Genomic DNA, 57671 nt, shown 5'->3' with positions numbered 1-57671 from the left:
GGTCCGCTGCGGCCACATGGGGCTGCCCCGCCGCCGCATCCCGCTCTCCCACGTGACGGGAGCCGACTTCACCGCCCTCGTCACGCCGCGGCAATGGGGCGGCTGGGGCTACCGGTGGCGTCCCGAGAAGGGCACCGCCGTCGTCGTACGCCGGGGCGAGGGCATCGTGCTGCGCCTGTGGGACGGCCACACCTTCACGGTCACCGTCGACGACGCGGAGTCGGCGGTACGGGTGATCAGGGCCCGGCTGCGGCCGACCGCGCCGGAGTCGCCGCACTGACCGCACCCGCAGGCGCCCGCAGGGCCGAGGCGGGCGCCGACCCGCTCCGATCAGGGACGGGACCACGGCCGGCCCGGCCCTGCCGCGGGGTCCGGCCGTGCTGTCGGCGGTGCGGCCCGCCGCCGTACACTCCCCGGGTGACCGTCACCGCAACCTCTGTGGACCAGCAGGACCAGCTCCAGCCGTCCCCCGCACCCGGCGCGATCGGCGGCCGGCTGCGGCGCCTGGTCCCGGCCGTCGCCTCCGCGCTCTGCGGAGTGCTGCTCTACGTCAGCTTCCCGCCACGCACCCTGTGGTGGCTTGCCCTGCCCGCCTTCGCCGGCTTCGGCTGGGTGCTGCGCGGCCGCGGCTGGAAGGCGGCCTTCGGGCTGGGCTATCTGTTCGGGCTCGGCTTCCTGCTGCCGCTGCTGGTGTGGACCGGCGTGGAGGTGGGGCCTGGTCCCTGGCTGGCCCTGGTCGCGATCGAGGCGGTCTTCGTCGCCCTGGCCGGCGTGGGCATCGCCGCCGTCTCCCGGCTGCCCGCCTGGCCGGTGTGGGCCGCCGCGGTGTGGATCGCGAGCGAGGCGGTACGGGCGCGCGTGCCCTTCCGGGGCTTCCCCTGGGGCAAGATCGCGTTCGGTCAGGCGGACGGCGTGTTCCTGCCGCTCGCCGCGGTGGGCGGCACTCCGGTGCTCGGCCTCGCGGTCCTGCTGTGCGGATTCGGCCTGTACGAGACCGGGCGGCTGATCGCCGAGCGGCGCCGCACCCGGGTGCTGCGGCGCGGGGCCGCGGCCGCCGCGCTGCTGAGCGTGGCCGTACCGGTGGGCGGTGCGGTCGCGGCCCGCGCGCTGGTGAGCGACGAGGCCGAGAACGGCACCGCGACCGTGGCGGTCGTCCAGGGCAACGTCCCGCGCTCCGGACTGGAGTTCAGCGCCCAGCGGCGGGCCGTGCTCGACTACCACGCGCGCGAGACCCTCGAGCTCGCCGCCGACATCAAGGCGGGCAAGGCCCAGAAGCCCGACTACGTGCTGTGGCCGGAGAACTCCTCCGACATCGATCCCTTCACCAACCCCGACGCGGCGGCCGTCATCGGGAGCGCCGCCAAGGCGGTCGGCGTGCCCATCTCGGTCGGCGGAGTCGTCGAGAGGGACGGCCGGCTGCTCAACGAGCAGATCCTGTGGGACCCGGCCAAGGGGCCGACGCAGACCTACGACAAGCGGCAGATCCAGCCCTTCGGCGAGTACCTCCCGCTGCGCGGCCTCGTGGGCGCGATCAACAAGGACTGGACCGGCATGGTCCGCCAGGACTTCAGCCGGGGCGGCGAGCCCGGCGTGTTCGACATCGGCGGCGTCCGGGTGGGCCTCGCCACCTGCTACGAGGCCGCCTTCGACTGGGCCGTGCGGGACACGGTCACGCACGGGGCGGAGATGATCTCCGTACCGAGCAACAACGCGACCTTCGACCGCAGCGAGATGACCTACCAGCAGCTCGCCATGTCCCGGATCCGCGCGGTCGAGCACAGCCGTACCGTGACCGTGCCCGTGACCAGCGGCGTCAGCGCCTTCATCATGCCGGACGGCAGGATCACCCAGAAGACGGGCATGTTCGTGCCCGCCTACCTCGTCCAGAAGGTGCCCCTGCGCACCTCCACCACCCCGGCGACGGAGCTGGGCATCCTGCCGGAGATCGCCGTCGCCCTGGTCGCCGCGGGCGGGATCGGCTGGGCGGTCGGCTCCGGTCTGCGCGGCCGGCGCGCCGGTGACGCGTAGCCGTACGACCCCTCGTACGCCCCTGAACCGGCCGGAATCCGGTGGCCCGGCCCGTTAGGGTCGGGGCCATGGCTACTCCCGACTTCATCCGCACGCTCCGGGCCTCCATCGACCACCAGCCGCTGTGGCTCCCCGGCATCACCGCGATCGTCTTCGACGACGAGGGCAGAGTGCTCCTCGGCAAGCGGTCGGACACCCGCAAGTGGTCGGTCATCGGCGGTATCCCGGAGCCGGGCGAGCAGCCCGCCGCCTGCGCCGTGCGGGAGGTCTTCGAGGAGACGGCCGTCCACTGCGTCGCCGAGCGCATCGTCCTCGTCCAGGCGCTGGAGCCGGTGACCTACGCCAACGGGGACGTCTGCCAGTACATGGACATCACCATCCGGTGCCGGGCGGTGGGCGGCGAGGCCCGGGTCAACGACGACGAGTCGCTGGAGGTGGGCTGGTTCACGCTGGACGCGCTGCCCGATCTGCGCGAGTTCGGCCTCTTCCGGATCAAGCAGGCCATGTCCGAGGCCCCCACATGGTTTGACCCTATGACTGCCAGCTGAGTTGTGGGTGGACGCCACATGTGGTGAGGGAGGGGCTCCGCCTAGGGTCGGCACATGACCTCGTCCACCCCCCAGCCCGGTCCCGGCAACCCCGTCCAGTCCCTCGCCCTGGACCTCGGCGGCCGCACCGCTGTCGTCACCGGGGCCGCCAGCGGCATCGGCCGCGCCTGCGCGCTGCGGCTCGCCGCCGCCGGGGCCGAGGTGCGTGCCGTCGACCGGGACGCGGCCGGCCTGGCCGAACTGGCCCGGCAGGCGGAGAGGGGCGACGGCATTGCGGGCACCCTCCTGCCGCACGCCGTCGACCTCACCGACCTCGACGCCGCCGAACGCGTCGCCGCCGGCGCCGACGTGCTGGTCAACAACGCGGGGCTGCAACTCGTGCGCTCCATCGAGGAGTTCCCGCCCGAGGTGTTCCACACCGTGCTGACCGTGATGCTGGAGGCACCGTTCCGCCTCATCCGCGGCGCCCTCCCGCACATGTACGCGCAGCACTGGGGCCGGATCGTCAATGTGTCCTCCGTCCATGGTCTGCGCGCTTCCGCCTTCAAGTCCGCCTATGTGGCGGCCAAACATGGCCTGGAGGGCCTGTCGAAGACGGCCGCGCTCGAAGGCGCGCCCCACGGCGTCACCTCGAACTGCGTGAACCCGGCCTATGTGCGCACCCCCCTGGTGGAGAAGCAGATCGCCGACCAGGCCCGGGCGCACGGCATCCCCGAGGAGCGGGTGCTCTCCGACATCCTGCTGAAGGACAGCGCGGTCCGGCGTCTCATCGAGCCGGAGGAGGTCGCCGAGGCGGTGGCCTACCTGTGCAGCCCGCAGGCGTCCTTCGTCACCGGCACCTCGCTGGTCCTCGACGGAGGATGGACGGCCCACTGAACGGCGCTCCGGCAACGGCCCGGGAGTTTTCCACAGGCCTGACCGGCCGGGCCGCCGATGCGGAATCCTGTGACCATGTCCCGCGATCATTCTGAGCCGGCAGCACGAGGCGGCGCCGAGGCCGAGTACCTCGGGCTGCTGGCCCGCGACGCCTCCGTGGAGGCCTACGAGCAGCCGGTGCTGCTCGCCCGCGCCGAGGGCCGGCCCGCCGACCGGATCGCCGCGCTGGAAGACGCCAAGCGGCTGGCCCTGCGCGTCCGCGCGGAGCTGGAGGGACGCCGGCGCCGCGAGGCGGAGCTGTCGGCGCTCTTCGAGACCGCGCACGACCTGGCGGGCCTGCGGGACCTGGACGCCGTGCTGCAGGCCATCGTCCAGCGCGCCCGTTCCCTGCTCGGCACGGACGTCGCCTACCTCACGCTGAACGATCCGGCGCGCGGCGACACCTACATGCGGGTGACGGAGGGTTCGGTGTCCGCCCGCTTCCAGCAGCTCCGCCTCGGCATGGGGGAGGGGCTCGGCGGGCTCGTCGCCCAGACCACCCGGCCGTACGTCACCGACGACTACTTCCACGACGCCCGGTTCCAGCACACGCACACCATCGACTCCGGCGTCCGCGACGAGGGACTGGTCGCCATCCTGGGCGTTCCGCTCATGCTCGGTCCGCACGTCATCGGCGTGCTCTTCGCCGCCGACCGCCGGGCCCGCGTCTTCGAACGTGAGCAGATCGCCCTGGTCGGCTCCTTCGCCGCGCTCGCCGCCGCCGCGATCGACACCGCCAACCTGCTCACCGAGACCCGTGCGGCACTCGCCGGGCTGGAGCGCGCCAACGCGATCATCAGGGACCGCAGCGCCGTCATCGAGCGGGCCTCCGACGTGCACGACCGGCTGGCCGAACTGGTCCTGCGCGGCGGCGGGGTGCACGACGTGGCCGCCGCCGTCTCCGAGGTCCTCGACGGCACCGTCGACTTCACCGAGGCCGGCGCGGCACCCGCGCAGGCGCTGGAGTCGTCGCGCGCGGAGGGGCACGCCGTACGGCACGGCGGCGACTGGATCGCCGCGGTCACCGTGAGCGGCGAACTCCTCGGCGCGCTGGTCCTGCGCGGCCACCCGGACCTGGACCCCGTCGACCAGCGCACACTGGAGCGCGCGGCCATGGTCACCTCGTTGCTGCTGCTCGCCCGCCGCTCCGCCGCCGAGGCCGAGCAGCGCGTGCGGGGCGAGCTGTTGGACGACCTCCTGGACGCCCGCGACCGGGACCCGCGGCTGCTGCGGGAACGCGCCGCCCGGCTCCACGCCGATCTGGGCGCCACCCACGTCGTGCTCGCCGCACGCCTCGACGGCCCGGCCGCCGACGCCGACGAGGAGGCGGCCGCCCGCCGCCGGCTGTGGTCCGCCGCGTCCCACCTCGCCGCAACCCGGCACGGCCTGGCCGCCGCGCGCGACGGGGGCACCGTCGTGCTGCTGCCGCTCGCGGCCGGCGACACCGCCACGGACGTCGCCCGCCGCACCGCCCGGCACCTGGGCACGGCCGTCCACCAGCCGGTCACCGTCGGCGCCTCCGCCCCCGTCACCGATCTCGCCGCCCACCCCGAGACGGTGGCCGCGGCCTACGCCGAGGGCCGCCGGTGCCTGGACGCGCTGCACCTGCTGGGCCGGGCCGGAGACGGGGCGGCGGCCGAGGACTTCGGCTTCCTCGGCCTCCTCCTCGCGGGCGAGCGGGACATCGCCGGCTTCGTCGACCGCACCCTCGGCCCGGTGGTGACGTACGACGACCAGCGCGGTACGGACCTGCTGCGCACCCTCGACGCGTACTTCGCCTGCGGGATGAGCCCGGCCCGCACCAAGGACGAGCTCCACGTGCACGTGAACACGGTCGCCCAGCGACTGGACCGGGTGGGCCGGCTGCTCGGCGAGGACTGGCAGGCCCCCGCCCGGGCCCTGGAGATCCAACTCGCCCTGCGGCTCCACCGGTTGTCCGCGCCGGACAGACGCTGACCCCCGTACGCACAGGGCGTACGGGGGCCGGGCCCGGCGGGCACCGCGGGGGGCGGTCAGACCGTCCGCGCCTCGGCGGCAGGGGCGGTGTCCGCGCGCTCGTCCTGGCCGCCCTCGACCCGGGCGAGGTCACGGTGGCGCGTCTCCCGGGCGACACCGACCGCGATCAGGGTCAGCACGGCGGCGGCGATGACGTACAGGGCGATCGGGGTGGAGCTGTCGTAGTCGGAGAGCAGGGCGGTCGCGATGAGCGGGGCGGGCGCACCGGCCGCGACGGAGGCGAACTGGGCACCGATGGAAGCGCCCGAGTACCGCATCCGGGTGGCGAACATCTCGGCGAAGAAGGCCGCCTGCGGCGCGTACATGGCGCCGTGCAGCACCAGCCCGACCGTCACGGCCAGCACCAGGTACCCGAACGACCCGGTGTCCACGAGCGAGAAGAACGGGAACATCCACAGGCCGACACCGGCCGCGCCCAGCAGGTACACCGGCCGGCGCCCGACCCGGTCGGACAGCGCGCCCCACGCCGGGATGACGGCGAAGTGCACGGCGGAGGCGATGAGGACGGCGTTGAGCGCGGTCTGCTTGGAGACCCCGGCCGAGGTGGTGGCGTAGACGAGGATGAAGGCGGTGATGACGTAGTAGCTGATGTTCTCCGCCATCCGGGCGCCCATCGCCACCAGCACGTCCCGCCAGTGGTGGCGCAGCACGGAGACGAGGGGCAGCTTCTCCGGCTCCTCGGTCCGCCGGGACTCCGCCCGCTCCAGCGCCTGCCGGAACACGGGCGATTCGTCGACGGACAGCCGGATCCACAGACCCACCACGACGAGCACGCCCGAGAGCAGGAACGGGATCCGCCAGCCCCACGTGCCGAAGGCGTCGTCCGACAGCACGGTGGTGAGCAGCGAGAGCACACCCGTCGCGAGCAACTGCCCGGCCGGCGCCCCGGTCTGCGGCCACGAGGCCCAGAAGCCGCGCCGCCGCGCGTCCCCGTGCTCGGACACCAGCAGGACGGCGCCGCCCCACTCGCCGCCCAGCGCGAACCCCTGGATCAGCCGCAAGGTGGTGAGCAGGACGGGCGCGGCCGAGCCGACGGTGGAGTGCGTGGGCAGCAGCCCGATGGCGAAGGTGGCCCCGCCCATCAGCACCAGGCTCAGTATCAGCAGCTTCTTCCGCCCCAGCCGGTCACCGTAGTGCCCGAACACCAGCGCCCCCAACGGGCGGGCCGCGAAGCCCACGGCGTAGGTCAGGAACGACAGCAGCGTACCGACGAGCGGGTCGGAGTCCGGGAAGAACAGCTTGTTGAACACGAGCGCGGCCGCGGAGCCGTAGAGGAAGAAGTCGTACCACTCGATGGTGGTGCCGATGAGGCTGGCGGCGACGATACGGGGGAGGCTGGCGGGAGGTGGGGGAGCGGATGCTGCTGCGGAGGCCATGTGCGCCACTTCCTCGTGTGCGGTGGGGACGGGTACGTGTCGGCACACCGTAGGAAGACGCAGGTCAGTGGCACATGTGGCGGCACACCATAGTTCGGCGGCTGGCTGTGCGTGCGGCCACCATGCCGACTTACGGACGGGCGGTTCAGGGGGCTCGGAGGTCATCGCACAGGAAGGGTGCTGCGACGGGCCCCGGTGCTGTTTGTCCCAGCAGGTTCTCGGCCTGCCCGGTTGGCCGTGGGATGCCGGAGGTGGCTCCCTCACCCCGGCCCTCGCGCTCAGCCTGCGCGACACGGTCCGGCCGCGAGCCCCTGACTGCCTCCGGCACCGAACAGCCACCTGACCTGCAAGCGATGTCTTTCCGATGACTCATCATGTGGAGTGCGTTGCCATCCTTGAACCTCCCGCGCAGGGTTCCTGGCCTACGCGGCACTCGCGCGGGGCCGGAATCGACAGGTCCGTCCGTGGGATGCCACGGCGGGAGGATCCTGACGGGGACTTCGACGGCGCGGTGTCCGACCCCGCGGTCGTCGCGGCGGCCTGGAAAGCATGGCGCGACGCAATGGCGTTCGCCGGTCCCTGTAGGCAGGCCAGGCCTTCCGGCGCGAAGCCGTGGCACATCCGCAGGGCGCAGACGGCTGCGCGACCGCCTGCCACGGTACGCGGCGAAGAGGGCGGCGCCTGCGGGGCCTTGGCTCGTCCTGTTCGCGCACACCGCTCAAGACGTTAACTCGTCAAGCACTGCTGCGGCGGCCCGAACCCGTGGTGTGGCGCCGCGGCCGCTGCCGCCTGGCACCGGATGCGTCAGCAGACGGTCTGCGTCACAGTGGAACCAGGAGCAGAAGCGCACCTTCACCAGACTCCATGTCATTGACGCACCCGCCCCCCGGGCGGTGGGTCATCCACGGCCTGTCGAGTTGGGCACACCAGCGGACGAGTGCGTCCCGCGAATCCTCCTGACTCCAGAAGGCCTGAGTGAAATGAACGGATTCCCCAAGCCCGTGATCGACGCCATGGCCGATCGCGCCATGCGCCTTCATCACATGCTCTGGCACACCGCACGTGACTCCTGGTCGCGTGCGACACCGGAGCAGCAGGAGGTGTTCCGCCACCACGGCTGGGAGCCGCCGCGTCCTTCCCTGACCGCGCCGGACCCTGTCACCGGGACGCCCTCCGTCGAACTCGAGAACGGCTCGGGCGAGGACTTCCTGTTCATGCACCGGCAGATGATCGCCACGGTCGACGAGATCCTCGCCGAGTCGGGCGACCCGCTGCATCCTCGCGTGGAGGGCTGGCCGACGATTCCGGCCCCGCAGGACACCGAGTACCCGGTCCCGCCCCCCTTCGACATCCCGGGTGACGACGACACCTCCGCCGTCATCCGGAACGCCAAGAGCCAGGAGTCGTTCGACCGGATCCGCCAGTGGGAGGCGGAGTTCACCGACCCGGCGAAACTGCGTCAGACGTCCCTCCGGCGCCTCGGCGCGAGGATCGAGTTCGGCATACACAACCGGATGCACCTGCGCTGGTCGGCCGAGATGCCCTCGTACCGGACGGGCGGGGACGCGTTCAGCGTCGACCACCAATGGGACGACGCCGCTTACAACTGGCTCGCCGACACCTACTCCGCCCACGTGAACCCGATCTTCTGGAAGCTCCACGGCTGGGTGGACGCCCGGATCGACGACTGGATGGCCGCCAACCAGCTCACAGGGCCGGTTCCGTGGAGTTTCGACCCGCCCTGGAGCGGCCCCGCGGGCGGGCACGACCACCATCATCCCGTGGCCCTGCTCGCGCTGCGGGCCCGGCCGGGCAACGCCGAGGCCGACGCGCTGCAGTCGCGTCTCAAGGGCATGGAAACCGCCGTCGAGCACCTGAAGCATGCAGGCGTGACCGAACCCGCCCGCTTCGCCGTGTACGAGGACGTCTGAGCGCGCGGCGCACAGCCGGCGCACCGGGAGTGCGCGCCGGGAGGGCGGACGCCCGGGAAGTCCGGGGACACCCCACTCGCGCCGGCACACGGCCCGGCGCGCTCCACGACGTCACGTCCCTCTCGCTCGTACGCATCCATGGAAGGGGCCGTCCCATGCCCGCCACCACCGTCGACTGCGACGTGGTCTTCTTCGACCTGCGCGACACCCTCGGCGAGGTCGACCGGCCCGGCCATCTCGCGCTGTACCGGCCCAGCACCGAGAAGCTGCTCGATGCCATGCGGGATCTGGTGGGGCTGCGTGTCGGCGTGATCACCAACCTGCCCGCGGAGGTCAGCGCCGAGCAGGGGCGCCGGATGATCGCCGAAGCCGTCGTCACCGAGTCCGACGGCAGCGTCGTCCACCTCGCCGACCTCCTGGACCCTCAAGGCATCGTGATCAACCACGAGGCCAAGCTGGACAAGCCCGATCCGGCCATCTACCACTTCGCGGCCGACCAGATGCGCGTACCGATCGAGCGGTGCCTGTTCGTCGGGGAGAACCTCATCGAGGTCCTCGCAGCTCAGGCGGCCGGCATGCGAGGCGTCCTCAAGCCGTCGCCACCCGGCAAGGAGTTCCAGCCCGCGGTGATCAGCCGGCAGGGGGAGTCGGCCCGCGACAGCGGCCGTGCCTTCGAGGAGTTCCTGGAACAGGTACACCTGCTCGGCGCACGCCTCCTCGCGTGCGGCAGGCGCATCGTGCGGGCGCTCGACACGGTGCACGAGGCACAGGACATCCCGCCGGGGGTGCGCACCGCGATGGGCATGTTCGTGTACGCGCTCACCCACTTCGCCGACCAGGCGCACCTGAAGGCCGAGGAGACGATCGTGCCACTGGCCGTCGCCCGCGGCATGCCACCCGGCCGTGCCCGCTGGATGTTCGACCAGCACGACCAGGTCCGCGCCTACTGGGAGGCGATCCGCGTCGCCTGGCGACGGATCCAGCACGGCGACCCGCGCGACGCGTGTCACGCGATCTCCGACTTCCGCCGCTGCACGGAGGGCTCCGTACTGCTCTTCCGGTCGCACGCGGTACGTGAGAAGGACGAGTTGTATCCCGAACTGGGCCGCCACCTCACCGACGCGGACGACGCGACCGTGCTCTCCCTCGTCCGCCACATCGGCCCGCCGGACACCGGACCCTACGCGGCGATCGTCGGCGCGATGGAGGAGGCCCTCGACAGCGCACGCGTCCCGGACGACCCGGACAGCGCGGACGGGACGACCCGGATCACCGGAAAGGCCTGACCATGTGGCTCCTGCGACCGTCTGCGACCGGCTGCTTCGACAAGGACCAGCGGCGCGCCGTGGAGGTGCTCTTCGACGCGGTCCTGCCCGGCGGACCCCGACGGCCCGGCGCGGCCGACGCCGACGCCGCCGAATACGTCGACCGGCTCCTGGCCATGGGCCCGGAGACGCACCCCGAGATACCGGCGTGGCGTCTGGCCTACCCGGTGCTGCTCGCCGCTCTCGACACCGCCGCGCAGCGGGCGCACGGCGGGCGCGGCGTCGCCGACCTCGACCGCGCCGAGGCCACCGCGCTGCTGCGCGACCTGGCGGCGGGCACCCTGCCCGACTGGCCCGCGGCCGCCCTCGCCCAGCCGGCCGCGTTCGCCCTCCTGCGGGCCCACTGCATCGAGGGCTGCTTCGGCGATCCACGCTGGGGCGGCAACCGCGAGGCGGTGATCTGGCGCTGGTTCGGCCACCTCACGCCGGCCGAACCCTTCACCCGCCCTGCCGGCGCGACCGCCGACGGGCCCGGGGAGGACTCATGACCGCCACGACCACCGCACCCGGCACATATGACGCCATCGTCGTGGGGGCCGGCGCGGGCGGCGGCACCGCGGCCCGCGTGCTCACCGCACGCGGACGCCGCGTCGCCGTACTGGAGAAGGGCCCGCTCCCGGTCGCCGACGACTTCCTTCCCTACGACGAACTCCACTTCCACACGCACAAGACGCTCATCCCGCACCGCGACACCGACCCCAACATCTACATGTCCGGCCCCGGCCAGGACCGGCCCACCCCGGTCGAGCGCTGGTGGAACGTCAACATGGCCGGCGGCGCGACGAACGTGTGGGACGCCAACGTGCCCCGCTACACCGAGGAGGACTTCCGGGTCCTCGACCACCTGCACGACGTGCCGCCCGACGCGGACATGGTGAACTGGCCGTGGACCTACCGCCAGTTCGAGCCGTGGTTCGAGCGCGCCGAGTACGAATGGGGCGTCTCCGGGCGGGCCCGGCAGTCCCCGGCTCAGGAACCGATCCGGGCCGGCTACGACTACGTGATGCCGCCGCTGCGCCCGCACGCGGCCGTGCCGTTCCTCACCGAGGCGTTCGGCCGAGCCGGGATGCGCCCCTACCTCGGCCCGCGGGCGATCAACTCCCGGGTGTACGACGGCCGTCCGGCTTGCTCGTTCTGCGGCTACAACCAGTTCTTCGGCTGCGGTCTCAACTCAAGGGCCTCGGCGCTGAACACGGTGCTCCAGCGCGCATTGGCCACCGGACGGTGTGACCTGCTGACCGGACACTGCGTGACCCGGCTCGTGCACGAGGACGGCCGGGTGCGCGGCGTCATGTACCGCACCGAGCCCGGCGGGCCCGAACGTTTCCTGGGAGCCTCCCAGGTGCTGGTGTCCGTCCAGACCATCGAGTCGGCACGGTTGTTCCTCGTGTCCGAGGTGCCCGACCCCAGCCGGCTGATCGGCCACTACCTGACCTACCACACCCACGGAAGCGCCGAAGTCACCCTGCCACTGCAGCCCGTGTGGACCGGTGACGGCGCCCAGCAGCCCTCCACCGCGATCGGCTCCCTGCAACTGCGCGACCTCTACGTGGTCGACGACCCGGCCACCCCGGTCACCAAGGCCGGCAAGTTCTCCGTGTACGACCCGTACACGTGCGTGCCGCCGGTCCGGCTCGTCAAGGGCGCCGCGCTCGGACCCGGCCGCAGCGGCCTGTGGGGCGAGGACCTGTACACCTACCTCGAGGAACTGCGCCACCAGGGCGGCGCCTACTTCTCCTTCACCGGAGAGGCGCTCTCCCTGTACGACAACCGGGTGGAACTGGACCCCGACGTCACCGACCCGTGGGGCATGCCCGCCGCCAGGATCTGGTACCGCCACCACGCCTACGACCTGGCCGCCGCTCGCTACGCCATCGATCGCGTGGTGCGGGTGATGGGGGACGCGGGCGGCGAGTTGCGCGGCTACGACGTCCCCGGCGCGGAGAACCCCGGCTACGGACACGTACAGGGCACGCTGCGCGCCGGCACCGATCCCGGCACGTCGGTGCTCGACGAGAACTGCCAGTCGCACACCGTCTCCGGACTCTACGTCCTGGACTGCGCGTTCATGCCGACCGCCGGCGCCTCGAACCCCACCCTCACGCTTCTCGCCAACGCCTACCGGGTGTGCGAGCAACTCCCGGACCCCGGCTGAGGAACACAACCCCGACGCGGTACCGGCACCAGGCTGACCGGGAACGATCCGAAAGGCAGCACCATGGACACCCTCGACGAGCGGGTCGACATCGCCCGCGCCCTTCTGTCCGCCGGGATCACCCCGGCCGACCTCGAACTGTCACCCGACCTGGCCGCGGTGCCGGAAGGCCTCGTCGCCGCCGCCAATGTCGAGATCGATTTCCCCGACGGGCTCGCACCCGTCCCCCAGCCCTTCGACGTCGAGCCGTCCCCCGACGCCGCGCTGCCCCGCGCCGACGTGGTAGTGATCACCTGGACCGTCGACGAACAGGACGCCCTCGCCGACGTGTTCAGCCGAGGCTTCGGGCGGCTGCGCTGGTACCGGTACACCCGCCGCTTCGAGGAGCACTACCGCCCGCTGATCAGAACCGGAGCGCCCTCGCTCGCCGCCCGTCCGCCACGCCTGGGCTCGTACGTCCCCGTCCGGCTCGGCGACCTGGACGTCCTGTGCGTGAAGTCCGAACTCCACCTCAACCAGGACGGTGTGAGGACCGGCGAAGGCACCGCCACCCTGCCCGTCCGGGACTTCTTCGAGCAGATCATCGAGGAGGTCCGGCCGCGAGTGATCGCCACCATCGGCACCTCGGGCAGCGTCTTCGGTGACTTCCCGCTGGGCGACGTGGTGGTCACGCGCGCGGCGAAGTTCCGCTGCCGCAAGGAGTTCCGCAACGAGGACTTCAACGGCCGGACCTTCACGTGCGACTGGACGCTCCCGCTCGGCCGGATCGACGACGCGCAGAAGCTGATGCGCGGCTTCGCCGACCGGCTGACCGAACCGCCGCTCGGCCCCCCGTCCACCCGCTTCCCCTTCGCCGGGCCGCTGCTCGAGCCGCCCGGCAACGAACCGACCGTCCGCTTCGAACAGGGCGCGCGGGACATGCCCGAGTTCCACCCGATCCTGACCACCGACTACTTCGAGTACGGCACGTCCACGAACGGCCTGGAACACGAGGGCGCGGCCGTCGAGATGGGCGACGCGGCGCTCGGCCTGGCCTGCGCCGACCTGACCGGCGCGGGCTCGGATCACGTGCCCGACTGGGTGGTGGTGCGCAACATGTCCGACCCGCAGATCAACGGCGCACTCCCCACCCGCGAGTTCGCCCTCAACCAGCAGACCATGTGGGCCGTGTCCTACTACCAGTCGTACGGCTACTGGACCAGCGTCTGCGGCGCGCTCACCACGTGGGGTCTGCTCGCGGGACTCTCCGAGGCGGGCTTCGACGATGCCTGACCCGCCGGCCGTCACCCGGCTCCCCGTCGAGGTCGAGCTGCTCTTCGAGCTCATGCCGTGCAACGCGTTGCGCAGCTCGCAGTACGCCGGACCCGGAGCCCATCCGTGCGCCTACTTCCGCTCGTGGGGTACCTACCACTCCTACGACTACGATGCCGACGAACCGCCGCCGGACGCCTCGATCGTGCGGCCTTCGCACTACACCGGCCGGATGACCCCGCTGCCGGAACCGCTGTCCGGCTGCCGCAAGGCCCCGATCCTCGCCGTCGGCATCAACCCCAACCTGCCGGGCTGGTGGCCCGACAGCCACGGCTCGCTCACCCCCGACTTCGACTCCGTGCGCCAATACGCGCACTACTTCCGGCACCGGGGGGTGTTCAAGCCGGAGCTGCCCGACGACGCGTACCGCGCCTACGGCGGCGGTCCCGACGACGATCCCCTGACCGGGACACCGCTCGACGTCCCCCGGGACGCACGGGGGCGCCGCGAGATCCCGGTCCGCGAGCAGCCGCAGCGCATGTACCTCGTCTACCAGCAACTGCTGGACGCCCTCGGCGCGGAACTGGGTCTCGACGGGGGCACGCTCACCGTCGGCGAAGACCTGTCGTACGGCAACATGGTCGCCTGCGCCTCGGCCAAGTGGACCACCCGGGCCGATCCGCACGACCCCGCCCTCCCGCCGATGACCGACGACCAGCGCGCCGGGATCGTCGGCGAGTGCTTCCGGACCCGCCGCCACCTGCTGCGCCAGATGTTCCAGTCGCTGCCTGCCGTGATCCTCGTGTTCGGGCAGAGCACCGCCAACGCCTTCACCGGCGAGCTCGGGGACCGCCTGGCGCCCGCACCCGGCCCGGGCACCTCCATGGCGGAACTGATGGCGACCGAGGTCCGGCTCACCTACGGCACCCTCGACGACGGCGAGGAACTCGACGCCCGGGTGCTGTTCGCCCCGCACCCCACCGGGCACCCCGACGACTATGCGCGTGCCCGGCCGATGCTCGTCGGACAACTCCTGGACGAGGCCCGCTCCGGCCGCCTGGGCCACGACGAGCGCATCGGGCGCCTGGGGCGCCCCCGCGGCTCGTGCTCCTTCTGCCCCCTGCTCGGCATCGGCCCGTGCCCGTACGCCGAGGTGCTCACACCGCTCCCAGGCGGTGGCCCGGCCCTGCTCGCCGACGGATCGGCGCCCGTCGCGGCGGAGAAGCGCACGCAACTGCGGCTGATCGACGGCATCACCGAACGGGCCGCACCCGTCGCCGAGGTCTGGGCACACACCGATGACCGGGAGGACTGACGCCGAAACGCCCCACCGGCGCCACCACCCCGCGAAAGCGGGACCAGCACGTCCGGGGGAGCGGACCCGGAGGGAGTACCCGACCGGCAGTACCGCATCGCCGTCCACTTCGATCAGCGCAGAGGAAATGACGACACCATGAGGATCGCGGCAATCGGCGGCAACGCCCTGCACGCCCCGGCCCACACCCGAACCGCGCTCACGTCGGCCTACGTCCAGGGCGCCGACATCCTCGTCTTCGACGTCGCCGTGACCGCCGACGGACACGTCGTGCCCGGCTCCGACCTGGGGCTGCCCCGCCAGGCCGACTCGACGGCCTCCGTCGGCGAACTCACGCTGACGCGGCTGCGTGCGCTCGACCTGAGCGCGACCTTCAGGCCGCGCGGGTCACCGGACTTCCGCTACCGGCCCGAAGGCCACGCGCCCGTGCGCGTCGAAGCGCTCGACGACCTCCTCGACGCTCTGCCCGACGAAGTCACCTACGTGGTCCGGGTGAGCACCGGCGGCAAGGACACGGTCGCCGCCGTCACGGAGATCTTCACCCGCCGCGCCGCCACCGCGCGGCTCGTCGTCGCCGCCTCCGACCCGGAACTGCTGCGCCATGCGCGCGGTCTCGACCTCGACGTGGGCACCGCGCTGACCGGACCCGCGCCGGCGGGCCCCGGTGCGGGCCCCGACCCGGGTCTGCTCGACAGAGCGCTTCAGGACGGGGCTCTCGACCTGGTCCTCTGCGGCATCGACGATCTGATCGGCGCCGACGGCCGGCCCACCGGCCTCGGCCTTCGACTCGGCGAGGCCGCGCGCTCGTCGGACGTTCGGCTCGGCGTGCTCGTCCTGCCCCGGGCCGACCGGGGTCACGACGACTACGCACTCGCCGCCGCACAGCCGTACACCTGGGCCGTCGCCACCGAGTCCACCTTCGACACCGCCGAGGCCCTCCGCCCCGGCACCCGCCGGCTCGACGAGACGTTCGCCGGCACCCACATCGACACCAGCCGCTTCGCGCTCGGCTACGCCAAGGCCAATCCCCATTGCCACGTCTTCCAGGACGACGGCATCCACATCCGCATCACCCCGTACCCGGGGGACCCCCAGCCGCCCCCGCCCGCCGACCCGGTGGAGCGCCGCCTGGCCGAGCTGGAGGAACGCACCTGGTACGCCCTCGGCGACTGGCCGTTCTACAGCGGCGGCGGCCTCGGCGTGACCCACGGTCTGCGCGGCGACTTCGCCGCCGAGGTGCTGGTCGAATCAGCAGTGGCGGCCCAGGCCACCATGTGCGAGATGGCGGCGGTCAACGCCGACCCCGGCACACACCACCCGCCGTACGACGACGACGGCTCGCCGTGGTTCCCGCGCACCTTCAGGGACAAGGACGCGTTCTACGACCCTCACGGCGCACCGCCGTTCGTCGGGGCCGAACACGACGAGGACGACGGCTACCGGATCAACTGGAACCTGGGCACGCTCTACGACACCAACCAGTACGGGCCGCCCGTCGGCGACGGCCGTGTGCTCGCGGCCCGGCTGCGGTTGGAGCGGCGCGGAGCCTACTTCGCCGCGTACACCCGCAACGACGTCGACGCCCACGACTGGGTGTGCGTCGGGACGGTGCGCAACGACTCGATGAACGAGACCGTGCACCTGCGGTGTTCCGGGAAACGGTGGCGCCAGGAGGACCCGGCCGATGCGACGCGCTACATGCCGATCCCGGCCAACGAGTTCGTCTTCCGCGACCTGCGGGTCACGTGCTACTTCTGAACGCGCCGCTGCACCTCGCGAGCCGGCCGGGGCAGTCCGGGCGGCGGTCATGCGCCGGTCCCGGGCCCGCTGGGGGGCCTCCCTGCCCGGCCGGTCGCCGCGGCCGGACCGGCCGGATCAGGGGTGCGGGGCCACCCCCTCGCCGACGGGCAGCGCGACGGGCTCCTCCACCGGCCCTGCGACCGCGGCGGGGGCCGTGCCGGCACCGTGTGCCCGGCGCGGCCCCCGCGCGGCCGGTGCCGGACACACGCGGCGCAGCGCCAGGTGGAGCACCGGCATCAGCACGCAGGTGACCGCGGCGGAGTGCCACAGAAGCGCGTCGAGCCGGCCCGCCGCCAGGTACGCGCCCGCGGCCACCGCGGCGACCGCGCACACGCCGCGGTCCACGATGCTCTCCACCGACAGCAGCGTGGCACGCGGCGCCCCTTGCGGGATGGCGTCGTTGATGAGCTTGCGCTGCACCGGATAACCGAACCCGGTGATCGCGGCGAACGCGCACAGCAGCCCGACCACGGCCCAGGGGCCGCCGACCGTGGTGCCGGCGAGCGAGGCGGCGAGCGCGACGCTCAGCACGGACACCCAGGCCGCGGGCGACAGCCGCCGGCTCAGCCACTGGGGCCGGGCGGAGGCCACCGCCTCGGCGACCGTCATCGCCGCGAGGACACTGCCGTGGCCGCTCTCCGCGATGCCGTGCTCCAGCAGCACCGGCTGGAACAGGTTGACCTGGCAGATCCGGGACAGCGTGAAGACCGCCACGCCCTGCGCCATGAGCAGGGCCAGCCACGGTGACGACCGAAGGGTGCGCAGGGCGGCGCAGGTGTCCCGCAGCAGGGTGCCCTTCCGCCGCCCGCGAGTGCCCGCCCCCGCCGCCGTCCCGCCCGTGGCGATCCGGGGCAGGGCGAGGGCGCAGCCGAGAGAGGCCGCCGCGCTAGCCGCGCTGAGCACGTACGGCGACTGGTGGGCCACGGACATCAGCGGGCCGACGAGCGGCCAGCAGACCACCTTGGCGGCGAGCCCGAGGGCCCGCGCCGTGCCCTCCGCCCTGAGATAGTGGGCGTCCGCCCCCTCGGCGCGCAGTCCGTCGTACAGGCAGGCGCTCGCCGCGCCCGAGGTGAGGGAACGCCCGGCGGCGATCGCCAGGAAGTGCACCAGGAAGCCCGTGTACGAGGGCGCCAGCACGGGCACCAGGTTCGCCGCCGTCATGACCACCGCGCCCGCCCGCAGGCAGTTGCGGGCACCGACGCGGTCGGCGACCATCCCCGTGGGTATCTCGAACAGGCAGAAGGCGACGTAGTAGATGCTCTGGATGCCGAAGATCTGGCCGTCCGACAGGCCCGCCGCACGCTGGTACGCGTAGAACACGGGCATCCACCACAGCAGGTTGAACAGCAGCTGGAACCCGTTGTTGAGGCGGATGATGCGGCGGGCGGCCGGGGTCATGGCCGGATCCCCGGAGCGGCGCCGCCCCCAGGTCACGGAGCGCCTCACCGGGCGTACGGGCGGACCTGGACCAGGTGGAACGCCCCCTCGGCGGTCATGAGCCACTCGATGTCCAGGGCGCCGTCGGGGTCGCCCGCGCTGAAGTGGGACTGCAGCAGGCGTCCCACCAGGGCCAGTTCACCCAGTTTCGCGCGGGTGTCCGACGGGAGGTCCTCACCCGACGAGCCGACGTCCACGGTGCGCCCGCCGCCCTCGACCGTGTTGTACAGGTACTGGTGGGGCAGGACCGTGCCGTCGACCACCCGCTCCGGCGAACCGGCGGTGCAGTTGACGTACACGTTGCGGAAGTCCTCACGCCGGGTCGGGTTGCAGGTCACCAGCACACCCCCGAGGTCGGCGGGCTCGTACCGCTGGATGATCACCCCCATGTAGGTGTCGTCCAGCACGATGCCCGCCTCGTGCCGCAGACGTACGCTTCGTGGCGACAGCAACGACGTCCACACCTGCCGCACCGCGTCCAGCAACTGCTCCTCGCCGCGCACGGTGGTCACCGAGTCGTATATCCCGGCCGCCGAGAAGCCCGGCAGGTCCTCGGCGTTGGAGGACGAGCGCACCACGAGACGCCGTCCGTCCGCCAGCAGGTCCGGCGCCGCGCCGCTGACGGCGCGTGCCACCGCGTCGGGGAGTGGTGTGCTGTGCATCAGGCGCTGCAGGTCGAGGCAGAGGGAGTCGATCACGTCGAGCACGTCGAGTTCGAGCGCCATCTTCAGCTTGCCGATGCCCTGTTGCAGGGCGGGCGACGAGGTCAGGAAGAGATGGTGCAGACGGAACGGGAGCGCCACCCCCTCGGGTGCCCGGACGGTGGCCGCCACGCGTTCGGCCGCCGCCGCCCGCAGCCGTTCCACGGGCGCTTCGGGCTCGCCGAGCCGCAGGGCCAGGTGGGCGAGCAGATCGGGCCGCGGCGGGCGCGGGCGCGCGTAGAACGCGGTCAGGTCCGCCGTGCGGCTGTCCAGGACATGGTGCAGTTCGCCGAGGTTGGCGGCCTTGGTGCCGTAACTGTCGCGGTCGGCGCGCCGCAGCCGGTGCAGGGCCATGACCGGCGCGTCGTCCAGCAGGGGTGTGTCGATGCTGATGCGCTGCTGGTGCCAGACCGGCCTCTCCAGGACCGGGGCGTCGGACAGCCGCTCCAGGGTGATGGCGTCCTCGGACACCCGGTAGCGCACCCACGCGCCGTCCAGCCCGTCCCGCCGCACCAGATCGTCCAGGTCGCGGACGATCGCGTTGGGGATGCCCCATCCCGAGGCCAGGACGTTGGTGTGCGAAAGCGGCGTCGTGGGGCGCGTGTTGACGAACCCCGCCACCCGGGGCACGTCGTCGGGCAGGCAGGCCATCGCGACGATGTCCGCCCAGCCGAGCTGTGGGGCGGCGCTGCGGTACTCCGCCGGATCGCGGAAATAGCGCAGCCGGCCTTCGGCCACGCCCGGGTTCAGGCACGTGCGGGTCCGGTTGCCGAACAGCTCCTGGCTGAGGATGCGCGGTACGCGTGTCTCGCTGACCGAGGCGAGTTCGTGCTCCTGCCAGTGATTCGCCGGTTTCAGCAGCAGGGGGAGGCGCCCGTCCACCCTTGCGCGCACGTAGTGGTAGAACTCCTCCAGCAGTGCGGCCCGCATGGTGTCCGCCTCGGTCGTCTCCAGGACCAGGAAGGGCCGCTCGGCGCCCTCGGCGTCCTCGTCGCTGTGCAGGGACAGCACGCCGAGGAGGAAGCGGCGGTCGGGCGCCGTGTACACGGACGTGTTGAACGCGTCCAGCTCCGTGTCGAGTTCGTCCATGCTCATGCCGAGGAGGCGGGTGGCGATGTAGTCGGCGTGGAAGGGGTGCACCCGGGTGTCGAGCAGGTGCCAGGTGTCCTCGGACCTGTCCACCACCACCTTCAGGTACGGGTGTCCGGCGAGCACGCCGGACAGCGCGCGGAACAACGGCAGCGAGAGATTGGCGCCGACGACGGTACGGTCGCCCGCCGTGTCGGGGACGTCGGCCACGTGCGGTGCGCGGGTCACGGCCGGGCTCCTTCGGTGACGTCCGTGGGCAGGATGCGCGGAAGCGCGTCGACCAGGGCGGTGAGGTCGCGGACGACGGACTGCGGCCGGTCCGCCGACAGCAGGCACAGGCCCGCCATGGTGTTGGCCCCGGCTGCAGGCTCGTAGACCGGCACGCGGGCCCCGTCCGGCAGGGAACTCTCGCGGACGACGGACAGGGTGCTGCCGGCGCCGACCGGCGCCGAACGGACGACCGCCGAGGCGTCCCACAGATGGCGGCGGGGCCAGGGGGTGCCGTCGCCCCGCACGGCGAGGACCACCAGAGATCCGGCGGCGCCGGCGGCGTCCTCGGGGGTCAACGCCCGCGCCGGCCAGGCGGGTGAGCCGCCGAGCAGCTGGTCGGTGAACATGCCGACGAGATCGAGGCCGAAGACCTCCTCGATCTGCGGCACGGTCATCGCCCCGCCGAACCGCGCGGCCGTCTCGATGACCCACATGCGGCCGGCCCCGCCCAGCTTGATCTCCGTGTGGGTGCCGCAGTTCTCCAGCCCCAGGGCGTCCACGGCGCGCCGGGCGAGGTCCACGATGGCGTGCTGGGCCTCGCGTCCGACGGCGGCCGGGGTGATGCCGGCGCGCTCGGTGAACGGGGCCACCGTCGGCATCCGTCCGCTCAGGCAGACGGGACGGAACTCTCCGTCGGCCACCACGCCCTCGACACTGACGTAGTCACCCCAGCCGGGGCCGTCGAACCACTCCTCGGCACATCCGCTGACGATCTCCTCGACGATGAAGTCCTCCGAGGCGCCCGGAACGTGCAGTTCGGCGAATCCGAGCAGCGCGGACTCGGCCATCACCGCGCGCGACCGCCGCCAGGCCTCCGAAGCGTCCTCGGGCCGCTCGATGATCTGGTGTGCGGTCGAACCGGCGCTCCACGCCGACTTCAATAGAAGTGGACATGACAAACTGATGGTCGCGTGCTCCAGTTCGGCCGCGCTGGTGACGGTGCGGAACGGCGGCTGCGGTACGCCCCGGCGCTCCCACGCCGCACGCATCAGGCGTTTGTCGCGCGCCAGGGGGGCCGCGGGCCCGGCGCCCCTCAGCCCGAGTCGCCGGGCCGCCTCGGCGACCGCGACCACCGCGTACTCCGAGAAGGTGAGCACGGCGTCCGCACCCACCTCGCGGGCCCGGGCGGTGATGAGTTCGACCAGGTCGCCACCGCGGCCGTCGAGGGGGGTGGTGACCGACGCGCACAGCCTCGCGGCGTCGTGGGCCACGGGGGTGGGCAGTTCGCTGAGGGCCAGCAGGTGCACCGCGGACCTCGCGGCCACCCGCGTCAGGGCATGGCCCACCGGAGGGCCGCCCTTGGCGTGCACGTACAGCACCTTGTCCACGGAACTCCAACTCCTTCGATGTCGTCAGGCCGCTGGGGCGCGCCGCTGTGCGGTCCGCGGCCACGCCGGTGCACCGGCCGCTGTCGCGCCGTCTCCTTCAAGCGAACCAGCACCCGCCCGCGTCCGAGGCGCCGAGAGTCCCGAACCACTCAGGCAAATGCCCTATTGCCGCCGCCGATCCGCGTCAGGCGACGGCGCGGTCGCGCCGTGCCGGCGCCGGCGCCGGCGCCACGGCATGGAGCGCCTGCCGCGCCCGCATGCGCCTCCCTTTACGGGATACGCATGAGTTGTCACACAAAGTGATGTGGTTGAAGGGTTGAAGGAGTTGGACGTGGAGGAAGCTGACTTCAAGGCGTTGCTCGCGCCTCTCGCGATGTCCTGGCGGGAATCCGGCAGCGGCCCGGGCGTGGCCGACAGCGGGGGCGCCGCGTTCGACGACCCGTACGCCACGTTCGCCGACCTCGCCCCGGCCGCGGCATTCGTGCGCGACGTCTCGGGCCGCTACCTGTGGGTCAACCACGCCTATGCCCGCCTGTACGGCACCACGCGCGACGCCGTGATCGGGCGTCACCTCGCCGACGTCGGGGCAGCCGGTGACACCACCCGGTTCCTATCCCTCGACCAGGAGGTTCTGGCGCGCGGCCGGCCGGTGCGGCACACTCTCGCCTACCGGCGGGCCGACGGTCGCCCGGGCTGTGCGGCGGGCTACCGCTTCCCCGTCCGCTGGGGCGCGGCCCGGTGCGTCGCGGGCATCTACGTCGATGTCACCGACCACGCCCAGGCGCCGGACCGACGACGCCAGGCCGAGGCCGACTTACAGGCCCTGCGTGACCACAGCGGACTGCTCTGCGTCCGCCTGACCCCGGACGGCCGGATCAGCGAGGCCGGCACCGCGGTCGCCGACGTCCTGCGCATCCGGCTGTCCGACCTGGCAGGCCTGCCGGCCGACACCCTGCTCGCCGGGACGCCCGAACGGAGCGCCCTGTACCGAGTCTGGGACGACCTGGTCAGCGGCCGGCGCCGAAGCGCCCGCGCCTGTGCCGTCCTCGTCGACCGGGACGGCTGGCGGCGCCGGGTCCGGATCCATCTGAGCACCGTGTGCGGTACGGCGTCCGGCGTGTCGGGCGTGTGGGCCGTCGGCACCCGCCTCGGCCCGCGCCACCGGGCCCAGCCCGACCTGACGGCCGCCCAGATCCGCATACTCGCCCTGCTGGCGGCCGGCCACAGCAACGCGGACATCGCGGGGAAGCTGTGCCTGTCACGGCAGACGCTGGACTACCACCTGAGCCGGCTGCGCGTCCTGCTCGACGCCGCCACCCGTCCGGCGCTGGTCGCCCGGGCCTATGTGCTCGGCATCCTCTCGGCAGGGACCTGGCCGCCCCGGTCCTCGACGGCGGTGAACCCGGCGAGCCCGGTCTGAACGCTCCGTTCCCGTCCTGCCTCCGCCCGGGAGGAAGGGTCCCGTCATTCCGGGCGGCTGAAGCGGTGGGCGGCCCACAGGAGGGCCAGCGCGCCGCTGGCCAGGAGAAGGACGCCTTCCAGGGGGAGGGGAGGCTGCCGGCCGGCCCACTCGATGCCCGCGACGGCCGCCTGGTCCGGTACCCGCAGGGAGATGCAGCGGCGCAGCAGGTCCACTCCGTAGGCGAGCGGATTGGCGCCGGCCAGTGTGTGGGCCCAGCCGGGCAGCGTCTGCAGCGGGAAGAAGGCGCCGGAGACGAACAGCAGCGGCATCATCACCAGGCCGAGCAGCATGTGGAACGTCTCGCCTCTGCGCAGGGTCACCGCCAGGGCCAGGGCCAGGGCGGTGATGGTGAAGGAGACCAGGATCATGCCTGCGAGGAGCAGCAGCAGGAGGGACGGGTCGTAGGGCAGGCCGACGATCCCGGCCAGGCCGAGGAGTACGGCGCCCTGGGCCGTGGCGACCAGGGTGCCGCCGAGGCAGCATCCCAGGAGCAGGGTGGAGCGGCCGACCGGGGCCATCAGGAGTTCTCGCAGGTAGCCCCGTTCCCGGTCGCTGATCAGGCGGGCGCCGACAGTGATGGCCGGCATCTGCACCGTCATCATCAGCACCCCGGGGAAGAGGTAGGTCTGGTAGCCGACGCCGAGGGAGCCGTGGGGGACGAGTGCGGCGAGGCCGCCTCCCAGGATGAGGAGGTAGAGCACCGGATGCAGAAGCATCAGCGCGGTGTGGGTGCGCTGCCCGGCCAGGCGCAGCAGATCGCGGTACACCAGTGCGTGGACCGCGCGCAGTTCGTGCCGCAGGCGGGCCGGCCGTCGACCGCAGGGGGCGGCCGGGTCCGGGAGGGTGAGTGTGCTCATCGGCCACCGCCGGCTTCTGCCGTGATCGGGTACGGGGAGGTGGGCTTCGGTGTCCGGCCGGGTTGTGTGCCGTGGATGCTGCGGCCGGCGTGGTGGAAGAAGACGTCGTCGAGCGTGGGCGGGGTCGCGGACGCGGCGTGCACGGCGATGCCGTGGCCCTGCAGTGCCGCGCACAGGCGGGGGATCCAGGCGCTGCCGTCGGGCACCCGCAGGCAGACCCCCTCGGACTCCACGGTGACGACGCGGTCCGGCGGCGCCGTCCGGCGCACCACCTGCTGGGCCGTCACGTCGTCGCTGGTGTGCAGCACGACCCGGTCGTCCCCGATCGCGCTCTTCAGGGCCAGGGGCGTGCCCTGGGCCACCAGGGTGCCGTGGTCGATGATGGCGACGCGGTCGCAGTTCTCCGCCTCGTCCAGGTAGTGGGTGGTGACGAACAGCGTGCTGCCGTGCCGGTCCCGCAGCGCGCGCAGGTGCTTCCAGATCTCGGCTCGGGCGTGCGGGTCGAGTCCGGTGGTCGGCTCGTCCAGGAACAGCACCCGGGGCGCGTGCAGCAGCCCGCGGGCGATCTCCAGCCGGCGGCGCATGCCTCCCGACAGCGTGCGCACCGGGGAGCCGCGCCGGTCGGTCAGACCGACCGTCTCGAGGACCTCGGCGGCGCGCTCACGGGCGTGGCGGCGGCCCAGCCCGTACAGGCGTGCCTGGACGTGCAGGTTCTGGTCGGCCGTCAGATCAGGGTCCAGGGCGCTGTGCTGGAAGAGCATGCCGACCTGCCGCCGCACCTGGAGGGGCTGTGTGAGCACGTCGGCGCCCGCCACCGTGGCGCGACCGGCGGTGGGGCGGGCCAGGGCGCACAGCAGGGCGATGGTGGTGGACTTCCCGGCACCGTTGGGACCCAGGAAGGCGAAGGTCTCGCCCTGCGGCACGTCCAGGTCCAGGTCGCGTACGGCGTGGGTGACGGTGCCCTCGGGACCCGGGTAGCTCCTGGCCAGACCGCGGGTGCTGATGGCGTACACGGACTCGGGAGCCCGGTGCGGGGCGTGCGGGCTGGTGATGGTGGCTGTCATGAGGCCTGCCTGGGTGAGAAGGTCGTCATCGGCGTGCGGCCGCCGGTGGTCCGCTCCCGCGCCCACCGCTTCGCCGTGCTCGCGCCGTCCGGGAAGTCGTCCGTCGCCACTGGTCGGCGGCTGTCCGGAGCAGCCGCCGACCAGATGGTCACACCAGTCGGCCCGTTTAGCAGGTGACGCCGATGCAGATGGTGTTCAGCGCGGTCAGCAGGCCGACGCACGCGCAGGTGGAGAACGACGGCTTGCCGTCGTGCTCGACGGGGTCGGTCTCGGGAAGCGCGTGGAGCCGGGCCAGCAGTTCGAGGTCCTGGTTGTCCATGGGTTCTCCTTCTGTGGGGGTGGCGGCAGGACATCTGCCGCTCAGACCGGCGGCTGGACCATCCAGTGCCGGGGGTCGGCGTGGCGGAGACGGAGAAGGAAGGCCAGGATTCCGGCGGATCCGTCGCTCCAACTCGTCGAGACGTCCCCGTACTCGTTGGGGAAGACGATGTGGCCGTGGCGGTGGGCCCGCTCGGCGAGGATCAGGCGGGCCACATCCTCCGCCATGGCGCGGTAGGCGGGGTCGTCTGCGCCCGCGGCCATGTCGAGGAGGAAGTCGCCGTTGCCCGCCAGCCCGTGGCACTGGGTCAGGCCGGCGCGGGAGGCGTGTTCCGCGACGGCGTGCGCGGCGCGACGGGCGAGGTCACCGAACCGCTCGTCGCCGGTGACCTGCCACAGCCGCAGGAGGAAGGTGCCGATGCCCGCCGCGCCGTGGCACCAGTACGGGGCCGTGGGAGCCTCCGTGGGCTTCGCGGGCCAGTGTGCCGCCGCGCCGGTGAGCACGGCGTGGGCCAGCAGTTGCTCGCCGGCCTCCACGGCGAGCTCCATGTGCTCGGGGCGTCGCGTCACCGGTGCGGCGGCCAGCAGGAAGGAGGCGATGCCGGCCGTTCCGTGGGCGAAGCCGAGGTAGCGCTGGCCGGCCCCCGGGGTGACGGCTTCGGCGGGAGCCGCCCAGCTGATCCCGGACGGCTCCCGCCGGCAGGCGGCGGCCAGCCGGTCGGCGGCGTCGACGACCAGTTCGGCGAGGCGGGCGTCGCCGGTGCGGTGCCACAGGTGCAGGGCGGCGAGTCCGCCGCCCGCGGTGCCGTGGGTGATGTCGTGACTCGGTGTGGACTCCTGCGGTGCCAGGGCCAGGGCCAGTGCGTGATCGGTGAGCCCGCGGTCGTCGACGGCGCGTCCCGCGTCGTACAGGGCCCACGCGGTGCCGCGGCCGCCGAAGTACAGGCCGGGGCGGGTGGAGGCGGTGTCCGTGCGGCGCGCGATCCAGTGGCCCGCGGTGGAGATCACCTCGGGCAGGCGGGGGTCGCCGGTGAGTTCGAAGTACCGCGTCAGCACCGCCAGGACACCGGCCGCGCCCTGCTGGACGGTGCAGGGGTCGGTTTCCCCGGCCGTGGTGGACACGGGCCACAGCCGTCGGTCGTCCGCCGGCGTCATCGAGCCGACGAGGTGGCCGACGAGCCCGGCGACCGGATCGTGCGGGCCGTCGTCCCCTGCCGGGCGGGCGGCGCCGCGCGCCGGCCGCGCCGGTACGGCCCCCCGGAGAGCCTCGCGGGCCCTGGACGGGTGCCACCGCCCGGCCGGATCGTCCCGCATCAGTCCGAGGATCACCTCCGCCGCGGCGTCCGGCAGGCCCAGCGGCCCGGTGCAGGCGGCCAGCCAGGCGGCGAGCCGCTGTTGCGCGGTTCTGGCGGCGGGTTCCTCGGGCAGCAGGTTCGGTACCTTCCCGGTCAGGACGAAGCACGCGGTGGCGCCGAGGCTGTAGTAGTCGGCCGTCGGGGAGACAGGTGCGTCGGCGAGTCTCTCGGGAGCGCTGAAGCCCGGGGTTCCGAGGCGTGTCGGCAGGGGGGAGTCGTCCTCGAGGACGGCCAGTTCCAGGTCGATCAGCCGCAGTTCGCCGTCCGGACGGACCATGACGTTGCCGGGTGTGAAGTCCCTCAGGACGCAGCCCTGGGCGTGGGCCGCAGCCACCAGGTCCATCAGACGTGCGACCATGGCCGGCGCGTCGGCGCGGTAGCGCTCGCCTCCGACATCCCGGAAGTGTTCGGCGACCCAGGTGCGCAGGGCGATCCCCGGCACCTGCTCCTGGGCCAGGAACAGGTGCCCGCCGTGTTCGAACAGCGCGAGCGGCTCCGGGGCCAGCCCCAGGCCCTTCAGCTTCTCCAGGGCCCGGGCCTCGGCGCGCAGCCAGTCGCGGACATCGCGGCCGGACGCGTCGGCCTCCACGTGCGGCCGGGCCTCCTTGATCACCACGGGGTCGCCCGTGCGGACGTCGGTACCGCGGTAGACGCCCCCTTTGTTCGTGTGCCGGATCGCCTCCCGCACCGCGAAGCGGCCGCCGAGCACCACCGGGCCGCCGCCCGCCGCGTCCGCCGGGCGCGGCGGCGCGGGCACCGAGGCGGGGAACGGGCAGACCGCCCAAGACGGCGCGGAATACCGGCCGGTGCGCTTGTCCTCCACGGGATTGCCGTCGGGGTCCTCGATGAACCACACCAGCAGGCCGTCGTCCGACAACCGCCGCCGGCCGACGAAGGAGCCGTAGCGGTAGTGGACCAGACTGTGGGGGGCGTAGGGCTGGTCGGACAGGATCCGGGGCCCGGCGAGTGCGGCCGTGGCCCGGTGGAGCTCCCGGGCGAGCCGGGCCGCGTCGGCGTCCGAGCGCGGGTACACGGTGATGAACTTGCCCGAGTTCCCCCGCGGCGTGGTGCGGGAGTTGAGGGCGCTGACCTGGTCGAGCGACCGGGCGAACTTGAACGCGGACTCCTCCCGCAGCAGTACCTCCAGGGCCTTGGTGAGGACCTCCGGCGCGGAGGCGGCCGTCGCCGACAGGTGCAGTTTCCAGCCCTGCTCGCGTCCCGACCCGGACAGGGGCGCGACGCGGCACCACACTTCGTCCGTGTCGACCGTCCAGCGCGCGCCCGTACCCGTGGCGTGCAGCGCTTGGTCGAGGAGGTTCTTCAGCTCGGCTTCGGTGCCGGCGTGGGTCGTCATGCGTATCCCTCTCAACGGTGAGAACCGCTGATGGGGACGTGCCCGGTGAGGCGGGCCGATCCCACACGCATACGTCCGGGTTCACCCTATCTGGTAATCACATAGTCCTATTTTCGTACCTTAAGGAGCGTGTCCGGGGTGGGTGGAGGTACGCGGCGTGGCCGGGAAGGTGAGGCGTGTCGCACCGGAGCGTACGAGGCTTGCTATGCAACGAGTTGCATAGGAGGATCGATGTCATGGCGCTCGAACACGCGATCCTGGTGTCGCTGCTGGAGAAGCCGGGATCCGGCTATGAGCTGGCCCGGCGCTTCGAACGGTCCATCGGCTACTTCTGGACCGCGAGCCACCAGCAGATCTACCGCGTGCTCAAGCGCATGGAGAACGACGGCTGGGTCGACGTCCGGGACGTCCCGCAGCAGGGCCGGCCGGACAAGAAGGAGTACCGCGTCGCCGACCTCGGCCGGGCCGCGCTGTCCTCCTGGCTGCACGACCCGATCGAGCCGGAGAGCGTCCGCCACGACCTGGCGGTGAAGATCCGGGGCGCCGCCTTCGACGACCCGACCGCACTGATCCGCGAGGTGGAGCGGCACCGGCAGGCGCACCGGGACCGGCTGGCGCACTATCTCGCAGGAGAGGCGCGGGACTTCACGGGGCCCGAGGCGAACGCGGCCGGTCCGCAGGCACCGCTCGACGCGGAGCGCGAGCTGCAGCACGTCGTCCTGCGCGGTGGCATCGCGTACGAGCGGATGATGATCGACTGGCTGGACGGCGTGCTCGCGACGCTCGCCCGGTTCGGACCGGCCCGCTGATCGCGCCGTGCCCCGACCGTCCTCCCGGTCCGGCCGGTCCAGCCGCCGGACCACCCCACTTCCACCCGTCCACCAGCCGAAAGGCTTCCTCGTCATGGCTGACCAGCTGTTGTTCAACCCGCGCACCTACGACCCCGCGCACTTCGACCCCGAAACGCGCCGCCTGCTGCGTGCCACCGTCGACTGGTTCGAGGAACGCGGGAAGGGACGCCTGATCGAGGACTACCGGACCCGTGCGTGGCTCGGCGACTTCCTCGCCTTCGCGGCCAAGGAGAACCTGTTCGCCACCTTCCTGACGCCGTCGTCCGCCGCCGGGGAGGGGGAACCGGACAAGCGCTGGGACACCGCCCGGATAGCCGCCCTCAACGAGATCCTGGGCTTCTACGGCCTGGACTACTGGTACGCCTGGCAGGTCACGATCCTCGGCCTCGGCCCGGTCTGGCAGAGCGGCAACGCGGCCGCCCGCTCCCGTGCCGCGGAACTCCTCGCCCAGGGAGAGGTGTTCGCGTTCGGCCTGTCCGAGAAGACCCACGGTGCCGACATCTACTCGACCGACATGCTGCTCGAGCCCGACGGCGACGGCGGCTTCCGCGCCACCGGCTCCAAGTACTACATCGGCAACGGCAACGCCGCCGCACTCGTCTCCGTCTTCGGCCGCCGCACCGACGTCGAGGGGCCCGACGGCTACGTCTTCTTCGCCGCGGACAGCCGTCACCCGGCCTACCGCCTGGTCAAGAACGTCGTCGACTCCTCGAAGTTCGTCAGCGAGTTCCGCCTCGAGGACTACCCCGTGGCGGCCGAGGACGTCCTGCACACCGGCCGCGCCGCCTTCGACGCCGCCCTCAACACCGTCAACGTCGGCAAGTTCAACCTCTGCACCGCGTCGATCGGCATCTGCGAGCACGCGATGTACGAGGCCGTCACCCACGCCCACAACCGCGTCCTCTACGGCCGTCCCGTCACCGCCTTCCCGCACGTGCGGCGCGAGCTGACCGACGCCTACGTCCGGCTCGTCGGCATGAAGCTGTTCAGCGACCGCGCCGTCGACTACTTCCGCTCCGCCGGCCCGGACGACCGCCGCTACCTTCTCTTCAACCCGATGACGAAGATGAAGGTGACCACGGAGGGCGAGAAGGTCATCGACCTGATGTGGGACGTGATCGCCGCCAAGGGCTTCGAGAAGGACAACTACTTCGGGCAGGCGGCCGTGGAGATCCGGGGCCTGCCGAAGCTGGAGGGCACGGTCCACGTCAACCTGGCGCTGATCCTCAAGTTCATGCGCAGCCACCTCCTCGACCCGGCCGACTACCCCGGCGTGCCGACGCGCCTCGACGCGGCCGACGACGACTTCCTGTTCCGGCAGGGGCCGGCCCGCGGCCTCGGCTCGGTGCGCTTCCACGACTGGCGACCCGCGTTCGACGCCTACGCCCACCTGCCCAACGTGGCCCGCTTCCGGGAACAGGCCGACGCGCTCTGCGAGTTCGTCGCCACGGCCGCGCCCGACGCGGAGCAGAGCCGTGACCTCGACCTCCTCCTCGCGGTCGGTCAGCTCTTCGCCCTCGTCGTGCACGGGCAGCTCGTCCTGGAGCAGTCCGCCCTGACCGGACTGGACGAGGACGTGCTCGACGAGCTCTTCGCCGTCCTCGTGCGGGACTTCACCGCACACGCCGTCGAACTGCACGGCAAGGACTCGGCGACCGAACAGCAGCAGGACTGGGCGCTGGGTTCGGTCCGGCGGCCCGTCGTCGACGAGGCACGCACGGCGCGCGTCTGGCAGCGGGTCGAGGCGCTGTCCGGCACGTACGAGATGGCTCCGTAGGCGCGCCCGCGGATCACCGGTGGCCGGGCCGAGCGGGTCCGGCCACCGGTCACGGGGGCCTCGTGGTGGGAGGGGTTCAGCCCTTGCGGGTCTTGATCTCCTCGGTCAGCTGCGGGACGACGGCGGCGACAGGCGCTCCGAAACGACTGGTACTGAAGCCGGAGCCGGATGACAACGGTGGCTTCGCCCTGGAGCCGGTGGACGGCGGGAAGGCCGTTGGACGAAGTCCCGTCGGCCGGGGCACGCCAGGGCCCGCCGGAAAGCAGGATCCGGCCGATGCCCTCGGTCTCAAGGTACTGGCAGCGGCGGTCGAGCGAGACGGTCTGCACCTCATCATGGACGGAGGCGCGGGCAAGCTGCCCTCGTGACGCTCGGCCGGGGCGCGGCACGGTCCCGGTGTGTGCCGCCGACCGTGAAGGCGAGCGACCGCATGCCGCGCAGATCACGCGTCGTCGGATACGTGCGGTCGTACGAGGAGCCGCCGGCGCGGGCCGCCCGGACGCAACGGCGGCTCTCCGGCGTGCCGGGCGCAGACACCGTGATGGAGCCACGCGGGTAGTGAAAGGGTTCTTTCGAGGGACGGGCCGGCCGACGCACATGGACAGTGTCCGTCCTCGGGGTGAAGTACGTCCCGAGGACGGTGACCGCCGACGGCACACGACTGCCGGCGTCAGCAGGGGACTGGGAGCCGGCACCCACGTTCTGGAGGTCACACCGAACTCGCACGGCATCCGTGACCCACTGACCGCCGGGTACCGGTAGCGGACGCCGTGGGCCCGGGTGCGCGCGCCCGGCTGAACGGCGATGGACGCCCCTGGGCGTGACGGGCCGTGTGACCGCGCCGGGCGGCCAATGGTCCCGGACCGTGAGTGACGCGCTGCTTCGTACGGATATGCGGCACGACCACGGGGTACCCGCCGCGGAACACGGCCCATGGCCGAGTCCGGTACGCGGTGACAGCAACGGAGAACCAGATGAAGGCCCGTCGATCAGCAGTTCTGCCGACTCCCGCGCCGTTCCAGGGGAGTTCGCACTCCGCTCCCCTCCTGTCCGGCCGGTACCGGCTGGTCGGGAGGATCGGGTCAGGGGGCATGGCCGACGTCTACGAAGGCGTCGACACGCGCCTCGGGCGGCCCGTGGCCGTCAAGGTCTTCCGGCCGGGGTCCGAGCCGCAGAGCGAGGACCGGCACGCCGCGGAGGCCGTTCTCCTCGCCCGCCTGGAACATCCCGGGCTGGTCACCGTCTACGACACCGGCTGCCACGACGACCGTGCCTACCTGGTGATGCAACTGGTCGACGGCCCCACCCTGCGCGGCCTCCTCACGCGCGGAGCGCTGCCCGAGGGGCGAGTGGCCCGCCTGGGCACCGCCCTGGCGCGAGCGCTCGCCCACGTCCACGGGGCCGGCATAGTGCACCGCGACGTCAAACCGTCCAACGTGCTGCTCGACGCGGCCGGCGCCCCGCACCTGGCCGATTTCGGGATCGCACGCCTGGCGAACGCCACGCGCCGTACGGCCCCTGACGTGCTGACGGGCACCGCCGCCTATCTGGCGCCGGAGCAGGTCGAGGGAGGGCACGTCGGGGCGGCCGCGGACGTCTACGCCCTCGGCCTGGTCCTGCTGGAATGCCTGAAAGGGGAACTGGAGTACCAGGGAAACCCGCTGGAGGCCGCGATCGCCCGCCTCCACCGTCCGCCCAGGGTCCCCGCCGGGCTCTGCCCGGAACTGGCTGAGCTCCTGCGGGCGATGACCGCACGGGACCCCGGGGCGCGGCCGGACGCCGAGCGGTGCGCGCAGGTCCTGCGCTCCCTGGACCCCGGAAGCGATCCGCGCCCGCTGTCACGCTCGACGCCCGCCCTGGCCGGTCCTCCGGCGTATGGCGCCGCGCACGCCCATGGCGGGGAGCCCACACACAGGCGCGCGCTGGCGGTCACCCGGTCGCACCCCGCGGGCGGTGCCCGGCACCACCGACGCATGGCGGTGGGGACCGCCCTGGCCGCACTCTCCGTGGCCCTGGGCACGACCCTCGCCGTCGCCCCGGGCACCAGCGGGAACAGCGACGACCGCGCCGACGCGCCCCGGACCGCCACCCGCCCGTCCTCCGGCACGGCGGACCCCGGCACCGGGCCCGCTGCCGCCCCGTCGGCCGAACCCCGCCGCGACCAGCGCTCGCCCGGTGAGTCCGGTGCTTCGGGTCCGGCGGCAGGACCCGGTGCCGAGCCCGTTTCCATGCGGTGGGGCTCCTCCGAGTCCGCCGCCCCGGCGGACCGGGCACCGGCCCGGCAGCACGGCGCCGCATCCCGCAAGCCGGTGCCGCACCGCAAAGACACGGGCGACCACCCCCACCGCACGCCGCGCGGCGCCGCGAAACCCCCGGGGAAGGCAGGCGAGCCCCCGCGTCACCCCGCGGGGAAGGGCCACGGCTGAGACGCGTGCCCCGCCCTTCCCGCCGGCGCTCACGAGTCGCTGCCCGGCCGGCTCGCCCACCAGCGCGGCCGCCGGCGCGGCGCGCGTCACGTCCGCGGCGCGCGCCGGTGCGTGCGCATTCCCGCCAGGGCTGTCAGCACGGCGTCGTTGGCTGTCCGGTCGCCGACGGTGAGCCGGATGCCCTCGCCGGGATAGTGGCGCGTCTGGACACCGGCGCCGGTGAGTGCCGCGGCGCCCTCGTCGACGGGATCGGGTGCGGCGAGCCAGACCGCGTTGGCGTGGCCGGGGCGCACGTGCCAGCCGAGGGCGGCCAGTTCACGCCGGAGGCGTTCGCGCTCGGCGACGATGGTGTCCACGCGCAGGCGAAGCTCGTCCTCGGCCCGCAGGGAGGCCCGCACCGCCGCCGTCGCCACCGCGTTGATCCCGAAGGGCAGCTGCTGCCGGCGGACGCGCTCCACGAGGCCGGGGCTCCCGAGTCCGTAGCCGACCCGCAGGGCGGCGAGACCGTAAGCCTTGGAGAAGGTGCGCAGGACCAGCAGGTTGGGATGCGCGTCGAGGAGCGCGGACGTGTCCGGCAGACCGGTGCCGCGGGCGAACTCCACGTACGCCTCGTCGAGGAGCACGGTGACGTGCCGGGGGACCCGGCGCAGGAACGCCGACAGGGCGTCGGCGGTGACGAGGGTCCCGGTGGGGTTGTGGGGACTGCACAGCACCACGACGCGGGTGCGGCGGCCCAGTGCCGCGAGCAGGGCGTCCAGATCCTGGTGCCCGTCCGGCGTCAGGGGCACGGGGACGGGCACGGCGCCGGTCATGGCGGCGAGGAGGGGGTAGGCGTCGAACGTGCGCCAGGCGAAGCACACCGCGTCGCCGGGCCGGACGACCGCCTGGAGCAACTGCAGGGCCACACCGACCGATCCGCTGCCGACCACGACCCGGTCGGCGGCCACCCGGCACCGCGCGGCGATCCGTTCGGTGAGGTCGTCGGGATGGAACTGCGGATAGCGGTGGGCCTCGGCGACGGCCCGGCGCATCGCCGCGTGCACCGGGGGCAGCGGGGGATACGGGCTCTCGTTCAGGGCGAGCCGGTGCAGCACGGGAACGTCCACGGCTCAGTCCCGTCCGCCGTGCCAGCGAACGGCGACGGCACCGGCGAAGTCGCCGGCGTGGGCGAATCCCCCGAGCACCGTCAGGTCGCCGTCCCGCACCTGCCCGGATCCGATCGCGCGGTCCAGGGTGACCGGGATCGCCGCTCCGAACAGGTTGCCGTACTCGTCGAAGGTGTCCAGGTGCCGTTCGGGGGGCAGCCGCAGCGCCTCCCGCCAGTTCCGCAGGAAGGTGCGGTTGGGCTGGTTGGTGATGAGGACGTCGATGTCGGTGCTCGGCACACCGAGCCGCCGGCACAGGTCCGTGATCACCTCGGGGACGAGGCGGTTCCCGCGTGCCAGGACCCTGGCGACGCCGGCGCCGGTGAAACCGATCCGCAGCTGGGACCGGCCCGGCTCCCAGTACTTGCGGCCGTCGTCGACCGCCAGGGTCATGTCACCGGCGTACTCGCCGATGTGCCGGGTCTCCACGTCGAGGACCGGTGACCGCGCCGACGTCGTCACGTATCCCACACCGCAGCCGTCGCCCGGGACGGCGGCCTGGGCGAGGCGGCGCACCTCGGACTGGGTGAACCACTGCCCGGCGGCGCTCTGCGCGTTGCATATCAGCGCGGACCTCGCGTCGCTGGAGGTGAGGATCTGCCGGGCCATCTTCAGCATGTACACGAAGGACGCGCAGCCCGCGTTGGCCACGTCGACGAGCCATTCCGGGTTCAGGCCCAGCCGGCGGGCCACCTCGGTCCCGGCGCCCACGAACGGCAGGTCGGGCAACTGGCTGTGCACCAGCAGCACGTCGACCCCCCGGATCGCGGCCCGGCCGTGCCGTTCGATCAGCGGCTGCACGGCACGCTCGACCAGGTCCGCGTTCGTCTCGTCCCTGGCCACGTGGTGGCGTGACGGCGGGACCCTGAACATGGGGTGGTCGCGGAGCTTGTCCTCGGCGCCGGGGTACCGCGTGTAGAACTCCGCGGGGACCGGCTCGCCGGGCAGATAGGCCGCGACGTCGGTGAGGCTGACCGTGGTCACCGCGCCACCCGCCTCGACGGAGCCGAACCGATCGGCAGGCCGCTTCGGTGGCGGTGCTCCAGGATGGCCTTGAGGTTGCGCATCTCCACGGTGTGTCCCGCGTAGAAGAGGTCCCAGTAGTCGCCCACCCAGGGCCGGTCCGGACGGGGCGCGAGGCCCGGGTACGGGTTGTCGTCGTAGTAGGGGTGCCGGCAGTTCGTCCAAGTGATCACCGAACCCGGCCTGTCGAGCACCAGCGAGGCCGGGACGACACGCATCAGGTAGATCATCCACAGCTTGTCGCCCTGGTCCCAGGAGCAGTGGTAGTCCACGGTCATGGCCTCGGGGCTGGCGAGCACCCTGCAGTAGATCCTGGTGTCGTCCTCCAGCCGGTCGCGGCCGGCCCACAGCCCCGGGGTGCCGGTGGGCGCGAAGTCCCGCAGGCTGCAGGTCCACTCCTCCAGGTGGTGACCCTTGCTGAGGTAGTCGTAGGCCTGCTCCGCAGGGCAGTCGACGTACTCGTGGATGGTGCAGTACTGCCCGTAGACCTGATGGTGCAGGTAGACCGCGTGGGTCAGCTCCACGCAGCGCGCGGTCAGTTCCTCCTTGCCGGTGTTCTCGATACGGACCAGACCGGGGATGTCAGCCAACGTGGACGACTCCTCGCTCATCTGAACCCTCCTTGCTCTCGGCGGCTTCGGTGAAGGACTGGAAGGGGAGGAACGGTGGGATCTCGCGGGGGTCGCAGGCCACCGCGACGAACGCCGGGCCGGGGCCCGCGTTGGCGCGCAGCAGAGCCGTGCGCAGCCGCCCGGCGTCGGTGGCCGCGGTGACCCGCAGGGACGGGAACGCGGCGGCCACTCCGGCGGCGAGGTCGGCCGGCGCGAACAGGTCGTCGCCGCGGACGCCGCCCTGGAGGAACTCCTCCCGCAGGGCGCACATGGCGTGGGCGTTGTTGTTGAAGACGACGAACGTCACGGGTGCGCCGTACTCCACGGCGGTGTGCACCTCCATCCCGTGCATGAAGAAGGCGCCGTCGCCGGCGAGGACGTAGGTGCGCCGCCCGGTGGCGAGCGCGGCGCCGATGCCGGCACCGAAGGTGTAGCCCATGCCGCCCATGCCCACCGCCACCACGAATCGGCCGTGGCGCGGTGCCGGGAGGAGATGGACCGCGCTGGCCCCCGTGTTGCCGGCGTCCACGAAGACGTGTGCGTCCTCGGGCAGTGCCGCCTCCACCGCGGCGACCGCCTGGGCGTGGGGGACGGTGTGCTCGCGGGCCGGGAGGGAGCGCCCCGGCACGGGCATGGGACGGGGGCCGCCGTGCGGCGGGCAGGGACGTGGGCGCGACGGCAGCCGGGCGGTCACCTCGCGCAACGCGTCCCGCAGGTCTCCGCGCAGCACGGTGCCCGCCACGAAGGGCGGTTCGGGGCCGAGGCAGACGACGTCGGTGGCGGCCAGGGCCCGGTCGAGGCCGCCGCGTGCCAGGAGCGGCAGCCGGGTACCGGCCAGCAGGCACAGGCCGGCCCGCCGCAGGCAGTCCTCGACGTTGGCGTGCCCCATCACCCCGGCCACGCCCGCGAACCGGGGATCCCGGTTGTCGAAGACGTCCTTGGCGTCCGGGGTGACCGCAACCCATGCCCCGAGGCGCCGGGCCAGTTCGGCCAGATCCTCCCGCGCGCCGGCGGCGGCCACCCCCTCACCGGCGATGACGAGGACGCGGCCGGCCTGACGCAGGGCGTCCGACACCGCTTCGACGGCGGCCGCGTCCAGCGGCGCCGCGGCCGCCGTCGCGGGGCCGTCCGCCGCCGTGGCCGGGGCGCGGGCGGGCACCCGCAGCCGTGCCTGCTGCACGTCCTTGGGCAGCAGCAGCACGGCCGGCCCGCGTGGTTCGGCCCGTGCCGCCGCGACCGCCCGGGGCAGCAGCCGCGTGAACGAGTCCGCGTCGTCGACCCGGGCGCAGAACCGGGAGACGGGCGCGAAGACCTCCCGGGCGTCGAAGGACCCCGCCCGGCCGCTGGAGTCCTGGAACGCCCCGAGCCCCTCCTGGCCGGCCGGCGGCTGGCCCACCAGTGCCAGCACCGGCACCCGGGAGGCGTGCGCCTCCGCCAGGCCCGGTACGAGGTTCATCGCCCCACCGCCCGAGGTGGCGGCCACCACGCCGAGACGCCCGGTGGTACGCGCGTATCCGTCGGCCATGGTGACGGCGGAGAACTCGTGTTTGGCGACGACGCAGCGGACGGCGCCGCCGCGGTGCACCGCGTCGTAGAGGTCCTCGATGTTCGCGCCGCCGACGCCGAACACGTGGGTGACTCCGGCCCTGGCGAGTTCCCCGGCCAGATGGTCCACCAGGCGTCCCCCTCCCGCCTCGGGCGGTTCCGGGTGCGTGGTGCTCATGCGGGGCTCCCTTCCCTCTCGTGGTGCCGGTCGACGAGGCCGGACGGCGACATCACCTGGAAGCGGTGCCGGTACTCCCCGGGGGTGAGCCCCAGGGTGCGTCCGAACGAGCGGAAGAACGTCTCGCTGTTGGCGAATCCGCAGCGGCCGGCTATCTGGTGGATCGTCAGGCCGGTGGTCTCCAGCAGTTCGCGTGCGCGGGCGATACGCGTCCGCTCGACGTAGTGGGCGGGCGTCGTGCCCACCTCGCGCCGGAAGACCCGGGCGAAGTTGCGCTGACTCATGTTGGCCCGCCGCGCGATCTCGGCCACGGGCAGCGGACCGTCCAGGTGGTCCAGGATCCACTCCTGGGCCGCCCGGATCGGCGGGTGGTCGGCCAGCTGGGCGTCGAGGACGGCGCTGTACTGGGACTGTCCTCCGTGCCGCTTGAGGAACAGCACCAGGAACCGTGCCGTCTCCAGCGCGAGCGCCGAGCCGTGGTCGGCCTCCACCAGGGCCAGCGCCATGTCGATGCCCGTCGACACACCCGCGGAGGTCACGAAGGGACCGTCCCGGACGAAGATCGGCTCCGCGTCCACCGTCACGTCGGGATACCGGCACGCCATCGCCTCGCTGTACGCCCAGTGCGTCGTGGCTCGCCTGCCGTCGAGGAGGCCCGCCTCGGCCAGCAGGAAGGATCCGCCGCACACGGAGGCGACCCTGCGCGAGCGGGCCGCGGCCTGGCCGATCCACGACACGAGCGCCCGGTCGCCGAGCGCGTCGTTGAGACCCCATCCGCCCGGCACGAGGAGTGTGTCGATCGGTCCCTGCCCCGCCTCCAGCGGCGCGGCCTTCACCGCCACCCCCGAACTCATGGGCACCAGGGGCGCGTCGGCGGAGACGAAGTCGGTCCGGTACGGGGTGCCCGAGGGGCCCAGCAACCGGTTCGCGGTGTCGAACACTTCAATCGGTCCGGTGATGTCCAGGGCCATCGCGCCCGCGTACACCACCACAACTACACGTCGCTCCAACACAGTCACAGCCTGTATCGGGAACCGCACTGGCTGCAATGACAGATCACTGACGTATCCGGCCAGCGGCCGGCGCGGCACGGGTGCCGAGGGCGCTGGTCAGGCAGTTCGCGTGCCGAGCGGACGGCGGTGGGTGAGGCACCTCACAGTGCGTCACCCCTCGCCCGTGCAGGCTTTACCACCTCGTGGTTGCCGCCCGCGCGGGGCCGTCGGATTCTTGGTCACCATGCCGTCGGGCAGCTGGTCCAGCAGGTCGCGGGGGTGCGTGAGCCGCTCCGCGCTGAGCGGGGAATGATCATGCAGCTGGAGTTCCGCCACCTCCGTGTCCTGCTCGCCGTCGCAGAGGCCGGCAGCATTCGCAAGGCCGCCGCGCGGCTGCAGCTCTCCCAGCCGGCCACGAGCGCTCAGCTGAAGCGGATCGAACACGAGCTGGGCGGCGCGCTGTTCGCCCGCGGCGCCGACGGGGTGACGCCGAACGAGAACGGCCAGTACGTCCTGCGCTGCGCCCGGGACCTCGTCGTCGGCTTCGACCGGCTGCGCGAGTCCGCACGCGCGGCGGCCGAGGCGGACAGGCGGGCCGCCGCCCCGCTGCGGGCGGGCGGCACCGCCGGCCCCCTGGTCCCCCTGCTGGTCTCCGCCCTCTTCGAACTCGTCCCGGAACGGCGGCTCACCGTCGACGCCCGCCGTTCCGTGCACACCCTGGCGAAGTCGCTGAGCCTGTCGAAGTGCGACATCGCGGTGTACGGCGAGTTCCCCGGCTTCCCGCTGCCGGTGGGCGAGTCGGTGGCGACACGCACCCTGCTGCGCGAGCCGGTCTTCGTCCTGCTCGCCGAAGACCACCCGCTGGCGGGCCAGGAGGCGGTCCGGCTCGGTGACCTGGCGGACGAGGAGTGGGTCATGCCGGAGGCCGACGAGAGCGGGGTGCACGCGTACCTCCGGCTCACCTGTCAGTCGGCCGGGTTCACTCCGCGCATCGCCCACGTGACGCCGGACCTCTCCGTGGCGCAGATCCTGGTCGCCGGCCGGCGAGCCGTCTGCGGCGTATGGCCCACCGCCGACGTCTGTGCTCCGGGCACGGTGAAGCGGCCGCTCGTGGACGTCCCGTTCCACCGGCGGCTGCTGCTGGCGTGGAACACGGAATCGGTCGCTTCCGATCTCGCCGGCGCGGCCTGGGAGCGCCTGCTGGCCGCCTACCTGTCGCTGGTGCGGCAGCGGCCGCCGTACCTGGCCTGGTGGGAGGGCGGGGGAGAGGAGTTCGCCCGCGGCGGGGGCGGGTGACCGGCCGGGCGGCGGGCGACCGTGCCCTATAGCACCGCGGTTGTACCCCAGCTGAAGTCACGTCAGGGGCATGTCACCTGCTGAACACTTCGCGTCAACGTCCCAGGACGTCGTCACCCCACGACGAGCGAAGGAATCTCCCCCTCATGCCCCGTCCTCTTCTTGCCCTTTCCGCGATGGTCGCCGCCGGTGTCGTCACCACGGGAGCGCTGGTCATGCCCGCCCACGCGCAGACCGGCGCGGCTCAGCACGCGACCACCGCCCGCGACGCCGCGACAGCCCGGGCCAAGGCGATATCCCGGGCCAAGGCGAACGTGACCCGGCACGCCGGCGCCTTCGGCTTCGGCGCGGGCCAGGCCCTCAAGGCGAAGGACGTCGTGATCGACGCCGACGGCACCCAGCACGTCCGCTTCGAGCGGACCTACCGAGGTCTCCCCGTCGTCGGCGGTGACTTCGTCGTCCACCAGAAGGCCGACGGCTCGTTCAAGGGCTCCACCCGGGCCCAGGCCCGCGAGGTGGCGGTCGGGTCCGTCACTCCCGCCGTCGGCGCCAGGAGCACCGCGGCCGGGGCGCTCAAGCGCGCGCACGGGCTCGTGCGCGACGCCAGATCGACCCCCGAGCTGATCGTGTGGGCCGCCGACGGCACCCCGCGCCTGGCCTGGCGCACCACCGTGCAGGGGGTGGGCGACAAAGGACAGCCGCACGGCGAGGTGTACGTCACCGACGCCACCACGGGCGCGGCGATCGAGAACTACGACGCCGAGCGCGAGGCGACCGGCACCGGCCACTCCGAGTACACCGGCGACGTCGCCATCGACACCACCCAGCAGGCCGACGGCACCTTCGCCCTGATCGACCCGGTACGCGGCCACACCACCAAGGACGCGCACAACCTCTCGGCCTCGTCGCTGAAAAGCTCCTCCGGCACCCTCTTCACCGACGCCGACGACGTCTGGGGCGACGGCCGGAAGTTCTCCACCGACCGCGCCACCGCCGCCGTCGACGCGCATGCCAACACCGCGAAGACGTTCGACTACTACAGGACGACCTTCGGCCGCAACGGCATCAAGAACGACGGCCGCGGCGCCACCGTCTTCGTCCACGTCGGCACCCAATGGGACAACGCCCAGTGGTCGGACAGCTGCTTCTGCATGATGACCGGCGACGGCGACGGCACCACCGACCCCGAGCAGGTCGACCTCGACACCATGGGCCACGAGATGACCCACGGCGTCACCTCGGCCACCGCCAACCTGCGCTACAGCGGTGAGTCCGGCGGCCTGAACGAGGCCACCAGCGACATCCTCGGCACCATGGTCGAGTGGTACGCAGCCAACCCGGTCGACACCCCCGACTACCTCTTCAGCGACCAGTCCACCCCGCCGTGGCTGCGCCGCTTCGACAAGCCGTCCCTGGACGGCCGCTCCGCCGACTGCTGGTCGAAGTCGGTGGGCCGCCTCGACGTGCACTACTCCTCGGGCGTCGGCAACCACTGGTTCTACCTCGCGAGCGAGGGCAGCGGAGCCAAGACGGTCAACGGAGTCTCCTACAACAGCCCCACCTGCAACGGTTCCACGGTCACCGGCATCGGCAACCGGAAGGCCTCCGCCGTCTGGTACCGGGCGCTGACCGTCTACATGACGTCCACGACGGACTACAAGGGCGCCCGCACCGCGACGCTCAACGCGGCGAAGGACCTCTACGGCGCCGGCAGCCCCGAGTACGCCACCGTGGCCGCCGCGTGGAGCGCGGTCAACGTCTCCTGACGCACCGGCGCACGGCCTGGCCGGGGGAGCCGGCCCGGACGACGACGCGAACCCCAGTGCCGTCGCCCGGGCCCGGTCTCCGCGACGCGGCCGGATGCGGTGCCGGGAAACGGCACGGGGCTGAGCGGACACCGGCTTCTCGCCTAGAGTCGGCCGCATGACGGAGGCACCGGCCCAGGACCGAGGCGCAAGATCCCGTGACGCGATTGTCGACACCGCCGGCGCACTGATGTCGCGGTACGGCTACGCCGCCACGTCCATTTCCATGATCTCATCCGAGTGCGGCCTGCCGGCCAGCTCCATCTACTGGCACTTCGGCAGCAAGGACGGGATCTATGTCGCGGTGCTGGAGCACGCCAGGACAGCGCTGCTGGCAGCCCTGCCCCCGGCCGAGGTACCGGGCGCCGATGTCGAGCAGCGCCTGGACGCCTTTCTCGCCGCGGTCGAGGACGCCTTTCGCCGTCACCCGCACGGCATGAAGCTGCTGCTGGGGCTGGGCTTGGTGCAGCAGGACGCCAGTGCGGCGGCCGTGGCCGAGGTGCGCCGCTACCGTGACGCGCTGGTGGCCTGGGCCCAGGACGCGCTGAGCACCGTCTTCGGCCTGAGCGACCGCCCGCGGGTGGCGGAGGAACTGGCACGCTTCACACTCAGGATGGCGAGCGGCACCGCCGTCGCCCGCTGGTTCGAACCGGGCACCGTCCTGGAGACCGGGCCGTTGCGCGTCGCCCTGCTGGCACTGCAGGCTCACCACGACTCCGCGGTGCGCGTGCCGCCGGGCCCGGGCGCACCGGCGCGTGACGGCACGGACAAGTGATGACGGCCGGGCATGAACCGCCCCGGGAGCGGGCGGGGCGGTTCACGGACGGGCTCGGACGGCCGACGTCATCGCACGGCTCCCCCGGAAACAGGGGAGGGAGACCAGAACGCGCAGTGGTGGTCGGTGGCGAAGCCGGTGGTGGGCGCGGTCCGGTCCGGCGCCAGCACCTGGACGCGGTCCCCTTCGGCCGTGTAGCGGGGCCAGGCGGGGGCACCTGGGCCGTTGGGGTCGCCGGTGGCCGCGAACCGGGCCCAGTAGGCGGTCATCGTGGCGGACAGTCTCCGCTGGGCGGGTGTCAGGCGCACGGCGTCCCTGGGAAAGAGGTAGACGAGTTCGGAGGCGTGGAACGCGCCCTGCGGTGTGTGCGGCGCCGGGATGAACGGTGGCGCCTGCGGGTCGTGGAACTCGTAGGCGTAGACGGGCGCCCGGGTGCGGTACAGCCGGCTGTCGGACCGTGCCGGGCAGGCGAACCGCTGGTCGGTGTTGACGGCGGAATAGGCCAGATTCGGGGACGGATACGCGGAGGCCGGATACGTGTGCAGGACCGCCCCTGCGCGACCGCTGTGCTCGAGCCCGATCAGGGCGGCGTAGGAAGCGGCGGTCAGGGGGCCGCCGCCGAGCAGATCCACGTTCAGCGCGGTGAAGTAACGGTACTCGTCGTGCGTGTTGCCGTTCAGCGTCGGGACGGCGTGCACCCGCCCCTCGGCCCATGCCCTGAGCGGAGCGCGTGGCAGGATCCGCGGGCCGGTGTTCGGGGCCCACAAGGAGGTTGTCCCGGGCCCGGTGCCGCGGATCAGTTCGGTGGTGGTCAGGGCGCGCAGGCAGGCCGCCGCGGTCGTCGGCTCCGCGCAGCCGACGGAGGCCGCGAAGTGGCTGCCCCGTTGTTCGGCCGCGCCGAGCGTGAGGGGTGTCAGACCGCCGCCCGAGGCGCAGCTCCCGCTCTGCTGGATCGCCCGCTGGAACAGGCCCCCGGCAGTCGGAGAGGCGATGTGGGCGCAGGTGTCCACCGATCCGGCGGACTGGCCGCCGAGGGTCACTCGGCCCTGATCGCCGCCGAAGGCGCCGATGTTGCGCCGGACCCAGCGCAGTGCTGCCTGTTGGTCCATCAGGCCGTAGTCGCCGGAGGCGTGGCCCCGGCTCTCCGCGGACAGGGCCGGATGGGCGAGGAAACCCAGTGCTCCAAGGCGGTAGTTGACGGTCACCACGACGATGCCGTGCGCGCTCAGCAAGGAGCCGTCGTAGTCGCTGCCGGCGCCGTAGGCGTTGCCGCCGCCGTGCAGCCACACCAGTACCGGAAGGTGCCGGCCGCCGGTGCGGGCGGGTGTCCACACATTGAGGTACAGGCAGTCCTCCGTCGTGCTGCCGGTGCGGCTGGACTCGCCCGGCAGGACCGGGCCGCCGTCGGGGAGCAGCGTCAGCGGCAGTTGAGGGCAGGGTGGGGCCGGTGCGGTGGCGTCCCGCACGTCGGGCCATCGTTCGGCGGGCCGTGGGGGACGCCAGCGCAGCCTGCCCGTCGGCGGGGCGGCGAAGGGGATGCCCTGGAAGACCCGGCCCCCGTCGCGGTGGGCCGCGCCGCGCACCCGGCCGCGGTCGGTCTGCACGACCAGGGAGGACTGGGCGGTATCGGCCCGGGCCACGGGCGGTGGAACGGCGACGGAGGCCAGCAGCAGGGCCAGTGCCGCGATCACGGCATGGGCCAGGTTCTTGCGCAGGTTCGACGGTCTCATCACTTCTCCCGGATGCCGGTGCGAGCGGTGCGGTCAGGGTGTGTGCTCGTAGGCGCCGATGTCGCACGCGGCCCCCTGAGGGCGGGCCACACCCCGCTGATCGGTGGCCGGGCAGCGGTCCGCCGCGTCGAGGGCCGGACTTCCCGGCAGCAGCGCGGCGGTGTCCGTGGGGCCGCCGTTGTCGGCGAGTGGGCCGATCAGCGGCGCACGGCTGGGCAGGTCGCCCTCGGCGGTGAGCCGGCAACTGCCGTCACCGTCGATGTTGTGTCCCTCCGACGCGATGGTCGCGAAGGCCTTCTTGCAGTTGCCGGCCCTGCCGCCGACGGTGTTGCCCGCGACGACCGAGTTGCGCAACGTCATGCGCCCCAGCGGCAGATCGATGACGTCGGGAATCGGGGAGGGCAGGCTGTCGAGGTAGGCGGGGGCGATGTTGATGCCCCCACCTCCGTCGCTCGAACTGTTGCCGACGACGGTTGAGTTGAGGATCTCCACGAGGCCCCGGCCGCGGATGTCGATGCCCCCGCCGTAGCCGGCGAGGCTGCCGGGACGGTCACCGGGGTTCGTCACCCGGTTGGCGGCGATCGTCGAGTTGGTCACGGTGCCGCTGTCGTCGAAGCGGATGCCCCCGGCCTCTCCGGCGGTGTTCCCGCTGACGGTGCTGTCGATCAGGTCCAGGTGCGAGCCGGGGATGTTGAAGATGCCGCCGCCGTAACCGGCGGAGTTGCCGGTCACCGCGACCCCTCGCAGCGACATGTGGTGCCCGTTGGCGATGCCCCCGCCGCCGGTGTCGGTGATGGGCAGTTCGCGCTCCTTGGCCACTCCGCCGGTGATCGTCAGACCGGACAGCCGGGTGTCCGCCTGCATGCGGAAGGCGCGGTCCAGGTGGTTCGCGTCGATGACGGTGCTCCGCGCGCCGGAGCCCCGGATCGTGGTGGGGGCGCTGACGTTCAGGTCACCCGTGGTCGGGTCGGGATGGTCTCCGTTGATCAAGCGGGGATCGGGCGGGATGGTCAGCCGGTAACGGCCCGGAGGCAGTGCGACGGTGCTGCCAGGGCGGGCGTTGGCCGCCGTCACCGCCGCGCGCAGGCTGCAAGCGCCCGACGCGGTGCGGCACAGGCCGTCCGACGGGTCGGCGTCGACCGCGTCGGACGTGGTGTCCACGGTGAACTCCGTCGGGCCGGCGGCCGCGGGCGCGGCGGCCCTGGCCGGGGGCGCGGCGAGTGCCACACATGCGGCGAGGACGACGGCGAGTGCCGCCGGGATGGTTCGGTGGTTCATCAGGTGAGCTCCTCTCGGCGAAGAAGGGGAGGACGCGGCTGATGCGAGGACTTCGTGGTGGTGCGGATGCGGCTCCAACGGGAATTCCGGCCGGTGCCCTCCGGCGTGGCGCCCGGGGGAGCGGTGGGCCGGTGCACGGGGCGGCGGAACGAACGGTGTGTGACGTGCGCGCTCTGTAGGGAGCGTTCCAGTCAGGGAGTTGGGTGTCTACCCGCTGGTAGCGGAATGACCGGATGGCGACGGCGCCACGGACGGGCGGCGGCCGTTCTTCCCGGCCGACGGCCGGCCGTCCTGCCACCCGGACCAGTGGTCCTTGCGGCTGCCAGCGGTCGAACACCACGACGGCCCGGCGATTGCCGGGCCGTCTGCTTGCGGCCACCGCGCCGCCGCCCTCGCCGGCGCCTGGGCGTCACAGGGAGGCGTGTGCCGCGGCGCCCGGCAGGCCGGGGAACGGACCGCGTCCGGTTCCCGGACCCGGCCGACCCGCTGCCCCACCCCGCGGCCGGCCGGCCGGTGGCGCCCGGCGCGAGCCGCCACTCGTGCTCGTGGCGGGGGCCGGCGGTCAGCCGACCTTGAGGAGGCCGGAGTCCACGACGGCGCGCCCGAAGGGGCGCGCGAGTTCGGCGAGACGTTCACAGCCGGCCTCGCCGAGCGCGGCGTAGGCGGGCAGCGCCAGCCGGTCGGTGCGGTCCTCGATGTGCCGCCGCAGCCGTACGCCTTCCGGGCTGAGGCCGTCGCCGTCGAGCAGCCCCCGCTCGCGCAGGCGCTCGCGGGTGCCGGCCCACTCCTCCTCGGGCCATGCGCGGCTGGCCTTGAGGAAGCCGACGGGGACGTCACCGGTGGCGGCGTGCAGGATCAGGGCCTCCAGGCCCCCGACGCCCTCGCTCAGCAGACAGGCGACGTGGCCGTCCCCGCGGAACTCCCGGAGCAGTGTCTGGGCGTGCCACAACTGCGGCACGGGCCCCTGGGGCCAGGGCAGTGCGGCGTGTGCGGCGAACAGCGGGCGGCCCTGGGCGTGTTCGCGGGCGGCCTCGGCCGCCCGGCGGGTCAGCGCCAGGACCTCCGCCAGGCCGGGCAGTTCGTGGACGCCCGCCCGCCGCAGGGCCTCGTCCGCCGCGGTGTACCGGGCGTCCAGCACCTGCTCCGGCGTGGTCGTGTCCCAGACCCCGTCGACCGCCTGGCGCACGAGCGCGGGGCTGAAGTTGTAGAAGGTCGAGATGACCAGCTCGGCGGAGGCCCGGCCCAGGGCCGCGCCGCGGGAGGCGAAGTATCCGGCGGGTACGCTCAGTCCGAGCTCCGCGTACCGCCGCTTCGCCTCGGGGACGAAGTAGATCATGCTGTGTACGGGCTCGAGGCGGCGCCAGGCCGCGTGCGCTGTCTGCATCGGGTCACCTCTTCGGGAGGTCGGCGGACGGGGCGTCCCCCGCGGTTCCGTGACCGCCGTGCGCCGCAAGGTGCTCGAGCAGCAGGCGGCTCAGCGTGTCGGGCGCTTCCTCGGGGATCCAGTGGCTGACCCCCGGGAGGGTCTCGAACCGGTACGGTCCGTCGACCCACCGTTCGGTCTCCCGCGCGGGCGCCGGGCCGAACGCGCTGTCCCGGGTGCTCCACACGTACAGCGTGGGCACCTCGACGGCGCCGATCGCGCCGTCGGGGCGGCCCGCCCGGTACCAGTTCAGCGCGGCGGTGAGAGCGCCCGGCCGGGACAGGTGCCGTACGTAGGCCTCGACGCCGTCCTGCGGGACCTTCCCGGCGTAGAGCGCGCGGAGTTCCCGGGCGTCGTGGGCGAGCATGCGCTCCTCGGTCGCGGGCGTCTCGCGCCAGTCGATCATGTAGCGCGAGCGTCCGCGCTGGTCCTCGTCGGTGCGCAGGGCGGCGGCCAGCGCACCGGGGTGCGGGGTCGACACGGCCGTCAGGGTGCGTACCCGGCCGGGGTGCGCGTGCGCGGTCCACCAGGCCACCGCGCCTCCCCAGTCGTGACCGGCCAGATCGAACGCCGGCCAGCCCAGCTCCTCGGTGATCGCGACCACGTCGTCGACGAGGAGGCTCATGCGGTAGTCCCCGGGCCGCCTGGGCCGGACGCCCGGGGAGTACCCCCGCTGGTCGGGCGCGACCACCAGGCAGCCGTGCGCAGCCAGGGCCTTGATCTGCCGCCGCCACGCCAGCCCCGTCTGCGGGAAGCCGTGCAGCAGCAGCACCGGGCGGCCGTCGGGCGGCCCCGCCGCGCAGGCGTCGAACACGCCCGCGGCGGTGGAGATGTTCAGCTCCTTCACGCCCTACCCCTTCGTACCGACTGGTCGGTAGCCTTTACTCCCCGGTGTGGGTTGTCAAGGCCGCGACGCCGGGGGCGAGTCGGCAGCGAGAGGAAGGGGTGGAGACGTGTCGGACATGAGGGAAAGGGAACGGACCGCGATCCTGGTGGACTTCGGCGGCGTGCTCACCTCCAGTGTGCTGTGGGCCTTCAGCGACTTCGGCGCCTCGCTGGGCGGCGACCCGCGCCTGCCGCTGGACCTCCTCCGCCGGGACCAGCCGTCCCGCGCCCTCCTGGCCGACCACGAGTGCGGACGGATCGGCACCGAGGCCTTCGAGAAGGGGTTCGCGGAACGGCTCCGCGCGCACGGCGCCGACGTGGCGGCCGAGGGGCTGACGGCCCGGATGCAGGCCGGGGTGACGATCGACCGGGACATGCTCGCGCTGCTGGACGGCCTTCGGGCCGCCGGCCGCCCCGTCGCGCTCGTGTCCAACTCGTTCGGCACCGGCGCGTACGACGGCGTCGACCTCGCCGCCGTCGCCGACGTGGTCGTCATCTCCGCCGAGGTCGGCGTCCGCAAGCCCTCCCGGCGGATCTACGCGCTCGCCTGTGAACGCCTGGGCGTCCACCCCGAGGAGGCGGTGATGATCGACGATCTGCGACAGAACCTCGACGGAGCGGCACGGATCGGCATCGGCGGCGTACTGCACACCAGCGCCGCCGACACCCGCCGCCAGCTCGCCGAACGCTTCGGGATCACCACGTGACCGGGCGGCCTTCGCGCCGGCCTCCGCCACGGTCGCCCGGTTCCGGGCCGAACGCCCCGCGGTTCCCCCGCCACGGCTGATCCGGCGGCCCGAGCGGCACGGACCGCCCCACGCCTCACCCGGGCGGGACCGACAGGTGGACGAGGATGCCGCACACCTCGTCCACGATCTCCCCGGCCTCCGTCTCGTCCCCGCAGTCGCCCAGTTCGCGTGCCGCCCCTCCGATGACCGTGGTCAGCACGCTCACCCGGACCCGCCCGGCGCGTCGCCGCTCGTCCACCTCCAGCAGGCGGGCGTTGCGCCGTACCCAGGCGCGGTCCCACTGGCGGCGCAGTGCGTCGAAGCCCGAGGGGCCGTCGTCCTCCGCGAAGAGCCTTCCGAGCCGCCGGTTGTCCCAGGCGCCCTCCAGGTACGCCCTCGCCCCCGCCACGAACAGGGTGACGGGGTCGTCCACGCCGCGGTCCCGTTCGACGGTCAGCGTGGCCGCCGTCCGGCGCTCCTGTTCCTCCCGGAACTCCTCCCACAGAGCCAGGTACAGCCCCTGTTTGCCGCCGTAGTGCTGGAAGAGGCTGCCCACCGGGATGCCGGAGCGCGTCGCGATCTCGGTGAGACCGGCATCGCTGTAGCCGCGCTCGGTGAACACCTCCAGCGCGGCGTCCAGCAGTGCACGCCGGAGCGTTCCGACCTGTCCGGCGTACCCCTCGGACAGTTCCGCGCCCTGTCCCGCGGTCCTCCCGGCGGACTCCACGATGCCGCTCACTGGCAGTCCTCACCCTCCCCGGCCCCGTCGCGGATGGCGAGGGCGACCAGCAGTTCCAGGAGATCGGCGATCCGGCGCGGATTGCGGCCGGTGCGTTCCTCGATCCGGCGCAACCGGTAGTGCGCCGTGTTGTGGTGCACCCGCAGCCGCTCGGCGGCCAGCCGCAGGTTGAGGTCCGCCTCGGCGAACGCCCGTATGGTGGCGGCCAGTGTGTCACCGCGTCCCCGGTCCTCCTCCAGCAGCGCCCGCACCCGGGGGTCGACCAGCTGGCGGGCGAGGTCGTCGGCGCGCAGCGCCAGGTAGTCGAACGGGGACAGCCGCGGCAGCGCCGCCACCCCGCCCCCGCCCGGCACCAGGTCGAGCGCGGCCCGCGCCTCCGCGTACGCGCGCGGCAGCTCGGCCGCGCCGCCGGCGACCGTGCTGATGCCCATGGCGAGCATGGTCCCCTCCCGTGCGAGCCGCCGCTGAACCGCCTCGAAGTGGTCGCATATGTCCTGCGCGTCCATGCCGGCCCGGACCACGGGCACGGCCACCACCTCGCCGTGGCGCACGACGACCAGGGTCCGGCCGGCCCAGGGCCCGGCGACGCTGATCGACGCGCTGGTGGCGTACCCGTACTCGGCCGAGGCGAGGTCCCCGGTACGCGTGTCGCCGACGCACTCCGCCACGACCGCCATCATCGGTGAGCGCGGTCCGATCCCGTACGCCTGCGCCGCGGCGAACAGCCCGCCGCGCGCCGGTGCCACCCCGGCCAGCAACTGCTCCAGGAGATCCCGGCGCTCCCGGTCCGCGTCCGCCACCACGTGCTGCTGGTACTCGACGTACGCCTGCGCGGCGTGCGTGCTGGCGAAGTCGACGTAGCGCATCAGCGGGGTGACGAGGGACAGCGCGGCCTGCTGGGCCTCGGCGGAGGTACCCGCGCAGTCCAGCAGGGCGTCCCACATCACCTGCCGGCCCACCCGGAAGGCGCTGATCCAGTCCTCCAGGGCGAACCCCGCGCGTGCGCGGCGCATCGCCGCCGCGCGGCTGAAGACCAGGTCCTCGGGAGCGATGTCGCGGTCGCCGGCCAGCGCCGCCAGCTGCATGCGGTAGTGCTCGAGCACCTGGGCCCGCACGTCGTCGAAGAACCGCTCGTCCTGCAGCGCGTACGACGGGATCTCCGCGCGCATGACCTCGACGGCGGCCTCCGCCACCTCCTCGACCCGGTCGTGGACGGCGTGCAGGATCCGCCACCGCTCCCGGCGGAGCTGTTCGGCGAGCTGGGAGCTACCCAGGGCGGGACCGCGAGGCATGGCGCCGATCGTCGCCGTCCCCGTCGTGCGCCGTCAACAGGTGCGGCGTGAGACATCTCCCCGCACTTGTGCGCCGCGCACAGTGCGGCGACCGGCAAGTTGGGTGCCCGCACCCAATGTGCGCCCCGAACGCCCCCACCTACTGTGACGCTCGCCCACCCCCCAGCACATCGGAAGGGGCGTCACTCATGCTCGCGGTCGACGGTATCACCGTGCGCTTCGGCGGGATCACGGCACTGGACGGTGTCGCGTTCACCGTAGAGCCGGGCACCGCCGTGGGGCTCATCGGGCCGAACGGAGCCGGCAAGACCACCTTGTTCAACTGCCTCACCCGGCGCTGCGATCCGGACGGAGGCGAGATGCGGTTCGAGGGCGAGGACCTGCTCGCCGTTCCGCCGCACGCCGTGGCCGGACGCGGCATCGCCCGCACCTTCCAGAACCTCGGCCTGTTCCCGCAGCTCACGGTGCGGGAGAACGTCATGGTCGGCGCCCACAGCCGGGGGCGCACCGGACACCTCGCCGCGGCGCTCCGGCTGCCCCGCGTCCGGCGAGAGGAGAGGGAACTGCGTGACCAGGCGGACGACCTGCTGCGACGGCTCGGCCTGGCGGACGTCGCCGACCACCCCGCCAGTGGGCTGCCGTTCGGCACGCTCAAACGCGTCGAACTCGCGCGGGCACTCGCGGTACGGCCCCGGCTGCTGCTGCTCGACGAACCCGTCAACGGACTCAGCCACGGCGAGGTCGGCCAATTCGCGGATCTGGTCCGCTCGGTGCGCCGGGAGTTCGACCTCACGCTCGTGGTGGTCGAACACCACATGGGGTTCGTGATGGGCCTGTGCGACAAGGTGGTCTGCCTCGACTTCGGCCGCAGGATCGCCGAGGGCCCGCCGGAGGACATCCAGCGTGACCCGGCGGTCGTCGAGGCGTACCTGGGGGTGGCCGCATGAGCGGGACCGCCACCGGCCGCACCGAGGCCCCGGCGAGTGAGGAGCCGGACTTCCTGGAGGTCCGCGGACTGCACGCCGGATATGGCCAGGCCCGCGTGCTGCAGGGCCTCGACTTCTCCGTCGCCCGCGGTGAGGTGTGCGCGATCCTCGGACCGAACGGCGCGGGCAAGACCACGACGCTGCGGGCGCTGAGCGGCATGGTCCGCGGCCGGGGCTCGGTCACCCTGAACGGCACCGAACTGCTGGGCCGCTCGCCCGAACAGGCCGCCAGGCTCGGCGTGGCGCACGTCCCCGAGGGCCGGGGCACCTTCAACGACCTGACCGTGGAGGAGAACCTGCGCATCGGCGCGCACCTGCGCACCGGGCGCCGGAACCGGGCGGCAGTGACGGCCGACCTGGAACGGATCTACGACTACTTCCCCGCACTGCGCCGGCGGTCGCGACAGGCGGCCGGCAGCCTCAGCGGCGGGGAGCAGCAGATGATCGCCATCGGCAGGGCGCTGATGCTGCGGCCCGCCCTGCTGCTGCTGGACGAGCCGTCCCTGGGCCTCGCGCCGCTGGTCACGCGTGAGCTGTTCGGGATCGTCCGCGCCGTCAACGAGGAGGAACGCACCACCGTGGTCGTCGTCGAGCAGAACGCGCAGCTGGCGCTGGACATCGCGCACCGGGCGCACGTATTGGAGGCCGGCCGGCTGGTGCTGTCGGGACCGGCCCGGGAGATACGCGAGGACGGCCAGGTCGCCGAGGTGTACCTCGGTGTCTCCGTCCGTTCCCGGAAGGCCGGGTGAGTGCCGTGACCGACCTTCTCCAGCAGGTGGTGGAAGGACTGGGCTCCGGCGCGGTCTACGCGAGCCTCGCGCTGGCCCTGGTGCTGATCCACCGGTTCACGGGCATCGTCAACTTCGCCCAGGGCGAGCTGGCCATGCTCTCGACCTACGTGGCCTGGCAGCTGGTGGCGTCCGGAATGCCGTTCTGGCTGGCACTGCCGGTCACCCTCGCGGTGTCCTTCGCCGGCGGCATGCTGGTCGAGCGGATCGTCATCCGTCCCGTGCGGGACGCGCCCGAGCTGACGGTGGTCATCGTCACGGTCGGTCTGTTCATCCTCGTCAACGCGCTGGCCGGCCTGATCTGGTCGTTCACGGTGAAGGACTTCCCGCAGCCGTTCCCGGACGGCGGGATCGACCTGGCCGGGGTGCGCGTGGACTGGTCGACGCTCGGGATCCTCGGCGTGGTGGCCGTCGTGATGGGCCTGCTGTATCTGCTGTTCCAGCACACCTCCACCGGTCTGGTGATGCGGGCGGTGGCCTGCAACCCGGTTTCGGCCCGGCTGTCGGGCATCCGGGTGGGCCGCGTGCTGATGCTCGGCTGGGGGCTGGCCGCGACGGTCGGCGCGGTGTCGGGCGTGCTCGTCGCCCCGGTGCTGTTCCTGGAGCCCAACATGATGGGCGGAGTGCTGATCTACGCGTTCGCCGCGGCCACTCTCGGTGGGTTCGACAGCCCGGTCGGTGCGGTCGTCGGCGGCCTGTTCGTGGGCCTCGCCGAAACGCTGACCGGGGCGTACGTGGACGTGATCGGCGCCGATCTGAAGGTGGGTGTCCCTCTGTTGATCATTCTGGCGGTGCTGCTGGTGCGGCCCCAGGGACTGTTCGGACGGGCGGCGGTGGAGCGCGCATGAACACGATCGTCACCGCACTCGGCACGGCCCGTGCCCGGCGCCTGCGGGCCGCGCTCACCGTGCTGCTCGCGACGGCGGCCGCCGTCGGGGCACCCTTCTACTTCGCTCCCTTCCAGGTCTTCCAGCTGACCATGGTGCTGCTGTACGCCGTGGCGCTGGCCGGTCTGAACCTGCTGGTCGGTTTCGGCGGGCAGATCTCGCTCGGGCACGGCGCGTTCTTCGCCGCCGGGGCCTACACGGCGGCGGTCATGCTCGACCGGTACGGGACCGGCCACCTGGCCACGCTGCCGGCCGCGGCCGCCGGATGCTTCCTGCTGGGCCTCGGTTTCGGCGTGCCGGCCCTGCGGCTGCGCGGACTCTACCTGGCCCTGGTCACCCTCTCGTTCGCGGTGTTCCTGCCGCCCCTGCTCAAGCGGCTCGAACCGGTGACGGGCGGCTCCATGGGCCTGACCGTGGACAAGCTGCGGCCGCCCGCGTGGAGCGGGCTGGCGGAGGACCAGTGGACGTACTTCGTCGTCCTCGCCGTCACCACGGTGGCCCTGCTGTGCGCCCGCAACCTGCTGCGGTCCCGGGCGGGCCGGGCACTGCGCGCCGTACGGGACAACGAGAGCGCCGCCGAGGTCATGGGCGTGCGGCTGTCGCTGCACAAGACCCTCGCCTTCGCCTGGAGCGCGATGTTCGCGGGCGTCGCCGGCTGTCTGTACACCTGGGTGATCGGCTTCGTCTCGCCCGACTCCTTCGGCTTCGTCCTGTCCATCACCCTGCTGGCCGGCCTGGTGGTCGGGGGGCTCGCCTCGCTGTACGGACCCCTGCTGGGCGCCGCGTTCGTGATGTACGTGCCGAGCGTGTCCCAGGACCTGAGCGAGGCGGCACCCGGAGTGGTGTTCGGGCTCCTGATCATCACGGTGATGTTCGTGGCCCCGACGGGACTGGCCGGTCTGCCGGGCCGTGTCCTGGCCGCCGTCGCCCGCCGGCGGCCTCGTGCCACCGCCGCCCCGCCCGGCCCGGCGCCCGGGACCGGATCCGCACCCGAAGCGGAACCGGGGCCCGAAGCCGGGTCCGGGGCCCTCACGACCCTGACCCCTCCGGGTCCCGCAGTTGTCGACGCCGAACCCGTGGGCGCACCGCCCCGCACGGAAAAGGAATGATCCGCATGCTCAAGACGACCGCTCTGCGGGCGGCCGCGGCCGCGACCGCCGCCCTGCTCACCGCCACCGCCTGCAGCAGTCAGCGGGGGCAGGACGCCCAGGACACCGCCGCCGCCGGCGCGTGCAAGGGCCAGCAGACCACCGGCATCACCGACAGCACCATCAAGCTGGGCGGGATCTACCCTCTGTCGGGACCCGCCTCCGCGTACGGCACGATCAGCAAGGGCGTGTCCGCCTACTTCAGGTACGTCAACGACAAGGGCGGCATAGACGGCCGCAAGGTGCGGTTCATCGTCCGCGACGACGGCTACCAGCCGCCCAAGGCGGTCGAGGAGGCGCGCAGACTCGTCGAGCAGGAGAAGGTCTTCGCCGTGTTCCAGACCCTCGGCACTCCCTCCACCGCGGCCGTGTGGGACTACCTCGGCAAGCAGAAGGTGCCGCAGCCCTTCGTCGCCACGGGGGCCTCGGTCTGGGGCACGGACCACAAGCATCCCTGGACCATCGGGTGGCAGCCCAACTACGTGGCCGAGGCCCGGGTGTACGCCAAGTACCTCAGGGACAGCAAGCCGCATGCCAAGGTCGCGGTCCTCTACCAGAACGACGACTTCGGCAAGGACCTGCTCGGCGGGTTCAGGAAGGCGCTCGCGGGCAGCGGCGTCAAGGTGGTCGCCGCGGAGAGCTACGAGGTCACCGACCCTTCCGTGTCGGCCCAGATGGCGAGCCTCGCCCGCTCCGGGGCTGACGTGCTGCTGGACGTCACCACCCCGAAGTTCGGCAGCCAGGCCCTCGCCGCCGACGCCAGGAACACCAGGTGGAACCCGCTGCACATCGTGAACAACGTGGCATCGTCCGCCGCCGTGCTCCGGCCCGTCGGCTTCAAGAACGTGCAGGGCGTGGTCTCGGCGACCTACTTCAAGGACCCGGCCGACCCGCGGTGGGCGAAGGACCCCGAGATGAAGACCTACCTGAAGGCCATGCACGAGTACGCCCCCGGCACCGATCCGGCCGACCAGTTCAACGCCTACGGCTGGGCCGTGGCCGCCAGCCTGCACAAGGCCCTGGACACGATGAAGTGCCCGACGAGGGAAGGGCTGCGGGACGCGGTGCGCCACCTGAAGGACGTGAAGGTGGGACTGCTGCTTCCCGGTGTCACCCTGTCCACGGGCCCCGGCGACGCCTTCCCGATCGAGACGATGCGGCTGATGCGCTTCAAGGGCGAGCGGTGGCAGTTGTTCGGCAAGCCGGTGGACACCCGCAAGGAGTTCGGCCCGCTCGCGAAGTGAGCCGGCGGGGGCGGCCCGCGGCCGATGCCGCGACCCTGGGGCCGCCCCCGCCCCGCCCCGCCTCGTGGGGCGGGGCGGGGCGGGCGCCGCGTACTCAGACGGCGCTCAGCCCACCGTCGACCACCAGGCTCTGCCCGGTGATGTAGGAGGCGCGGTCGGAGAGCAGGAAGGTGACGGCTTCGGCGACCTCCCAGGCGGTACCCTGCCGACCGAGCGGTATGCGGGTGAACGAGGCGGCGCGCGACGCCCTCCCGGCCGAGGCCTCGCGACCCATCGGGGTGTCGATCAGACCCGGGACGACCAGGTTGGCGCGGATCCCGCGCGGCGCACCCTCCCTGGCGACGTGTCGGGTGAGCCCGAACAGACCCGCCTTGGAACTGTCGTAGGCGGGCGAGCCGGTGGCGGCGCGCAGCCCGGCCACGGAACCGACGAACACGATCGATCCTCCGTCGGCGATCGCGGGCAGCGCGTACTTGGCGGCGAGGAAAGGAGCGCTCAGGTTGAGCGAGAGCACGCGTTCCCACTGCTGCGGCGTGGTGTCCGCCAGGCCCCTGCCGAGCCCGATCCCGACGTTGACCACCATCGCGTCCAGCGAGCCGAGTTCGCGGAGGGCCTCGGCGACCATGGCCGAGGACTGGCCGGGTTCCGTGGCGTCGCCGGCCAGGGGCAGGCCACGCGCGCCCTCCTCGCCGACCAGGGTGGCGGTGGCCGCCGCCGCGGCGGGCGAGACGTCCGCGCAGGCCACGGAGGCTCCCGCGCGGGCGGCGAGCACGGCGACCGCCCGGCCGTTGCCCACCGGGGCCCTCGGATCGTCACTGGGGCGGGTGCCCGCGCCGATGACCAGCAGGTTACGGCCTGCCAGGGGAGCGGCCGGGTGGGTCGGGGAACGCCGGGGATCAGACATCACCGTGTGCCCCTTCAGGCGTGCCGGTGCCGGCCCCGGGGGGCGCCGGCAGGCTTTCCGCTTCATAGCCGGGCTCGAGCCGGGTACCGGAGGAGTTCAGGAAGAACGCGACCATGTGGTACTGACCGACGAGCACGGTGATCTCGATCAGCTCTGCCTCGTCGTGGTCGGCGGTGAGCGCCGACCAGGTGGCCGCGGACAGGCGCGCGTCCCGGTGCAGTTCGTCGGCGGCACGCAGCAGACGGGCGTCGGCCGGCGTCCACCCCTGGGCGTCCGGGCCCGCGCCGATCCGCCGGATCTCCTCGTCGGTGATCCCGGCGGCCCTGGCGAGCGGCACATGCCGTCCCCATTCGTAGCGGGCCCGGGTGTTGCACGCCGTGCGCAGGATCAGCAGTTCCCGGGTCCGGTCCGGCAGCAGGCCGTCGCGCAGCAGATGGCTGCCGAACGGCAGGAAGTGGCGGAAGAGGCCGGGGTGCCGCACCAAGGTGGTGAAGACGTTGGCGACGCGGCCGTCGGCATCCCGGGGAATAGGGGCGAGCAGTTCCCGGGTGGACGAGTCCCAGTCGCCCTCGGGCAGAGGCGCGAGGCGCGGGCCGGTGTCGGGGGCCGGGTGTCGGGGCCGGTGGTGGTGCTCGTCGGTCATGGCGGTCTCCGCACTGTCTGTAGGGATGGGCCGGTGGCACGGGCGGGTCCGGGCAGCGTCGGCCGGCGTCATGCCGCATACGCGCCGAGGTGCTCCTTCCGCCGCCGTGCCACTGTGCTTCCGGGGGCGGGGGGATGTCGACGGCTCGCCGGCCAAGGGCGGCGGCCGGATTGTTGGTCGGTCGCACAACGACCCGTTCCGGAAGGACGGAGGTGAGGTCCATGCCCGGACCACCGGGGGCGGCGGTGTCCCTGGAAGGGGTCATCGCCGCGATGGCCGCGCAGCGGGAGCACGTGGGCGGGCGGGTGCACGCCGACCTGGCGGACCACGTCCCTTCCTACCGCGCGGTGCCGCGGGAGCTCCTGAGCGAGATCTGGCACCGGCACTTCCAGCGGGCTCTCGTGGTGGTGCGCGAGGGGACGGTGCCCGTGCCGGAGGACTTCGGCGAGGCCGACGTGGCCCGGGACCGGGTCGCCCGGGGCGTGCCGCTCGGCGACGGGCTCCACGCCTTCCGCCGGGCGCTGGGCGCGATACGGGACCTGTTCCTCGCCGAGGCGACCCGACGCGGGCTGGAACCCGCCCTGATCGCCGACCGCACCACGCGCCTGTGGGAGTTCGCGGACGTCGCGAGCCTGCGGATCGCCGCGGTCCACCGGCAGGCGGAGGCGGCCTGCGCC

48 protein-coding genes (2 of these 48 only partly in view) are annotated in these 57671 nt (G+C 72.9%); 27 read left to right on the top strand and 21 right to left on the bottom strand.

Going from position 1 to position 57671, the window contains the following annotated elements:
* The 5 genes from IE177_RS09465 to IE177_RS09445 form a co-directional block, all read left to right on the top strand.
* A protein-coding gene (locus IE177_RS09465; RefSeq protein WP_190014701.1) for a hypothetical protein crosses the window boundary here: on the top strand, positions 1–280 show its 3' portion. 266 nt of this gene lie to the left of the window's left edge; the window shows 280 of its 546 coding nt (coding positions 267–546); its start codon lies off the left edge, out of view; it ends in the stop codon at positions 278–280.
* Positions 281–417: 137 nt separating this feature from the next.
* Positions 418–2028 carry an apolipoprotein N-acyltransferase gene (gene lnt, locus IE177_RS09460; RefSeq protein ID WP_190014700.1) on the top strand — a complete coding sequence of 537 codons (1611 nt, stop codon included), beginning with the start codon at positions 418–420 and terminating at the stop codon, positions 2026–2028.
* A 68-nt stretch (positions 2029–2096) separates the two neighbouring features.
* Positions 2097–2576, top strand: a complete 480-nt coding sequence (locus IE177_RS09455) for an NUDIX hydrolase (RefSeq protein WP_190014698.1) — start codon at positions 2097–2099, stop codon at positions 2574–2576.
* 54 nt (positions 2577–2630) lie between these two features.
* Positions 2631–3452: a 3-hydroxybutyrate dehydrogenase gene (locus tag IE177_RS09450; protein ID WP_190014696.1), complete on the top strand. Its 822-nt coding sequence runs from the start codon at positions 2631–2633 to the stop codon at positions 3450–3452.
* Between the two features lie 75 nt (positions 3453–3527).
* Positions 3528–5447 carry a helix-turn-helix domain-containing protein gene (locus tag IE177_RS09445; RefSeq protein ID WP_190014695.1) on the top strand — a complete coding sequence of 640 codons (1920 nt, stop codon included), beginning with the start codon at positions 3528–3530 and terminating at the stop codon, positions 5445–5447.
* A 56-nt stretch (positions 5448–5503) separates the two neighbouring features.
* Here the strand turns inward: IE177_RS09445 and IE177_RS09440 are convergent, their stop codons facing one another.
* Positions 5504–6883: an MFS transporter gene (locus IE177_RS09440; RefSeq protein WP_190014694.1), complete on the bottom strand. Its 1380-nt coding sequence runs from the start codon at positions 6881–6883 to the stop codon at positions 5504–5506.
* 980 nt (positions 6884–7863) lie between these two features.
* Between IE177_RS09440 and IE177_RS09435 the strand changes: the two genes are divergently transcribed.
* From IE177_RS09435 to IE177_RS09405, 7 genes are all read left to right on the top strand, one after another.
* A complete protein-coding gene (locus IE177_RS09435; protein ID WP_190014693.1) occupies positions 7864–8814 on the top strand; it encodes a Tat pathway signal protein in 951 nt (316 codons plus the stop codon).
* Between the two features lie 155 nt (positions 8815–8969).
* Complete coding sequence (locus tag IE177_RS09430) at positions 8970–10100, top strand: HAD family hydrolase (RefSeq protein ID WP_190014692.1); 1131 nt, start codon at positions 8970–8972, stop codon at positions 10098–10100.
* 2 nt (positions 10101–10102) lie between these two features.
* Positions 10103–10627 (top strand): gluconate 2-dehydrogenase subunit 3 family protein, encoded by a 525-nt coding sequence (locus IE177_RS09425; protein ID WP_190014691.1) that lies wholly within the window; start codon positions 10103–10105, stop codon positions 10625–10627.
* A complete protein-coding gene (locus IE177_RS09420) occupies positions 10624–12294 on the top strand; it encodes a GMC oxidoreductase (protein ID WP_190014690.1) in 1671 nt (556 codons plus the stop codon). The genes IE177_RS09425 and IE177_RS09420 overlap by 4 nt, the downstream gene beginning before the upstream one ends.
* A 63-nt stretch (positions 12295–12357) precedes the next feature.
* Positions 12358–13566 carry a nucleoside phosphorylase-I family protein gene (locus tag IE177_RS09415; protein WP_190014689.1) on the top strand — a complete coding sequence of 403 codons (1209 nt, stop codon included), beginning with the start codon at positions 12358–12360 and terminating at the stop codon, positions 13564–13566.
* A complete protein-coding gene (locus IE177_RS09410) occupies positions 13559–14860 on the top strand; it encodes a hypothetical protein (protein WP_190014688.1) in 1302 nt (433 codons plus the stop codon). The genes IE177_RS09415 and IE177_RS09410 overlap by 8 nt, the downstream gene beginning before the upstream one ends.
* Positions 14861–14998: 138 nt before the next feature.
* On the top strand, positions 14999–16618 hold the full coding sequence (locus tag IE177_RS09405; protein WP_190014687.1) for a glycerophosphodiester phosphodiesterase family protein: 1620 nt from the start codon (positions 14999–15001) through the stop codon (positions 16616–16618).
* A 117-nt stretch (positions 16619–16735) separates the two neighbouring features.
* Here the strand turns inward: IE177_RS09405 and IE177_RS09400 are convergent, their stop codons facing one another.
* The 3 genes from IE177_RS09400 to IE177_RS09390 are packed head-to-tail and all read right to left on the bottom strand — an operon-like array spanning position 16736 to position 21485.
* Complete coding sequence (locus tag IE177_RS09400; RefSeq protein ID WP_229815969.1) at positions 16736–18058, bottom strand: MFS transporter; 1323 nt, start codon at positions 18056–18058, stop codon at positions 16736–16738.
* A 44-nt stretch (positions 18059–18102) separates the two neighbouring features.
* A complete protein-coding gene (locus IE177_RS09395; protein ID WP_229815968.1) occupies positions 18103–20115 on the bottom strand; it encodes a PEP/pyruvate-binding domain-containing protein in 2013 nt (670 codons plus the stop codon).
* Positions 20112–21485: an ATP-grasp domain-containing protein gene (locus tag IE177_RS09390; RefSeq protein WP_190014685.1), complete on the bottom strand. Its 1374-nt coding sequence runs from the start codon at positions 21483–21485 to the stop codon at positions 20112–20114. Before IE177_RS09390 ends, IE177_RS09395 begins: the two co-directional genes overlap by 4 nt.
* 331 nt (positions 21486–21816) lie before the next feature.
* On the opposite strand from IE177_RS09390, the gene IE177_RS09385 reads away from it, so the two are divergent.
* On the top strand, positions 21817–22905 hold the full coding sequence (locus IE177_RS09385; RefSeq protein ID WP_190014683.1) for a PAS domain S-box protein: 1089 nt from the start codon (positions 21817–21819) through the stop codon (positions 22903–22905).
* A gap of 44 nt (positions 22906–22949) precedes the next feature.
* Here IE177_RS09385 and IE177_RS09380 read toward each other — a convergent pair whose 3' ends face one another.
* The 4 genes from IE177_RS09380 to lanL form a co-directional block, all read right to left on the bottom strand.
* The gene (locus IE177_RS09380; protein WP_190014681.1) at positions 22950–23804 is read right to left on the bottom strand and encodes an ABC transporter permease; all 855 of its coding nucleotides are present in this window, start codon (positions 23802–23804) and stop codon (positions 22950–22952) included.
* Positions 23801–24868, bottom strand: coding sequence for an ABC transporter ATP-binding protein (locus tag IE177_RS09375; RefSeq protein ID WP_190014679.1), 1068 nt, complete (start codon positions 24866–24868; stop codon positions 23801–23803). The genes IE177_RS09380 and IE177_RS09375 overlap by 4 nt, the downstream gene beginning before the upstream one ends.
* Before the next feature lie 166 nt (positions 24869–25034).
* Positions 25035–25187 carry a VenA family class IV lanthipeptide gene (locus IE177_RS09370; protein ID WP_190014678.1) on the bottom strand — a complete coding sequence of 51 codons (153 nt, stop codon included), beginning with the start codon at positions 25185–25187 and terminating at the stop codon, positions 25035–25037.
* A gap of 41 nt (positions 25188–25228) precedes the next feature.
* Positions 25229–27895: a class IV lanthionine synthetase LanL gene (gene lanL / locus IE177_RS09365; RefSeq protein WP_190014676.1), complete on the bottom strand. Its 2667-nt coding sequence runs from the start codon at positions 27893–27895 to the stop codon at positions 25229–25231.
* 236 nt (positions 27896–28131) lie between these two features.
* Between lanL and IE177_RS09360 the strand changes: the two genes are divergently transcribed.
* The 4 genes from IE177_RS09360 to IE177_RS09345 all read left to right on the top strand — a co-directional run bounded on the left by IE177_RS09360 (position 28132) and on the right by IE177_RS09345 (position 32949).
* Positions 28132–28704, top strand: a complete 573-nt coding sequence (locus tag IE177_RS09360) for a PadR family transcriptional regulator (RefSeq protein WP_190014674.1) — start codon at positions 28132–28134, stop codon at positions 28702–28704.
* Between the two features lie 94 nt (positions 28705–28798).
* Positions 28799–30523, top strand: a complete 1725-nt coding sequence (locus IE177_RS09355; protein WP_190014672.1) for an acyl-CoA dehydrogenase family protein — start codon at positions 28799–28801, stop codon at positions 30521–30523.
* An 83-nt stretch (positions 30524–30606) separates the two neighbouring features.
* Positions 30607–30891 (top strand): hypothetical protein, encoded by a 285-nt coding sequence (locus IE177_RS09350; protein ID WP_190014670.1) that lies wholly within the window; start codon positions 30607–30609, stop codon positions 30889–30891.
* A gap of 606 nt (positions 30892–31497) precedes the next feature.
* Positions 31498–32949: a serine/threonine-protein kinase gene (locus tag IE177_RS09345; RefSeq protein WP_190014669.1), complete on the top strand. Its 1452-nt coding sequence runs from the start codon at positions 31498–31500 to the stop codon at positions 32947–32949.
* A gap of 86 nt (positions 32950–33035) precedes the next feature.
* Here IE177_RS09345 and IE177_RS09340 read toward each other — a convergent pair whose 3' ends face one another.
* Genes IE177_RS09340 through IE177_RS09320 form a run of 5 tightly spaced genes read right to left on the bottom strand, consistent with a single transcriptional unit; the run spans position 33036 to position 38464 of the window.
* Positions 33036–34055, bottom strand: a complete 1020-nt coding sequence (locus tag IE177_RS09340; RefSeq protein ID WP_190014667.1) for a histidinol-phosphate transaminase — start codon at positions 34053–34055, stop codon at positions 33036–33038.
* A 3-nt stretch (positions 34056–34058) separates the two neighbouring features.
* Positions 34059–35078, bottom strand: a complete 1020-nt coding sequence (locus tag IE177_RS09335) for a 3-oxoacyl-ACP synthase III family protein (RefSeq protein ID WP_190014665.1) — start codon at positions 35076–35078, stop codon at positions 34059–34061.
* Positions 35075–35728 (bottom strand): SRPBCC family protein, encoded by a 654-nt coding sequence (locus tag IE177_RS09330; protein ID WP_190014663.1) that lies wholly within the window; start codon positions 35726–35728, stop codon positions 35075–35077. The genes IE177_RS09335 and IE177_RS09330 overlap by 4 nt, the downstream gene beginning before the upstream one ends.
* Positions 35700–37451, bottom strand: coding sequence for a thiamine pyrophosphate-binding protein (locus IE177_RS09325; RefSeq protein WP_229815966.1), 1752 nt, complete (start codon positions 37449–37451; stop codon positions 35700–35702). The genes IE177_RS09330 and IE177_RS09325 overlap by 29 nt, the downstream gene beginning before the upstream one ends.
* Positions 37448–38464 (bottom strand): GlxA family transcriptional regulator, encoded by a 1017-nt coding sequence (locus IE177_RS09320; protein ID WP_229815965.1) that lies wholly within the window; start codon positions 38462–38464, stop codon positions 37448–37450. The genes IE177_RS09325 and IE177_RS09320 overlap by 4 nt, the downstream gene beginning before the upstream one ends.
* A 294-nt stretch (positions 38465–38758) precedes the next feature.
* Between IE177_RS09320 and IE177_RS09315 the strand changes: the two genes are divergently transcribed.
* The 3 genes from IE177_RS09315 to IE177_RS09305 all read left to right on the top strand — a co-directional run bounded on the left by IE177_RS09315 (position 38759) and on the right by IE177_RS09305 (position 42319).
* The gene (locus IE177_RS09315; protein WP_190014661.1) at positions 38759–39739 is read left to right on the top strand and encodes a LysR family transcriptional regulator; all 981 of its coding nucleotides are present in this window, start codon (positions 38759–38761) and stop codon (positions 39737–39739) included.
* Between the two features lie 146 nt (positions 39740–39885).
* A complete protein-coding gene (locus IE177_RS09310) occupies positions 39886–41505 on the top strand; it encodes a M4 family metallopeptidase (protein ID WP_229815964.1) in 1620 nt (539 codons plus the stop codon).
* Between the two features lie 157 nt (positions 41506–41662).
* On the top strand, positions 41663–42319 hold the full coding sequence (locus tag IE177_RS09305) for a TetR/AcrR family transcriptional regulator (RefSeq protein ID WP_190014659.1): 657 nt from the start codon (positions 41663–41665) through the stop codon (positions 42317–42319).
* 68 nt (positions 42320–42387) lie between these two features.
* Here IE177_RS09305 and IE177_RS09300 read toward each other — a convergent pair whose 3' ends face one another.
* The 4 genes from IE177_RS09300 to IE177_RS09285 form a co-directional block, all read right to left on the bottom strand.
* Complete coding sequence (locus tag IE177_RS09300) at positions 42388–44049, bottom strand: carboxylesterase/lipase family protein (RefSeq protein ID WP_190014657.1); 1662 nt, start codon at positions 44047–44049, stop codon at positions 42388–42390.
* Positions 44050–44082: 33 nt separating this feature from the next.
* Positions 44083–45327 (bottom strand): CSLREA domain-containing protein, encoded by a 1245-nt coding sequence (locus IE177_RS09295; RefSeq protein ID WP_190014656.1) that lies wholly within the window; start codon positions 45325–45327, stop codon positions 44083–44085.
* 562 nt (positions 45328–45889) lie between these two features.
* Entirely contained in the window at positions 45890–46711 is an 822-nt protein-coding gene (locus IE177_RS09290) for an SCO6745 family protein (protein ID WP_190014654.1), read from the bottom strand.
* A gap of 4 nt (positions 46712–46715) precedes the next feature.
* Positions 46716–47597, bottom strand: a complete 882-nt coding sequence (locus IE177_RS09285) for an alpha/beta fold hydrolase (RefSeq protein ID WP_308431545.1) — start codon at positions 47595–47597, stop codon at positions 46716–46718.
* A gap of 115 nt (positions 47598–47712) precedes the next feature.
* On the opposite strand from IE177_RS09285, the gene IE177_RS09280 reads away from it, so the two are divergent.
* Positions 47713–48342: an HAD family hydrolase gene (locus IE177_RS09280; protein ID WP_190014651.1), complete on the top strand. Its 630-nt coding sequence runs from the start codon at positions 47713–47715 to the stop codon at positions 48340–48342.
* Positions 48343–48457: 115 nt separating this feature from the next.
* Here the strand turns inward: IE177_RS09280 and IE177_RS09275 are convergent, their stop codons facing one another.
* Positions 48458–49102: a TetR/AcrR family transcriptional regulator gene (locus tag IE177_RS09275; RefSeq protein WP_229815962.1), complete on the bottom strand. Its 645-nt coding sequence runs from the start codon at positions 49100–49102 to the stop codon at positions 48458–48460.
* Positions 49099–50394, bottom strand: coding sequence for a PucR family transcriptional regulator (locus tag IE177_RS09270; protein ID WP_190014649.1), 1296 nt, complete (start codon positions 50392–50394; stop codon positions 49099–49101). Before IE177_RS09270 ends, IE177_RS09275 begins: the two co-directional genes overlap by 4 nt.
* A 188-nt stretch (positions 50395–50582) precedes the next feature.
* Between IE177_RS09270 and IE177_RS09265 the strand changes: the two genes are divergently transcribed.
* Genes IE177_RS09265 through IE177_RS09245 form a run of 5 tightly spaced genes read left to right on the top strand, consistent with a single transcriptional unit; the run spans position 50583 to position 55447 of the window.
* The gene (locus tag IE177_RS09265; RefSeq protein WP_229815961.1) at positions 50583–51341 is read left to right on the top strand and encodes an ABC transporter ATP-binding protein; all 759 of its coding nucleotides are present in this window, start codon (positions 50583–50585) and stop codon (positions 51339–51341) included.
* Complete coding sequence (locus IE177_RS09260) at positions 51338–52129, top strand: ABC transporter ATP-binding protein (protein ID WP_190014645.1); 792 nt, start codon at positions 51338–51340, stop codon at positions 52127–52129. Before IE177_RS09265 ends, IE177_RS09260 begins: the two co-directional genes overlap by 4 nt.
* A 5-nt stretch (positions 52130–52134) precedes the next feature.
* Entirely contained in the window at positions 52135–53016 is an 882-nt protein-coding gene (locus tag IE177_RS09255) for a branched-chain amino acid ABC transporter permease (protein ID WP_190014643.1), read from the top strand.
* Positions 53013–54164, top strand: a complete 1152-nt coding sequence (locus IE177_RS09250) for a branched-chain amino acid ABC transporter permease (RefSeq protein ID WP_190014641.1) — start codon at positions 53013–53015, stop codon at positions 54162–54164. Before IE177_RS09255 ends, IE177_RS09250 begins: the two co-directional genes overlap by 4 nt.
* Before the next feature lie 5 nt (positions 54165–54169).
* Positions 54170–55447, top strand: coding sequence for an ABC transporter substrate-binding protein (locus IE177_RS09245; RefSeq protein WP_190014639.1), 1278 nt, complete (start codon positions 54170–54172; stop codon positions 55445–55447).
* A 94-nt stretch (positions 55448–55541) separates the two neighbouring features.
* On the opposite strand, the gene IE177_RS09240 is transcribed toward IE177_RS09245, so the two are convergent.
* On the bottom strand, positions 55542–56351 hold the full coding sequence (locus IE177_RS09240) for an SDR family NAD(P)-dependent oxidoreductase (RefSeq protein WP_190014637.1): 810 nt from the start codon (positions 56349–56351) through the stop codon (positions 55542–55544).
* Positions 56344–56994, bottom strand: coding sequence for a carboxymuconolactone decarboxylase family protein (locus tag IE177_RS09235; protein ID WP_190014635.1), 651 nt, complete (start codon positions 56992–56994; stop codon positions 56344–56346). The genes IE177_RS09240 and IE177_RS09235 overlap by 8 nt, the downstream gene beginning before the upstream one ends.
* A gap of 221 nt (positions 56995–57215) precedes the next feature.
* Between IE177_RS09235 and IE177_RS09230 the strand changes: the two genes are divergently transcribed.
* A protein-coding gene (locus tag IE177_RS09230) for a PucR family transcriptional regulator (protein WP_190014633.1) crosses the window boundary here: on the top strand, positions 57216–57671 show its beginning. It continues 726 nt past the right edge of the window; only the first 456 of its 1182 coding nucleotides appear in the window; its start codon is at positions 57216–57218; its stop codon lies beyond the right edge, outside the window.

This window comes from Streptomyces lucensis JCM 4490 (assembly GCF_014650035.1).
GTDB lineage: Bacteria > Actinomycetota > Actinomycetes > Streptomycetales > Streptomycetaceae > Streptomyces > Streptomyces lucensis.
This window is presented reverse-complemented; position numbering and strand designations above follow the sequence as displayed.

Bases quoted from the DNA above. Each gene is read 5' to 3' on its own strand.
- IE177_RS09455 (WP_190014698.1), top strand. From the start codon at position 2,097: ATGGCTACTCCCGACTTCATCCGCACGCTCCGGGCCTCCATCGACCAC.
- IE177_RS09400 (WP_229815969.1), bottom strand. From the start codon at position 18,058: ATGACCCCGGCCGCCCGCCGCATCATCCGCCTCAACAACGGGTTCCAG.
- IE177_RS09325 (WP_229815966.1), bottom strand. From the start codon at position 37,451: ATGAGCACCACGCACCCGGAACCGCCCGAGGCGGGAGGGGGACGCCTG.
- lanL (WP_190014676.1), bottom strand. From the start codon at position 27,895: ATGACGACCCACGCCGGCACCGAAGCCGAGCTGAAGAACCTCCTCGAC.
- IE177_RS09375 (WP_190014679.1), bottom strand. From the start codon at position 24,868: ATGACAGCCACCATCACCAGCCCGCACGCCCCGCACCGGGCTCCCGAG.
- IE177_RS09305 (WP_190014659.1), top strand. From the start codon at position 41,663: ATGACGGAGGCACCGGCCCAGGACCGAGGCGCAAGATCCCGTGACGCG.
- IE177_RS09250 (WP_190014641.1), top strand. From the start codon at position 53,013: ATGAACACGATCGTCACCGCACTCGGCACGGCCCGTGCCCGGCGCCTG.
- IE177_RS09355 (WP_190014672.1), top strand. From the start codon at position 28,799: ATGGCTGACCAGCTGTTGTTCAACCCGCGCACCTACGACCCCGCGCAC.
- IE177_RS09430 (WP_190014692.1), top strand. From the start codon at position 8,970: ATGCCCGCCACCACCGTCGACTGCGACGTGGTCTTCTTCGACCTGCGC.
- IE177_RS09435 (WP_190014693.1), top strand. From the start codon at position 7,864: ATGAACGGATTCCCCAAGCCCGTGATCGACGCCATGGCCGATCGCGCC.
- IE177_RS09295 (WP_190014656.1), bottom strand. From the start codon at position 45,327: ATGAACCACCGAACCATCCCGGCGGCACTCGCCGTCGTCCTCGCCGCA.
- IE177_RS09260 (WP_190014645.1), top strand. From the start codon at position 51,338: ATGAGCGGGACCGCCACCGGCCGCACCGAGGCCCCGGCGAGTGAGGAG.
- IE177_RS09405 (WP_190014687.1), top strand. From the start codon at position 14,999: ATGAGGATCGCGGCAATCGGCGGCAACGCCCTGCACGCCCCGGCCCAC.
- IE177_RS09300 (WP_190014657.1), bottom strand. From the start codon at position 44,049: ATGAGACCGTCGAACCTGCGCAAGAACCTGGCCCATGCCGTGATCGCG.
- IE177_RS09265 (WP_229815961.1), top strand. From the start codon at position 50,583: ATGCTCGCGGTCGACGGTATCACCGTGCGCTTCGGCGGGATCACGGCA.
- IE177_RS09345 (WP_190014669.1), top strand. From the start codon at position 31,498: ATGAAGGCCCGTCGATCAGCAGTTCTGCCGACTCCCGCGCCGTTCCAG.
- IE177_RS09360 (WP_190014674.1), top strand. From the start codon at position 28,132: ATGGCGCTCGAACACGCGATCCTGGTGTCGCTGCTGGAGAAGCCGGGA.
- IE177_RS09330 (WP_190014663.1), bottom strand. From the start codon at position 35,728: ATGAGCGAGGAGTCGTCCACGTTGGCTGACATCCCCGGTCTGGTCCGT.
- IE177_RS09240 (WP_190014637.1), bottom strand. From the start codon at position 56,351: ATGTCTGATCCCCGGCGTTCCCCGACCCACCCGGCCGCTCCCCTGGCA.
- IE177_RS09245 (WP_190014639.1), top strand. From the start codon at position 54,170: ATGCTCAAGACGACCGCTCTGCGGGCGGCCGCGGCCGCGACCGCCGCC.
- IE177_RS09440 (WP_190014694.1), bottom strand. From the start codon at position 6,883: ATGGCCTCCGCAGCAGCATCCGCTCCCCCACCTCCCGCCAGCCTCCCC.
- IE177_RS09425 (WP_190014691.1), top strand. From the start codon at position 10,103: ATGTGGCTCCTGCGACCGTCTGCGACCGGCTGCTTCGACAAGGACCAG.
- IE177_RS09310 (WP_229815964.1), top strand. From the start codon at position 39,886: ATGCCCCGTCCTCTTCTTGCCCTTTCCGCGATGGTCGCCGCCGGTGTC.
- IE177_RS09445 (WP_190014695.1), top strand. From the start codon at position 3,528: ATGTCCCGCGATCATTCTGAGCCGGCAGCACGAGGCGGCGCCGAGGCC.
- IE177_RS09315 (WP_190014661.1), top strand. From the start codon at position 38,759: ATGCAGCTGGAGTTCCGCCACCTCCGTGTCCTGCTCGCCGTCGCAGAG.
- IE177_RS09370 (WP_190014678.1), bottom strand. From the start codon at position 25,187: ATGGACAACCAGGACCTCGAACTGCTGGCCCGGCTCCACGCGCTTCCC.
- IE177_RS09450 (WP_190014696.1), top strand. From the start codon at position 2,631: ATGACCTCGTCCACCCCCCAGCCCGGTCCCGGCAACCCCGTCCAGTCC.
- IE177_RS09380 (WP_190014681.1), bottom strand. From the start codon at position 23,804: ATGAGCACACTCACCCTCCCGGACCCGGCCGCCCCCTGCGGTCGACGG.
- IE177_RS09280 (WP_190014651.1), top strand. From the start codon at position 47,713: ATGAGGGAAAGGGAACGGACCGCGATCCTGGTGGACTTCGGCGGCGTG.
- IE177_RS09410 (WP_190014688.1), top strand. From the start codon at position 13,559: ATGCCTGACCCGCCGGCCGTCACCCGGCTCCCCGTCGAGGTCGAGCTG.
- IE177_RS09415 (WP_190014689.1), top strand. From the start codon at position 12,358: ATGGACACCCTCGACGAGCGGGTCGACATCGCCCGCGCCCTTCTGTCC.
- IE177_RS09235 (WP_190014635.1), bottom strand. From the start codon at position 56,994: ATGACCGACGAGCACCACCACCGGCCCCGACACCCGGCCCCCGACACC.
- IE177_RS09420 (WP_190014690.1), top strand. From the start codon at position 10,624: ATGACCGCCACGACCACCGCACCCGGCACATATGACGCCATCGTCGTG.
- IE177_RS09270 (WP_190014649.1), bottom strand. From the start codon at position 50,394: ATGCCTCGCGGTCCCGCCCTGGGTAGCTCCCAGCTCGCCGAACAGCTC.
- IE177_RS09290 (WP_190014654.1), bottom strand. From the start codon at position 46,711: ATGCAGACAGCGCACGCGGCCTGGCGCCGCCTCGAGCCCGTACACAGC.